Origin of the sequence: Agrobacterium sp. CCNWLW155 (assembly GCF_036888815.1) — a bacterium.
In the GTDB taxonomy this organism is placed as follows: Bacteria; Pseudomonadota; Alphaproteobacteria; order Rhizobiales; family Rhizobiaceae; genus Agrobacterium; species Agrobacterium radiobacter.
On sequence record NZ_JBAKFW010000002.1, the window covers coordinates 395,905 to 451,431 of the forward strand.

Annotated in this window: 53 protein-coding genes, 3 tRNA genes and 1 riboswitch (1 of these 57 only partly in view); of the genes, 34 read left to right on the plus strand and 22 right to left on the minus strand. The window is 59.8% G+C overall.

All coding sequences use genetic code 11. The features are described from left to right. Positions 1 to 230 precede the first annotated feature (230 nt). Positions 231 to 422: a hypothetical protein gene (locus V6S97_RS10480; RefSeq protein WP_003503577.1), complete on the plus strand. Its 192-nt coding sequence runs from the start codon at positions 231 to 233 to the stop codon at positions 420 to 422. Positions 423 to 531: 109 nt separating this feature from the next. On the opposite strand, the gene V6S97_RS10485 is transcribed toward V6S97_RS10480, so the two are convergent. After that, positions 532 to 607, minus strand: a tRNA-Thr gene (locus V6S97_RS10485). A 136-nt stretch (positions 608 to 743) separates the two neighbouring features. Beyond that, positions 744 to 1,706 carry an NAD(P)H-dependent flavin oxidoreductase gene (locus tag V6S97_RS10490; RefSeq protein WP_003503575.1) on the minus strand — a complete coding sequence of 321 codons (963 nt, stop codon included), beginning with the start codon at positions 1,704 to 1,706 and terminating at the stop codon, positions 744 to 746. 255 nt (positions 1,707 to 1,961) lie between these two features. Between V6S97_RS10490 and V6S97_RS10495 the strand changes: the two genes are divergently transcribed. Continuing rightward, on the plus strand, positions 1,962 to 3,107 hold the full coding sequence (locus V6S97_RS10495; RefSeq protein ID WP_003503573.1) for a hypothetical protein: 1,146 nt from the start codon (positions 1,962 to 1,964) through the stop codon (positions 3,105 to 3,107). 52 nt (positions 3,108 to 3,159) lie between these two features. Here the strand turns inward: V6S97_RS10495 and ppk2 are convergent, their stop codons facing one another. Continuing rightward, positions 3,160 to 4,041: a polyphosphate kinase 2 gene (ppk2, locus tag V6S97_RS10500; protein ID WP_003503570.1), complete on the minus strand. Its 882-nt coding sequence runs from the start codon at positions 4,039 to 4,041 to the stop codon at positions 3,160 to 3,162. A 242-nt stretch (positions 4,042 to 4,283) separates the two neighbouring features. Between ppk2 and phoR the strand changes: the two genes are divergently transcribed. The 7 genes from phoR to phoB all read left to right on the plus strand — a co-directional run bounded on the left by phoR (position 4,284) and on the right by phoB (position 12,208). Beyond that, positions 4,284 to 5,546, plus strand: coding sequence for a phosphate regulon sensor histidine kinase PhoR (phoR, locus tag V6S97_RS10505; protein ID WP_050816415.1), 1,263 nt, complete (start codon positions 4,284 to 4,286; stop codon positions 5,544 to 5,546). A 195-nt stretch (positions 5,547 to 5,741) separates the two neighbouring features. After that, positions 5,742 to 6,776 (plus strand): substrate-binding domain-containing protein, encoded by a 1,035-nt coding sequence (locus tag V6S97_RS10510; protein ID WP_003503566.1) that lies wholly within the window; start codon positions 5,742 to 5,744, stop codon positions 6,774 to 6,776. Positions 6,777 to 7,037: 261 nt separating this feature from the next. Next, a complete protein-coding gene (gene pstC, locus V6S97_RS10515) occupies positions 7,038 to 8,522 on the plus strand; it encodes a phosphate ABC transporter permease subunit PstC (protein ID WP_003503565.1) in 1,485 nt (494 codons plus the stop codon). Further along, on the plus strand, positions 8,519 to 9,841 hold the full coding sequence (pstA, locus tag V6S97_RS10520) for a phosphate ABC transporter permease PstA (RefSeq protein WP_003503558.1): 1,323 nt from the start codon (positions 8,519 to 8,521) through the stop codon (positions 9,839 to 9,841). The genes pstC and pstA overlap by 4 nt, the downstream gene beginning before the upstream one ends. Before the next feature lie 14 nt (positions 9,842 to 9,855). After that, a complete protein-coding gene (pstB, locus tag V6S97_RS10525) occupies positions 9,856 to 10,671 on the plus strand; it encodes a phosphate ABC transporter ATP-binding protein PstB (RefSeq protein ID WP_003503557.1) in 816 nt (271 codons plus the stop codon). 97 nt (positions 10,672 to 10,768) lie between these two features. Then, the gene (gene phoU / locus V6S97_RS10530) at positions 10,769 to 11,494 is read left to right on the plus strand and encodes a phosphate signaling complex protein PhoU (RefSeq protein WP_003503555.1); all 726 of its coding nucleotides are present in this window, start codon (positions 10,769 to 10,771) and stop codon (positions 11,492 to 11,494) included. A 30-nt stretch (positions 11,495 to 11,524) separates the two neighbouring features. Next, a complete protein-coding gene (phoB, locus tag V6S97_RS10535) occupies positions 11,525 to 12,208 on the plus strand; it encodes a phosphate regulon transcriptional regulator PhoB (RefSeq protein ID WP_003493692.1) in 684 nt (227 codons plus the stop codon). Positions 12,209 to 12,524: 316 nt separating this feature from the next. Here phoB and V6S97_RS10540 read toward each other — a convergent pair whose 3' ends face one another. Then, complete coding sequence (locus V6S97_RS10540; RefSeq protein ID WP_003503553.1) at positions 12,525 to 13,058, minus strand: GcrA family cell cycle regulator; 534 nt, start codon at positions 13,056 to 13,058, stop codon at positions 12,525 to 12,527. A gap of 431 nt (positions 13,059 to 13,489) precedes the next feature. Between V6S97_RS10540 and V6S97_RS10545 the strand changes: the two genes are divergently transcribed. The 3 genes from V6S97_RS10545 to V6S97_RS10555 all read left to right on the plus strand — a co-directional run bounded on the left by V6S97_RS10545 (position 13,490) and on the right by V6S97_RS10555 (position 16,893). Further along, positions 13,490 to 14,689, plus strand: a complete 1,200-nt coding sequence (locus V6S97_RS10545) for an aspartate aminotransferase family protein (protein ID WP_112292908.1) — start codon at positions 13,490 to 13,492, stop codon at positions 14,687 to 14,689. Positions 14,690 to 14,745: 56 nt separating this feature from the next. Next, positions 14,746 to 15,663 carry an ornithine carbamoyltransferase gene (gene argF, locus V6S97_RS10550; protein WP_003503550.1) on the plus strand — a complete coding sequence of 306 codons (918 nt, stop codon included), beginning with the start codon at positions 14,746 to 14,748 and terminating at the stop codon, positions 15,661 to 15,663. 240 nt (positions 15,664 to 15,903) lie between these two features. Further along, complete coding sequence (locus tag V6S97_RS10555) at positions 15,904 to 16,893, plus strand: Hsp33 family molecular chaperone (RefSeq protein WP_334426768.1); 990 nt, start codon at positions 15,904 to 15,906, stop codon at positions 16,891 to 16,893. A gap of 53 nt (positions 16,894 to 16,946) precedes the next feature. Here the strand turns inward: V6S97_RS10555 and apaG are convergent, their stop codons facing one another. Next, a complete protein-coding gene (gene apaG, locus V6S97_RS10560; protein ID WP_003503545.1) occupies positions 16,947 to 17,339 on the minus strand; it encodes a Co2+/Mg2+ efflux protein ApaG in 393 nt (130 codons plus the stop codon). Positions 17,340 to 17,572: 233 nt separating this feature from the next. Beyond that, on the minus strand, positions 17,573 to 18,757 hold the full coding sequence (locus V6S97_RS10565) for an O-succinylhomoserine sulfhydrylase (RefSeq protein ID WP_003503544.1): 1,185 nt from the start codon (positions 18,755 to 18,757) through the stop codon (positions 17,573 to 17,575). A 43-nt stretch (positions 18,758 to 18,800) separates the two neighbouring features. Next, positions 18,801 to 18,879: riboswitch (SAM riboswitch) on the minus strand. A gap of 73 nt (positions 18,880 to 18,952) precedes the next feature. On the opposite strand from V6S97_RS10565, the gene V6S97_RS10570 reads away from it, so the two are divergent. The 5 genes from V6S97_RS10570 (at position 18,953) to V6S97_RS10590 (ending at position 22,012) form a co-directional block, all read left to right on the plus strand. Next, a complete protein-coding gene (locus V6S97_RS10570; RefSeq protein WP_107675136.1) occupies positions 18,953 to 20,050 on the plus strand; it encodes a 2'-deoxycytidine 5'-triphosphate deaminase in 1,098 nt (365 codons plus the stop codon). Positions 20,051 to 20,105: 55 nt separating this feature from the next. Further along, a tRNA-Gly gene (locus V6S97_RS10575) sits at positions 20,106 to 20,179 on the plus strand. Between the two features lie 58 nt (positions 20,180 to 20,237). Then, positions 20,238 to 20,786 (plus strand): RNA 2'-phosphotransferase, encoded by a 549-nt coding sequence (locus tag V6S97_RS10580; protein WP_060722862.1) that lies wholly within the window; start codon positions 20,238 to 20,240, stop codon positions 20,784 to 20,786. 154 nt (positions 20,787 to 20,940) lie between these two features. Further along, on the plus strand, positions 20,941 to 21,666 hold the full coding sequence (gene aqpZ, locus V6S97_RS10585; protein WP_080865799.1) for an aquaporin Z: 726 nt from the start codon (positions 20,941 to 20,943) through the stop codon (positions 21,664 to 21,666). 52 nt (positions 21,667 to 21,718) lie between these two features. Then, the gene (locus tag V6S97_RS10590; RefSeq protein WP_334426769.1) at positions 21,719 to 22,012 is read left to right on the plus strand and encodes a hypothetical protein; all 294 of its coding nucleotides are present in this window, start codon (positions 21,719 to 21,721) and stop codon (positions 22,010 to 22,012) included. Between the two features lie 212 nt (positions 22,013 to 22,224). On the opposite strand, the gene V6S97_RS10595 is transcribed toward V6S97_RS10590, so the two are convergent. Then, positions 22,225 to 24,156 (minus strand): glycosyltransferase family 2 protein, encoded by a 1,932-nt coding sequence (locus V6S97_RS10595; RefSeq protein ID WP_334426770.1) that lies wholly within the window; start codon positions 24,154 to 24,156, stop codon positions 22,225 to 22,227. A gap of 170 nt (positions 24,157 to 24,326) precedes the next feature. Here V6S97_RS10595 and V6S97_RS10600 point away from each other — a divergent pair, with 170 nt between their 5' ends. Then, on the plus strand, positions 24,327 to 25,088 hold the full coding sequence (locus V6S97_RS10600) for a transporter substrate-binding domain-containing protein (RefSeq protein ID WP_003503535.1): 762 nt from the start codon (positions 24,327 to 24,329) through the stop codon (positions 25,086 to 25,088). Positions 25,089 to 25,125: 37 nt separating this feature from the next. Here the strand turns inward: V6S97_RS10600 and uppX are convergent, their stop codons facing one another. Continuing rightward, the gene (gene uppX / locus V6S97_RS10605; protein WP_161973993.1) at positions 25,126 to 26,418 is read right to left on the minus strand and encodes a Wzx-type polysaccharide biosynthesis protein UppX; all 1,293 of its coding nucleotides are present in this window, start codon (positions 26,416 to 26,418) and stop codon (positions 25,126 to 25,128) included. Between the two features lie 286 nt (positions 26,419 to 26,704). Here uppX and uppY point away from each other — a divergent pair, with 286 nt between their 5' ends. Then, positions 26,705 to 28,000, plus strand: coding sequence for a Wzy-type polysaccharide biosynthesis protein UppY (gene uppY, locus V6S97_RS10610; protein ID WP_003503531.1), 1,296 nt, complete (start codon positions 26,705 to 26,707; stop codon positions 27,998 to 28,000). A gap of 26 nt (positions 28,001 to 28,026) precedes the next feature. Next, a complete protein-coding gene (locus tag V6S97_RS10615) occupies positions 28,027 to 28,779 on the plus strand; it encodes a polysaccharide deacetylase family protein (RefSeq protein ID WP_129564618.1) in 753 nt (250 codons plus the stop codon). Positions 28,780 to 28,847: 68 nt separating this feature from the next. Here the strand turns inward: V6S97_RS10615 and V6S97_RS10620 are convergent, their stop codons facing one another. After that, positions 28,848 to 29,498, minus strand: a complete 651-nt coding sequence (locus tag V6S97_RS10620; protein ID WP_003503527.1) for a S24 family peptidase — start codon at positions 29,496 to 29,498, stop codon at positions 28,848 to 28,850. A 112-nt stretch (positions 29,499 to 29,610) separates the two neighbouring features. Next, complete coding sequence (locus V6S97_RS10625) at positions 29,611 to 30,261, minus strand: response regulator (protein WP_003503525.1); 651 nt, start codon at positions 30,259 to 30,261, stop codon at positions 29,611 to 29,613. A gap of 251 nt (positions 30,262 to 30,512) precedes the next feature. Between V6S97_RS10625 and V6S97_RS10630 the strand changes: the two genes are divergently transcribed. Beyond that, a complete protein-coding gene (locus V6S97_RS10630) occupies positions 30,513 to 30,866 on the plus strand; it encodes a DUF952 domain-containing protein (protein ID WP_099085674.1) in 354 nt (117 codons plus the stop codon). Further along, the gene (locus V6S97_RS10635) at positions 30,866 to 31,957 is read left to right on the plus strand and encodes a quinone-dependent dihydroorotate dehydrogenase (RefSeq protein WP_111784632.1); all 1,092 of its coding nucleotides are present in this window, start codon (positions 30,866 to 30,868) and stop codon (positions 31,955 to 31,957) included. The genes V6S97_RS10630 and V6S97_RS10635 overlap by 1 nt, the downstream gene beginning before the upstream one ends. A gap of 173 nt (positions 31,958 to 32,130) precedes the next feature. Here V6S97_RS10635 and V6S97_RS10640 read toward each other — a convergent pair whose 3' ends face one another. Both V6S97_RS10640 and V6S97_RS10645 read right to left on the minus strand, forming a co-directional pair. Beyond that, complete coding sequence (locus V6S97_RS10640) at positions 32,131 to 32,628, minus strand: CAP domain-containing protein (RefSeq protein WP_003503518.1); 498 nt, start codon at positions 32,626 to 32,628, stop codon at positions 32,131 to 32,133. A 1-nt stretch (position 32,629) separates the two neighbouring features. Continuing rightward, positions 32,630 to 32,896, minus strand: coding sequence for a DUF6460 domain-containing protein (locus V6S97_RS10645; protein WP_003493739.1), 267 nt, complete (start codon positions 32,894 to 32,896; stop codon positions 32,630 to 32,632). Between the two features lie 169 nt (positions 32,897 to 33,065). Between V6S97_RS10645 and V6S97_RS10650 the strand changes: the two genes are divergently transcribed. The 3 genes from V6S97_RS10650 to V6S97_RS10660 all read left to right on the plus strand — a co-directional run bounded on the left by V6S97_RS10650 (position 33,066) and on the right by V6S97_RS10660 (position 35,468). Beyond that, positions 33,066 to 34,007, plus strand: coding sequence for a class I SAM-dependent DNA methyltransferase (locus V6S97_RS10650; protein WP_334426773.1), 942 nt, complete (start codon positions 33,066 to 33,068; stop codon positions 34,005 to 34,007). A gap of 134 nt (positions 34,008 to 34,141) precedes the next feature. After that, entirely contained in the window at positions 34,142 to 34,753 is a 612-nt protein-coding gene (locus tag V6S97_RS10655) for a YitT family protein (RefSeq protein ID WP_026363783.1), read from the plus strand. A 73-nt stretch (positions 34,754 to 34,826) separates the two neighbouring features. Then, positions 34,827 to 35,468, plus strand: coding sequence for a YitT family protein (locus V6S97_RS10660; protein WP_020010974.1), 642 nt, complete (start codon positions 34,827 to 34,829; stop codon positions 35,466 to 35,468). Between the two features lie 26 nt (positions 35,469 to 35,494). Here the strand turns inward: V6S97_RS10660 and V6S97_RS10665 are convergent, their stop codons facing one another. Together V6S97_RS10665 and V6S97_RS10670 are read right to left on the minus strand one after the other, a co-directional pair. Next, positions 35,495 to 35,956, minus strand: a complete 462-nt coding sequence (locus tag V6S97_RS10665) for a carboxymuconolactone decarboxylase family protein (protein ID WP_060722872.1) — start codon at positions 35,954 to 35,956, stop codon at positions 35,495 to 35,497. Positions 35,957 to 36,055: 99 nt separating this feature from the next. After that, positions 36,056 to 36,559, minus strand: a complete 504-nt coding sequence (locus tag V6S97_RS10670; protein WP_334426774.1) for an RrF2 family transcriptional regulator — start codon at positions 36,557 to 36,559, stop codon at positions 36,056 to 36,058. Between the two features lie 50 nt (positions 36,560 to 36,609). Here V6S97_RS10670 and V6S97_RS10675 point away from each other — a divergent pair, with 50 nt between their 5' ends. Together V6S97_RS10675 and pdeM are read left to right on the plus strand one after the other, a co-directional pair. Next, entirely contained in the window at positions 36,610 to 39,201 is a 2,592-nt protein-coding gene (locus tag V6S97_RS10675; RefSeq protein ID WP_334426776.1) for a ligase-associated DNA damage response DEXH box helicase, read from the plus strand. 28 nt (positions 39,202 to 39,229) lie between these two features. Beyond that, entirely contained in the window at positions 39,230 to 39,958 is a 729-nt protein-coding gene (gene pdeM, locus V6S97_RS10680) for a ligase-associated DNA damage response endonuclease PdeM (protein ID WP_003503509.1), read from the plus strand. 78 nt (positions 39,959 to 40,036) lie between these two features. Here the strand turns inward: pdeM and V6S97_RS10685 are convergent, their stop codons facing one another. From V6S97_RS10685 to podJ, 4 genes are all read right to left on the minus strand, one after another. Next, on the minus strand, positions 40,037 to 40,474 hold the full coding sequence (locus V6S97_RS10685; RefSeq protein WP_003503507.1) for a universal stress protein: 438 nt from the start codon (positions 40,472 to 40,474) through the stop codon (positions 40,037 to 40,039). A gap of 159 nt (positions 40,475 to 40,633) precedes the next feature. After that, positions 40,634 to 41,461 (minus strand): TIGR02186 family protein, encoded by an 828-nt coding sequence (locus tag V6S97_RS10690; RefSeq protein WP_003503505.1) that lies wholly within the window; start codon positions 41,459 to 41,461, stop codon positions 40,634 to 40,636. Then, positions 41,458 to 42,384, minus strand: coding sequence for a sulfite exporter TauE/SafE family protein (locus tag V6S97_RS10695; RefSeq protein ID WP_035212569.1), 927 nt, complete (start codon positions 42,382 to 42,384; stop codon positions 41,458 to 41,460). The genes V6S97_RS10690 and V6S97_RS10695 overlap by 4 nt, the downstream gene beginning before the upstream one ends. 265 nt (positions 42,385 to 42,649) lie before the next feature. Beyond that, positions 42,650 to 46,399, minus strand: a complete 3,750-nt coding sequence (podJ, locus tag V6S97_RS10700) for a cell division protein PodJ (protein WP_334426778.1) — start codon at positions 46,397 to 46,399, stop codon at positions 42,650 to 42,652. A gap of 377 nt (positions 46,400 to 46,776) precedes the next feature. On the opposite strand from podJ, the gene V6S97_RS10705 reads away from it, so the two are divergent. The 7 genes from V6S97_RS10705 (at position 46,777) to V6S97_RS10735 (ending at position 54,139) form a co-directional block, all read left to right on the plus strand. Further along, complete coding sequence (locus tag V6S97_RS10705; RefSeq protein ID WP_003503500.1) at positions 46,777 to 48,573, plus strand: acyl-CoA dehydrogenase C-terminal domain-containing protein; 1,797 nt, start codon at positions 46,777 to 46,779, stop codon at positions 48,571 to 48,573. 15 nt (positions 48,574 to 48,588) lie between these two features. Next, positions 48,589 to 48,828: a hypothetical protein gene (locus V6S97_RS10710; protein WP_035212568.1), complete on the plus strand. Its 240-nt coding sequence runs from the start codon at positions 48,589 to 48,591 to the stop codon at positions 48,826 to 48,828. A gap of 40 nt (positions 48,829 to 48,868) precedes the next feature. After that, entirely contained in the window at positions 48,869 to 50,077 is a 1,209-nt protein-coding gene (locus tag V6S97_RS10715; RefSeq protein ID WP_003503497.1) for an acetyl-CoA C-acetyltransferase, read from the plus strand. 147 nt (positions 50,078 to 50,224) lie between these two features. Next, the gene (locus tag V6S97_RS10720; protein WP_003503496.1) at positions 50,225 to 52,441 is read left to right on the plus strand and encodes a 3-hydroxyacyl-CoA dehydrogenase NAD-binding domain-containing protein; all 2,217 of its coding nucleotides are present in this window, start codon (positions 50,225 to 50,227) and stop codon (positions 52,439 to 52,441) included. Between the two features lie 157 nt (positions 52,442 to 52,598). Further along, complete coding sequence (locus V6S97_RS10725; RefSeq protein ID WP_003503494.1) at positions 52,599 to 53,030, plus strand: hypothetical protein; 432 nt, start codon at positions 52,599 to 52,601, stop codon at positions 53,028 to 53,030. A gap of 282 nt (positions 53,031 to 53,312) precedes the next feature. Next, positions 53,313 to 53,388: transfer RNA gene (locus tag V6S97_RS10730), tRNA-Phe, on the plus strand. A gap of 163 nt (positions 53,389 to 53,551) precedes the next feature. Next, complete coding sequence (locus V6S97_RS10735) at positions 53,552 to 54,139, plus strand: alpha-ketoglutarate-dependent dioxygenase AlkB (protein ID WP_209787723.1); 588 nt, start codon at positions 53,552 to 53,554, stop codon at positions 54,137 to 54,139. A 10-nt stretch (positions 54,140 to 54,149) separates the two neighbouring features. Here V6S97_RS10735 and mnhG read toward each other — a convergent pair whose 3' ends face one another. The 4 genes in view from mnhG to V6S97_RS10755 are tightly spaced (each overlapping or abutting the next) and all read right to left on the minus strand, a layout consistent with a single transcriptional unit that may run on beyond the window. Further along, positions 54,150 to 54,494, minus strand: a complete 345-nt coding sequence (mnhG, locus tag V6S97_RS10740) for a monovalent cation/H(+) antiporter subunit G (protein WP_003503491.1) — start codon at positions 54,492 to 54,494, stop codon at positions 54,150 to 54,152. After that, positions 54,491 to 54,772 carry a K+/H+ antiporter subunit F gene (locus V6S97_RS10745; protein WP_003503490.1) on the minus strand — a complete coding sequence of 94 codons (282 nt, stop codon included), beginning with the start codon at positions 54,770 to 54,772 and terminating at the stop codon, positions 54,491 to 54,493. The genes mnhG and V6S97_RS10745 overlap by 4 nt, the downstream gene beginning before the upstream one ends. Continuing rightward, complete coding sequence (locus V6S97_RS10750) at positions 54,769 to 55,257, minus strand: Na+/H+ antiporter subunit E (RefSeq protein WP_003503489.1); 489 nt, start codon at positions 55,255 to 55,257, stop codon at positions 54,769 to 54,771. The genes V6S97_RS10745 and V6S97_RS10750 overlap by 4 nt, the downstream gene beginning before the upstream one ends. Next, positions 55,254 to 55,527: the 3' end of a monovalent cation/H+ antiporter subunit D gene (locus V6S97_RS10755; RefSeq protein ID WP_003503488.1), read on the minus strand. It continues 1,373 nt past the right edge of the window; only the last 274 of its 1,647 coding nucleotides appear in the window; its start codon lies beyond the right edge, outside the window; its stop codon occupies positions 55,254 to 55,256. The genes V6S97_RS10750 and V6S97_RS10755 overlap by 4 nt, the downstream gene beginning before the upstream one ends.

Below are 55,527 nucleotides of genomic sequence, written 5' to 3' on the forward strand. Positions count from 1 at the left end.
ATCTGGCAACCGGAAGCCGCCAATTCTGAGGGATCCACTCCCGTGTGATGCATTAGGCGAGCGGGCTCAGCACCATTCAGCCCTCGTTCAGGCCTGCCGCATCACTCTTGCTCACGGAACCGAGGACACAGACAGACGTTGAGGTCCGTCATTGGGAGATGAGATCATGAAGATTCTAACCGCAGCAATCTGCCTCCTATCGGTCGGCATCCTGAGCGGATGCGTTGACGATGGTGGTTACCGCACAGGCGGATATTACTCGTCCGGCGTCTATTATCGATCTTATGATCGAGACAGATATTACCGTGATTACGACCGCCGGAACTGGCGACAACACAGAGAGTGGCGGGATCGCAGGGATTGGCGCGGTGATTATCGCTACCGCCCGCGTCCACCGTCTGACGGTCAGTTGTATGGCGTGATTGTTCGTTAACGACGGCGTTCTTATCGGGCCGGTCTGCATGGCCGGCCATGTGATTCGGGTGATTCCCGACAGCGCGCGTCTATTTAGATAATAGTCTGGGAGAAAAATGGTGCCGCTTACGTGACTCGAACACGTGACCCCGTCATTACGAATGACGTGCTCTACCAACTGAGCTAAAGCGGCCCGATTGTGACCCGTTTGTTGCGGATCAGCTTCATGGCGGGCTGATACAGGCAATGCTGACGGATTTCAAGCCTTGAATGTGCCGGTTTTGAAATTTCCGCAAAAAGCTTTGCCTGTCCGTTGTTTGGCGGTGGCGTCAGCCTTTCCCGCAGATGCGGTTTTTGGCCGTTTCATATTCATTTGCCAGACGATCGACGAGTGCTGCCACGGGTTCCACCGTTTTCACCGCGCCGATGCCTTGCCCTGCGCCCCAGATGTCCTTCCAGGCCTTTGCGCCACCGGTGGCGGTTTCAAAGTCCATCTTCGAGGGGTCGGCTTCGGGCAGATTGTCGGGGTCCATGCCGGAGGCGACGATCGAGCTTTTCAGGTAGTTTCCGTGCACGCCCGTGAAATAGTTCGAATAAACGATATCCTTGGCCTGGGCTTCCACAATCGCCTGCTTGTAACCTTCGGAAGCGCGCGCTTCCTGAGTGGCGATGAAGGGGGTGCCGATATAGGCCATGTCAGCACCCATGGCCTGCGCGGCGAGAATGGAGCCGCCATTGGCGATGGCGCCGGCCAACAGCAGCGGGCCGTCGAACCACTCGCGGATTTCCTGAACGAGGGCGAAGGGCGAAAGTGTGCCCGCATGTCCGCCGGCACCCGCCGCGACCGCAATCAGCCCATCCGCACCCTTGCGGATGGCAGAGCGGGCATGGCGGTCGTTGATGACGTCATGTAGCACGATGCCGCCATAGGAATGCACGGCTGCATTGACCTCTGGCACCGCGCCAAGCGAAGAAATCACCACCGGCACTTTGTATTTCACGCAAAGGCCGAGATCGTGTTCCAGCCGCCGGTTGGACATGTGCACGATCTGGTTGACCGCGAAGGGTGCGGCCGGGCGCTCGGGATTGGCACGGTTGTGCGCGTCGAGTTCCTCGGTGATCATCGCCAGCCACTCGTCGAGCTGGCTTTCGGGTCGCGCGTTGAGCGCCGGGAAAGCGCCGATGACGCCGGCCTTGCATTGCGCCAGCGTCAGTTGCGGATGTGAAATAATGAATAGCGGTGATGCTATGACCGGAAGACGCAGATTGTCTTTCAGCACGGACGGTAGCATGTCTCCTCCCACGAATTACGTTTACGCGCACGTAAGTCAATATCGCGTTCGGGAGCAGATTGAAAGCGAAAACAGCGTGGCACTTGCATCTCGAATCTGCGTTCGTAGCGCCACAATGGATCGATTTTCCTGAAAGCAATCCGGTCTTTATCATAAACGAAGCTTGCGGAGGGGCGGTATAGCCGTTACCGAATCGTGAACCCATGGCGCAGCGCCGCATATTTTTTGCAAAGCGTAATAGAACAAGGATCGGTCGTGAGCGGACTGGAAACGGCAATTAGAAATGCTCTGGAAAAATCGGACAGATCGAACGCCGAAGTTCGTGCACGGATTTACCAATCGTCCCGTCAGGCGCTGGAAGCAGGCCTGCGCAAGCAGGGGATAGACGATCCGCAGGTCGTCGCCCAGCAGCGGCAGCGGCTTGAAGGCCTGATCCACCAGATCGAGAATGAAGAGCGCAACAGTCTTCTGGACAGGGTGGAGCAGCAATTGCGCCCACCAGCACCGGAAAGTCCGGCGCAGGATGATCACGCGGTCGATCCCGTTTCGCAGGCGCCTCACCACGGCGATTTGGGTGTTGAGCCGGAACTGCGCGGTGAAACGCGCGATGTGCAGCCGGGTGCTGCCGTTGCTCCGGCGCCGCTGAATGCGGGGCAGCGCAATGGAAAGCCGCCGAAGAGAGGCTCCCGCGCCAGCGACTCCTCGCTTGCTTTCCGTCCGGAGGGCGCGGTTGGCCGTCGCAAGCGCCGGGGGCTTTTTGCCCGGCTTTTTATCTATGTGACGCTTCTGGCTTTTATCGGTTTCGGCGCCTGGTGGGTTTATTCTTCCGGCCTCCTGCTGTCTCCGGAGCAACGTGATACCAGCGTACCCAATCCGCCGGCGCAGGTGCAGGCGGAGGATTTCAACGGGACGGAGCCTGCGCCGAGCCTTTCCGCCGGCCGCGGTTTTTCCGATGACTGGGTTGAGGTCTTCAATGCGGAGCGTGGTAGTTCGGGCGTTTCGGCCGGCCAGCGCGCCAATGTCGAAAACATCGCCACACCCGCCGGCAAGGCTATAAAGATAACCTCGAGAAGTGTGGCGCAGGATGGCGCCGTCAGCGTCGAGGTTCCGGTGGAGGTGATGCGGGATATGGCGGGCAAGTCCTCGACCATTTCTATCACTTTGCAATCCTCCAGCGACCGGCAGACCCAGGTTTCAGTCGCCTGCGATTTCGCCACATTGGGCGATTGCTCCCGCCACCGCTTCACCGCCACGGCCGAGCGCGCGGACATGCTGCTGAACACGACATTCGAACGATCTCTCGCCCCCAATGCGCCGGGGAAAATCTTCATCAACAGCGATATCGACGGCAGCGGCCGCCCGATCAATCTTTATTCCGTGCGCATTCTGCCGGGCCAGTAACGGAAAAACGACAGGCGCCTCGAGTGGCGGCGCCTGTCATCGTCTTCCGGTCTCATTTGAGAAAATCCGGTCCTGATCCCAATATCTTGTCGTCGATTTCGCCGATCGCCTTCTCGTCTTTACCCTCATAGTCGAGCGTAAGAAGAATGTGACGGATGAGGTTCACCCGCGTGCGGCGCTTGTCGTTGGCGCGCACCACGGTCCAGGGGGCGGCATCGGTGTGGGTCTTTTCCAGCATCTCGTCGCGCTTTTGCGTATAGTCGTCCCATTTCGTCAGCGCGGCTATGTCCATATCCGAAAGCTTCCAGCATTTCAGCGGGCTGTGGCGGCGATCATGGAAGCGCTCGATCTGCGTTTCGCGACCGATGTCGAGCCAGAATTTGAAAAGATTGATGTCTTCATGGGCCAGCATCTTTTCCAGACGCGGCGTTTCCTTGAGGAAGAGCTTGTGTTCTTCCGGCGTGCAGAAACCCATGACCGGCTCGACCCCGGCGCGGTTATACCATGAGCGGTCGAAGAGAACGAATTCGCCGGCGGTCGGAAAATGCGAGATATAGCGCTGGAAATACCATTGGCCGCGCTCGGTTTCCGTGGGTTTGGTGAGCGCCACCACGCGGGCATAGCGGGGGTTGAGATAGGCCCGGGCCGCGAAGATCGCGCCACCCTTGCCCGCCGCATCGCGGCCTTCGAAAACCGCCATGACCCTTTTGCCGGTCGCCTGCAGCCAGAACTGAACCTTGACCAGTTCCACCTGCAGCGCCTCGAGAGCGGTGTCGTAGTCCTCCCGCTTCATCTTCTTGTCGTAGGGAAAATTGCCGGCGGAAAGTTTCTTTTCCTCAACCCATTCAGGAAGAACCGGATTGTCGATGTCGAAGCTGCGCAGTTTGCCGCCAATGGTGATCTCGACCGTCCGCTTCTTCGTTTCTTCGCCCATGGGTTCCTCCAGATGTTGTTGTGTAAAGGCAACTCGCCGCCAATGAGTTCACATCCATTGCCAGAATTCAAGTGAAACAGGACCGGTTGACCGGGATGCGGCGGCGGGAGCGATTGCCGCGTCGATTTTGCGCATATACGTTGTGGAAAATGCGCGATGATGAATCTCTGTCATGAAGCTGGCCTATGAGATTTCGATGCGCTGTCAGATGAGAATGGAAAGAGCAGGCTGAAATGGCAGTCATGAAAGGCGATGGTGGATTAAGGCTTTTGGGAAGGAAGCTCGGCCGGAACTGGTTGCCCGTTCTCATCGTCAGCATGCTCGCCATCGTGGCCGTTGCGGAACTCCATACACCCTATATGCCCGCCGCCCTTTGGCTTTGCGCCGTCATTGCCATTCTGGCCGTTGCGGAGGGCCCGGCGGCCGCCTCCGCAAAGGACGGAGTTGCGGCGGCGGAGACGGATGAGCCGGAAGTGCCCGGCGAAAACGTCATTTCGGGCGTAAGGGCGGGCCTCGCGGTTCTGGATACCCCCGTTTTCATTCTCGACAAGAACGCCAGCGTGCTGTTTCAGAACGGTGCTGCCGAACGCGCCTTCGGCCAGCTGCTTGCCGGTGCACATATTTCCGCCCGGCTGCGCTCTCCCGGCCTGCTGGATGTCATTCGCGAAACCATCACCACCGGCCAACCCAACCAGGTCGAACATTCGGAGCGCTTTCCTTCCGAACGGGTCTTTATCGTCCGCATCGCCCGTGCGGATGTAGGAGAGGGGGCCAGTCCGCCGTTCTACATCCTGTCGTTCCGCGACGTTTCGGAGCTTCGTCGCATCGACCGCATGCGTAGCGACTTCGTCGCCAATGCGAGCCATGAATTGCGCACCCCGCTCGCCTCGCTCCGCGGTTTCATCGAAACCATGCAGGGGCCGGCGCGCAACGACCCGAAGGCACAAGAGCGTTTCCTTGCCATCATGCTGGATCAGGCAACCCGCATGAGCAGGCTGGTGGACGATCTCATGTCCCTTTCGCGGCTGGAACTGCGCGCAAACATCGCGCCCGACCAGAAAGTCAATCTCGTTCCCGTCATCGGCCATGTGCGCGATACGCTGCTGCCCCTTGCCGACGAGCTTGATGTAACCATCACGCTGCACCTGCCGGACCGGCCGGCGGAAGTGCAGGGGGATCGCGACGAACTGGTGCAGGTATTCCAGAACCTAGTTGAAAATGCTTGCAAATATGGTCAGGAAGGCAAGGTCGTGGATGTCTGGCTGCGCGCCGAACCCGGCAAGCCGGTGGAGGTGAGTGTCATCGACAAGGGGCCGGGCATTCCCGCCGAACATGTGCCGCGCCTGACGGAGCGTTTTTATCGTGTCAGCGTCGCCGACAGCCGCTCGAAAAAGGGCACGGGCCTCGGGCTTGCCATCGTCAAGCACATCCTCACTCGCCACCGCGCCCGCCTCATCATTAAATCGGAATTGGGCAGCGGCACGGACTTCACCGTAAGATTCTGACATAAAATATGCATCTGCTTTTAACGTCGTGAATATTTATAAATTAAATCAGTAATTTAGACTGTCACAAATCTTTCGTCAAAGTGACATAAAAGGATGTGGCTACGGTGGTTAAGAAAAGGTCGCCGAGCGCAAGCTAAGAGCGAGTGTCGCTATCGGCTGCGTCCACAACAAAGCCCACGACGGGAGAGACAAATGAACATCGTTAAATTTTCCGCAGCAGCTCTGGTGGCTTCTGTCGCCTTCGCTGGCGCCGCCGCTGCTCGCGACCAGATCCAGGTTGCCGGTTCCTCCACGGTTCTGCCCTACGCCAAGATCGTTGCCGAGACTTTTGCCGAAACCTTCCCGAACTTCAAGGCTCCGGTTGTTGAGTCCGGCGGCACGGGCGGTGGTCTGAAGGCATTCTGCTCGGGCGTGGGCGAAGGCACCATCGACATTGCAAACGCTTCGCGCAAGATCAAGAGTGACGAACTGGCTGCCTGTAAGGCTGCTGGCGTCACCGACGTTCAGGAAGTGAAGATCGGTTACGACGGTATCGTCTTTGCGATGGACTCTTCCAACAAGGACATCAAGCTCGAGCCGAAGGATCTTTACCTCGCTCTCGCTGCTGAAGTCGTCAAGGACGGCAAGCTCGTTGCCAACCCCTACAAGAAGTGGTCGGAAATCAACAAGGAACTGCCTGACGTAGCGATCGCCGCTTACATCCCGGGCTCCAAGCACGGCACGCGCGAAGTCTTCGAAGAGAAGATCATGGCTGACGGCTGCAAGGAAGCCGGTGCCACCGATGTCATCAAGACGCTCATCACCGACGCCAAGCAGGCTGCTGCAAAGTGCGTTGCAGTCCGTAAGGACGGCGCAGCTGTCGACATCGACGGCGACTACACCGAAACGCTCGCTCGTATCGATGCCAACAAGACCGGCCTTGGCGTTTTCGGCCTGGCTTTCTATGAAAACAACGCTGACCGTCTGAAGGTCGCAACCGTTTCGGGCGTCGTTCCGTCCACCGAAACCGTTGCCAGCGGCAAGTACCCGGTTTCCCGCCCGCTGTTCTTCTACGTGAAGAAGGCTCACCTGGGCGTTATCCCGGGCCTTAAGGAATATGTCGAGTTCTTCGTTTCCGACGAGATGATCGGCCCGGATTCCCCGCTCGCCAACTACGGCCTGGTTGCCGCCCCGGACGCAGAGCGCGAAGAAATCCGCTCGAAGTTCTCGGCCGGTTCCACGATGTAATAGAAAGAGGGGTGCGGCTCTGCCGTGCCCCTCATTCCGCTTCGCTGAGGCCGTTATCCGCGGTTGACAGTTCCTACTCATCGCCATCCACATGATTGTCGATGGATTACAGATGGATAGGATGTATCAACCTTGACGCTTGCCAGACGATGATACAGTCAGGCGGCAGGCATCATGGGATGGTCCAGCGGTCTCGTTTTGATGACTTTTTGATTTGCCCGATATCGCACCGTGCTCTTGAGGCACGCCGAGGGAACTCTAATGAACACATCGATCCTTTTGCTGATACTGGCGCTCATCGGCATCGGCAGCTATCTGCTCGGCAGCCGCCGCGCCGTTGCCCTGTCTGGTGGTCGCCCCTCCAGCATGCATTCCCGTGCCGGTTATCACGGCTCTTACGCGGTCGTCTGGGCTGTTTTGCCCGCGGCGTTCATTCTCTGTGCCTGGCTCGTTATCAGCCCCCTGTTCGTCACATCGGCGGTGCGCGGTAATTTCCCCGAGGACGTGCGGGCGCAATCCGAAGCGCAGCAGAGCCTGACCTATGGTATGGTGACCTCCATCGCCCGCGGTCTTCAGCGGCTGACGCCGGAAGAAACTGCTCAGGTTGAGGCCGATACGGCTGCGGTCCGGCCTCTTCTGGCATCGAAGGGTGTGGCGATCGCCGGTGATCCCGAGCGCTTCATGGTTGATGCCGCCCAGACGCTCAACGGCATGACCTCCACCAGCCGCATCGCGATGATTGCCGTCGTGCTGCTGGCCGCGCTCGGCGGCGGCGCCTATGCGCTGCGTGCGATCGCGCCGCGCTTCCGGGCGCGCAACCAGGTCGAGAAGGTCATTCTCGCTGCCCTGCTCGTCGCCTCGTCCATCGCTATCCTCACGACCATCGGTATCGTCCTGTCGATGCTGACGGAGGCGATCCAGTTCTTCACCATGGTCCCGGCGCACCAGTTCTTCTTCGGAACGGTATGGGATCCGCGTTTTGCGGCAGCCGGTGCGACCGACTCCTCCGGCCAGTTCGGCCTGATCCCGCTGCTCGCAGGTACGCTTTACATCGGCTTCGTCGCCATGCTGGTCGCGGTTCCCGTGGGTCTGTTTTCGGCGATCTATATGTCCGAATATGCCTCGCCGCGTCTGCGCTCCGTGGCAAAGCCGCTGCTCGAAGTGCTCGCCGGCATCCCCACCATCGTCTACGGCTTCTTCGCGCTGACGACGGTTGGTCCTTTCCTCAGAGACATTTCCACGCAGATCAATGGTCTGGCGACGGGTAATTACGCCAACTTCATCCAGGCGCAGAGCGTCATCACCGCCGGCTTCGTCATGGGCATCATGCTGATCCCCTATGTCTCGTCGCTGTCGGACGATATCATCACCGCCGTGCCACGCTCGCTGCGTGACGGTTCCCTCGGTCTCGGCGCTACACGGTCCGAAACCATCAAGAGGGTCATCGTTCCCGCCGCTCTTCCCGGCATCGTCGGCGCTGTGCTGATGACGGCATCGCGCGCCATCGGCGAAACCATGATCGTGGTTCTCGCGGCCGGCGTTGCGGCCCGTCTGCAGCTCAATCCATTCGAGCCCATGACCACCGTGACGGTCAAGATCGTCAGCCAGCTGACCGGCGACCTTGAATTCACCTCGCCGCAGACGCTGGTCGCCTTTGCGCTCGGCATCACGCTTTTCGCCATCACGCTTTGCCTGAATATCTACGCGCTTTACATCGTGCGCAAATACCGGGAGCAATATGAATGACCGACATCGTCTCTCCCGCAGCCGGCGCGAACGCCGCGAACAGGGCCACGCGCCGTGATATCGGCATCAAGCGCCGTTATGCCGCCGAACGCCGCTTCCGTGCTTACGGCATGGCAGCGATTTCCTTCGGCCTCATCTTTCTCTTCCTGCTGCTTTTCTCGGTGGTTTCCAAGGGTTACACTGCCTTCCAGCAGACGATGATCACCGTTCCGGTCGAGTTTTCCGAACAGATCATCGATCCGAAAAATGAGCGCGCCACCAATCCGGCGAAGCTGATGACGGCCAATTATCCCGTTGTTGCCCGTGACGCGGTCGCCAAGGTCCTTGGTGTTGCGCCGACGGACCGCGCCGGTCTTCGTGCCGTCAACCTCTTGATCTCCGACAGCGTGCGCACGCAGCTTCGCGACATCGTCGTCGCCGATCCCGCCGTCATCGGCACCACGCGCACGGTCACGCTCCTGGCCTCGGGCGACGTCGACAGCGCCTTCAAGGGCCAGGTCGATATGACCGCCGATGAAGCCAATCGCCGTATCTCGAACCAGCAGCTCGGCTGGATGAACCAGCTCGCCGAAAGCGGCCAGCTCGGCAAACATTTCAACACCGGCATTTTCGTCAACGGCGCTTCGAGCCGTCCGGAAGCGGCGGGTGTCGGCGTGGCGCTGATCGGTTCCTTCTACATGATGCTGATCGTGCTGGTGCTGTCATTGCCGATCGGCGTCGCGGCCTCGATCTATCTCGAGGAATTCGCCCCGAAGAACCGTCTGACGGATCTTATCGAGGTGAACATCAACAATCTCGCGGCTGTTCCTTCGATCGTTTACGGTCTGCTCGGCCTCTCCGTCTTCATCAACTTCATGGGCTTTCCGCGCTCGGCTTCGCTGGTCGGCGGTCTTGTCCTGACGCTGATGACCCTGCCGACGATCATCATCGCGACCCGCGCTGCCCTGAAAGCCGTGCCGCCGTCTATCCGCGCCGCAGCCCTCGGCCTCGGCGCTTCCAAGATGCAGACGATCTTCCACCATGTGCTGCCGCTCGCCATGCCCGGCATTCTGACCGGCACCATCATCGGTCTCGCCCACGCGCTGGGCGAAACGGCGCCGCTGCTCCTGATCGGCATGGTGGCATTCGTTGCGAATTACCCGACAACGCCGATGGATCCGTCCACGGCCCTGCCGGTGCAGATTTACATGTGGGCGAACGAAGCCGAGCGCGCCTTTGTCGAAAGGACATCCGGCGCTATCATCATCCTGCTTTTGTTCCTCATCGTCATGAATGTTGGCGCAATCCTGTTGCGTCGCCGCTTCGAGCGGCGCTGGTAGAGGGAGATTGAGCAATGAACATGTTGTCGGAAGCAGCAGTTGAAAAGGCGCTGGACAAGAAAATGAATGAAGTCTCATACAAGATGATCGGCAAGGACGTTTCGGTTTATTACGGCGAAAAGCGCGCGCTTTACGACGTGAACCTCAACGTTCGGGAAAATACGGTGACCGCGCTTATCGGCCCGTCCGGCTGCGGAAAATCCACCTTCCTGCGCACCCTGAACCGTATGAACGACACGATCGACGGTTGCCGGGTCACCGGCAAGATCACGCTCGATACCGACGATATCTACGATCAGGCGATCGACGTTGTGGAATTGCGCGCCCGCGTCGGCATGGTGTTCCAGAAGCCGAACCCCTTCCCGAAGTCGATCTACGAGAACATCGCTTATGGCCCGCGTATCCACGGTCTTGCCCGCAACAAGGCGGATATGGACCAGATCGTCGAGCACAGCCTGCAGAAGGCGGGTCTCTGGAACGAAGTGAAGGATCGCCTGCTGGAGTCCGGCACCGGCCTTTCCGGTGGTCAGCAGCAGCGCCTGTGCATCGCGCGCGCGGTTGCCGTCAGCCCGGAAGTGATCCTGATGGACGAGCCCTGCTCGGCGCTGGACCCGATCGCGACCGCCAAGGTCGAGGAATTGATCCACGAGCTGCGTACCAATTACACCATCGTCATCGTTACGCACTCCATGCAGCAGGCGGCGCGTGTTTCCCAGCGCACGGCCATGTTCCACCTTGGTCATCTTGTCGAAGAAAACGAAACCGACAAGATGTTCACCAATCCGGACGACCAGCGCACGCAGGACTACATCATGGGCCGCTTCGGCTGATCCCGGCCGGCGCTTTATCGAAACCGAACAAGACTGGTGCCCTCTGCCGTGCCCGCTTCCGGGTACGCGCATGCAGGCCAAGCCGGAGGACTAGACCATGACACAGACAACGACCCATTCGCATATCCTGTCGGCCTATGACGACGAACTGAAATTCCTGACGCGCCGCATCGCCGAAATGGGCGGTCTCGCGGAACAGATGTGTGCCGATGCCGTGCGTGCGCTCGTCAATTCCGACGCCGCGCTCGCTCAGAAGGTCATTTCCGATGACGCGATCCTCGATCATTCCGAGCGCGAGATCGGCGACAAGGCCATCGTCACCATCGCCAGACGCCAGCCGATGGCGGCCGACCTTCGCGAGATCATCGGCACGCTGCGTATCGCCGGCGACCTTGAACGCGTTGGCGACCTTGGCAAGAACACTGCCAAGCGTGTGATCGCGGTTGCCGGAACCGGTGTGCCGCGCAAGCTCGCCCGCGGCATAGAGCACCTGTCGGAGCTTGCGCTGGTGCAGCTCAAGGAAGTCCTCGACGTCTATTCCACGCGTTCCGCCGAGAAGGCCAATGCCATCCGCGAGCGCGACGAGGAAATCGACGCCATGTATACGTCGCTCTTCCGTGAGCTTCTGACCTACATGATGGAAGATCCGCGCAACATCACCACCTGCACGCATCTTCTGTTCTGCGCCAAGAACATCGAGCGTATTGGCGACCACGCCACCAATATCGCCGAGACGATCTATTACATGACCACCGGCAGCCAGCCGGAAGGTGAGCGTCCGAAGGACGACAGTTCCAACACGCTCGGTTCGGTGACCGAGTAACAGACGAGCAGCGGCTTGCGGAGTTAGCATATGGTGCCCAAGATTGCAGTTGTGGAAGACGAGGAAGCGCTGAGCGTCCTCCTTCGTTACAATCTCGAGGCTGAGGGATATGACGTCGACACGATACCCCGTGGAGACGAAGCAGAAATCAGGCTGCAGGAACGTATTCCGGACCTTCTTATCCTGGATTGGATGCTTCCCGGCGTTTCCGGTATCGAACTGTGCCGTCGGCTCAGAATGCGGCCGGAAACAGAACGCCTGCCCATCATCATGCTGACGGCGCGCGGCGAAGAAAGCGAACGGGTTCGCGGCCTTGCCACCGGCGCCGACGACTATGTCGTCAAGCCGTTTTCGACGCCGGAACTCATGGCCCGGGTCAAGGCCATGCTGCGCCGGGCCCGTCCCGAGGTTCTCTCCTCGGTGCTGAAATGCGGTGATATCGAGCTGGATCGCGAGACCCATCGTGTTCACCGCAAGAGCCGCGAAGTGCGCCTCGGCCCGACGGAATTCCGCCTGCTGGAATTCCTGATGACCTCTCCAGGCCGGGTTTTCTCCCGCTCGCAATTGCTGGATGGCGTGTGGGGTCACGATATCTATGTGGATGAGCGCACCGTCGACGTGCATGTCGGACGCCTGCGCAAAGCGCTCAATTTTTCGCATATGCAGGATGTCATCCGTACCGTGCGTGGCGCCGGATATTCGATGGAAGCCTGAGCAAGACTCGACCGACGAGTTACACTCGGGGCAACATCCCGCCAAAAACCGAAAGGCCCGAAACCGGAATGGTGTCGGGCCTTTCGGTTTTTTGGGCGCTCCCAAACGCGACAGCTTCATCCTTTTTGATGGGATGACGGACAATTGGCTGAAATCCCGCCCGCTCAATCGGGATTGTGGGTCGGGTTTGACAGCGATGGAAGATAGGGTTCGGCGCTTCGCCCGTGAGTTGACCCCCGGAACCGCCTGAATTTTGTCATAAAAAAACGGGCCCGAAGGCCCGTAGTTTTTGAGTGTCGAATGCGTGCCGCAACACTCAAGCCTTGCGGCGCTCGCTTACCGGCTGATAGGCGAGTTTCGCATGGAACTTGCAATAGGGCGAAGATTCCAGCGCTTCACAACCGCAGAAATGGAAATCATCCTTCAGCGGATCGCCGACCGGCCACTTGCAGGTGCGCTCCGTCAGTTCCGTCAGCGTCAGGCGACGGGAAATCGGCGAGACCACGTTTTTGGAAGGAACGTAATCAAGAACCTGTGCGGTCTCGATGTCGATCTCCTCATTCAGCGCGGTTGCCGCGTTGGAACGGGTGAGGATTCGCGCCGGCGCCGCATTGACGCGGCCTGCAAAGGTCGTCGCGCGTGGGGCAGGTGCAGCGGTGCGCTTGGGCGCAGAGCGCGCCGAAGTGACCGGGCCGCCAGCCTTGACGCGTCCCGGCAGATTGAGACGATGGACCTTGCCGATCACGGCATTACGGCTGACGCCGCCGAGCTGCGCTGCAATCTGGCTGGCGCTAAGGCCCTCGGACCATAATTTCTTGAGTTTCTCGACTCGTTCGTCTGTCCAGTTCATGCCGCTTCTCCGCTCGTCGCGTATAATGTCGGCAGAATCCTTCTCCGTCTCGCGGGCGTGCCGCGAGCGTGGTTTCTGCCGGATTTTTGGTGACTAGTTCCGCCGCAATGCAGTCTAGTAATTAGCGATTAACCTAGTGCCACGCAGACTCCGTGGCAAGAGTCACGGGAATCATCTCGAATCGATTTTCCGGTTTTCCCCAACTTGCTGGCGAGTTGAGTCTGAAAGGCAACACCTTGGGCCTCGCGGGCCGCCACCTACTAGGGCTTGAGAAGCCCGGGAAATACGGACTTTTGTTGACATCGGCAGGCGAAGTGACAATAGTGCCCCTGCCGCCGCGAGGCGGCATTTTTGATTTTCAGGCGAGGGATAACCCTCAGAGCCTATTGACAACCGTCTGACAGCGCATCCGCGCAAGGAGTGATACAGCCATGGCCGAAGCCGCCGCGCCATTGTTCGATACGTTTGCAAGAGCCCCCCTGCGCTTCGAGCGAGGCGAGGGCGTCTGGCTGTTCACGGAGAGCGGCGAACGATATCTGGATTTTGCGGCCGGCGTAGCGGTCAATTCGCTGGGCCACGCCCATCCGCACCTCGTGGAAGCGATCAAGACCCAGGCCGAGAAGGTCTGGCACGTCTCGAACCTTTATGAAGTGCCGGGCCAGGAAAAGCTCGCCAAGCGCCTGACGGAAGCGACCTTCGCAGACAAGGTCTTCTTCACCAATTCCGGTGCGGAAGCGCTGGAATGCGCGATCAAGACCGCGCGCCGTTATCATTATTCCAAGGGGCATCCGGAAAAGTTCCGGATCATCACCTTCGAAGGCGCCTTTCATGGGCGTACGCTGGCGACGATCGCCGCCGGCGGCCAGCAGAAATATCTCGAAGGTTTCGGTCCCAAGGTCGAAGGTTTCGACCAGGTGCCCTTCGGTGACGTTGAGGCGCTGAAAGCCGCCATCACGGCCGAGACGGCTGCACTTCTGATCGAGCCCATTCAGGGCGAGGGCGGCATCCGTGCGCCCAGCAAGGAATTCCTGCAGCTGCTGCGGTCGCTCTGCGATGAGCATGGCATGCTGCTGATTTTCGATGAGGTCCAGACCGGCGTCGGCCGCACGGGCAAGCTGTTTGCCTATGAGCAGACGGGTGTCGCGCCCGATATCATGGCGGTGGCCAAGGGTATCGGCGGCGGTTTCCCGCTCGGCGCATGCCTTGCGACGGCGGATGCCGCTTCCGGCATGACGGCGGGCGTGCACGGCACCACCTATGGCGGCAACCCGCTGGCCATGGCTGTGGGCAATGCCGTGCTCGATGTCGTCCTCTCCGAGGGCTTTCTGGAGAAGGTCCGTGATGTCGCGCTGGTCTTCCGCCAGGGCCTTGCTTCGCTGAAGGATCGTTATCCTGATGTCATCGAGGAAATTCGCGGCGAAGGCCTGCTTCTCGGCATCAAGGCGAAGGTCCCGTCGGGCGAACTGCTGCAGGCCATGCGCGGCGAGCATCTGCTCGGCGTGCCCGCGGGCGACAACGTCATCCGTCTCCTGCCGCCGCTCGTTACCACGGCGGAAGAAGCCCGTGAGGGGCTGGCACGCGTGGAAGCGGCCGCCGCTTCCCTGACAGCGAAACAGGCAAAAATCGCCTGAGGAAACAATAAAGGGCGGGCCTCTTCCCGGAGGCTCGCGAGCATGGGACGTTTGAAATGGCTTCACCTAAACATTTTCTTGACCTGTCGGCCGTCAGCTCGCAGGACCTGCGGGCAATTCTCGACGATGCCCGCGCGCGCAAGGCCGCAACCAAGGCCGGAACGGCGGAAAAGCCGCTTGCCGGCAAGATGCTGGCAATGATCTTCGAAAAGCCCTCCACCCGCACCCGCGTCTCCTTTGATGTCGGCATGCGCCAGCTTGGTGGCGAGACGCTTTTCCTCTCCGGTACTGAAATGCAGCTCGGTCGTGCCGAAACGATCGGCGATACGGCCAAGGTGCTGTCGCGTTATGTCGACGCCATCATGATCCGCACGACGGATCATTCGCGCCTGCTGGAGCTTGCCGAGCACGCAACCGTGCCAGTTATAAACGCCCTGACTGACGACACGCATCCCTGCCAGATCATGGCTGACATCATGACCTTCGAGGAACATCGCGGCCCGGTCAAAGGCAAGACCATTGCCTGGACGGGTGACGGCAATAACGTCCTGCATTCCTTCGTGGAAGGCTCGGCCCGCTTCGGTTACCGCATGACAATGGCGGTGCCGATGGGTTCCGAACCGCATGACAAGTTCCTGAACTGGGCCCGCAACAATGGCGGCGAGATCATGTTGTGCCACGATGCCGACAAGGCCGTGGCCGGGGCCGATTGCGTCGTCACCGATACCTGGGTTTCCATGAACCAGGAACACAAGGCGCGCGGCCACAACATCTTCCAGCCCTATCAAGTCAACGAAGCCCTGATGGCCAAGGCGGAAAAAGACGCGCTGTTCATGCATTGCCTGCCGGCCCATCGCGGTGAAGAAGTGACGGATGCCGTGATCGACGGTCCGCAATCGGTGGTCTTCGACGAGGCGGAAAACCGCCTCCACGCGCAGAAGTCCATCATTGCCTGGTGCATGGGCGCCATCTGAGCAATTTCCCCCGGCCTGACACGCGTCACGCCGGGTGCTTGAACTTGCCCGCATAGATTACCATCTGTGGGACTTCGAAGAGGCTCGTCGGTTTTGCTGGCGGGCCATCATCACGATTTGCACGTTTTTCCCGGAAGCGGTTTCTCTTCCCGGGTCTCTGTGCGACAAGCGGAAAAAGCACATTTTAAAAGCCGGACTTTTGGACGGTAGCGGCGCCACGGCTGCGCCAAGGAGTATGACATGGCAAATGTAACGGTTGAACTGGACGATCTCGATTTTGCTGGCGACGACAAGGTTGTGCCCTTTCAGGTCGAAGGTCTGGATGTGCGCGGCCGCGCCGTACAGGTTGGGCCGCTGCTGAATGCCATTCTCGAGCGGCACGATTATCCTGCCGCGGTCGCCCGCCTGCTGGCGGAAGCGACTGTTCTGACGGCGCTGATCGGCACGTCGCTCAAGTTTTCCGGCAAGCTGACCCTCCAGACCAAGGGCGACGGCCCGGTTGACCTGCTGGTCGCGGATTTTACCGCGCCTGAAAGCATGCGCGCTTACGCCCGTTTCGACGAGGAGCGGCTGGCGGCGGCGATCGCGGAAGGCGCAACCTCGCCGGAGCAATTGCTCGGCACCGGCATTCTGGCCTTCACGATCGATCAGGGCGTGGGCATGCAGCCTTATCAGGGCATCGTGCCGCTCGATGGCTCATCGCTGGAAGACATTGCCGGGGTTTATTTCCGTCAGTCGGAACAGCTGCCCACCCGCGTGCGGCTGGGCGTTGCCGAGTTCTTCGACCGTGATGGCGAAGGCAAGCCGCGTCATGGCTGGCGTGCGGGCGGCGTTATCGCGCAGTTCCTGCCGCAGGCGCCCGAGCGGCTGCGTATGCGCGACCTGCATGGCGGCGACGGCGATGAAAGCGGTCACGAGGTGCAGGAGGATGATGCCTGGATGGAAGCCGTCACGCTGTTGAACACGGTGGATACCGACGAGCTGACCGATCCGCAGGTGCCGGTGGAACGCCTGCTCTTCAGGCTTTTCCATGAGAGCGGCGTGCGCATCTATGATGCGCAGGCGGTTTTCGACCGTTGCAGCTGCTCGCGGGACAAGATCAAGGGTGTGCTGTCAGGCTTCACCGCCGAAGAGATCAAGGCGAGCGAGGAAGACGGCGCCATTGCCGTGACCTGCGAGTTCTGCTCCACCACCTATCGCTACGATGTCAGCGAATTTGAAAATGCCTGAATAGAGAGCCGTGCCCCACAAAGGGTGCGGCTTTTTCATTGCCGGGCGAGTGGTTAGTTCAGAACCCGCATCAGGCCCGGTGAATCCAGCGAAAAGGCGGGTATGGTGACGTTGAACACCTCGCCATTTTCCGTTTCCATTTCATAGTGGCCGAACATCAGGCCCGAAGGTGTGTCCAGCGGGCAACCGGAGGAATATTCGTAGCTGTCGCCGGGTTTAAGATGTGGCTTCTCACCCACGACGCCAGGCCCATAGACCTCATCGACCTGTCCGTTCTGATCGGTGATGTGCCAATAGCGATTGACGAGGGTAACCGGAATATCGGAGTTGTTCGCGATCACGACTTTGTAGCCCCAGACGTAACGATCGTCATCCGGGTCGGATTGTTCCTCGAGATAATACGGGTCGACCGTTACCTCGATATCCCTTGTCAGAGCACGATACATACGCGCCACACCTCGATATTATGCCTGCCGCCACATCCTACACTATAGGTTCTAGCTATCGTCAAGAAAATGAATGACTTGACGGGCAGGGGGCATCTCCTGTTGCGCTGCTTTCCACCGTTAGGGATAACGGGAAAGGTAAATATTGGTTGCCTGATAGGGTCTTTTCGGACCGCACCGGCGAACCATGGCCCGACACGCGGTCAGGCCATGGCGATTTGCCGATTGAATTTTCAGGCCGAAACGGCCGCCAGACCCTTCGCCAGGTCTTCCAGCAGATCGTCGGTATCCTCGATGCCGCAGGAAAGGCGCAGGGTGCCGCCGGAAATACCGAGTTCAGCACGCGCCTCGTCGGAGAGGTTCTTGTGCGTCGTCGTGCCGGGATGGGTGATAAGGCTCTTGGCGTCGCCGAGGTTGTTGGAAATCTTCACGATTTCCAACGCGTTCTGCAGCTTGAAGGCCGCTTCCTTGCCACCCTTCAGTTCGAAGGCCACCAGCGTCGAACCGCCGGACATCTGCCGTGCGATGATGTCGGCCTGCGGATGGTCGGCGCGGCCGGGATAGATGACCTTGGCGACCTTGCCGTTATCGGCGAGAAAATCGGCGATTTTGCCGGCATTGGCCGTCTGCTGTTTCACACGCAGCGGCAGGGTCTCGATGCCTTTCAGCAGCGTCCAGGCATTGAACGGCGACATGGCCGGGCCGGTATGGCGGAAATAATCCTGCAGCTCTTCTTCGATCCACTTCTTGTCAGAAAGGATCACGCCGCCGAGGCAGCGGCCCTGGCCGTCAATATGTTTGGTGGCCGAATAAACAACGATATGGGCGCCGAGTTCGAGCGGCTTCTGGAAAAGCGGCGTCGCAAAGACGTTGTCGACCACCACCTTGGCGCCGATCTGGTTGGCGAGCTTCGCCACGCCGGCAATATCCACCACTTCGAGCGTCGGATTGGTCGGGCTTTCGAGGAAGAATAGCTTGGTGTTGGGCTGGATCGCTTTTTCCCAATTGCCGAGATCCCGACCGTCGATCAGCGTGCATTCGATGCCGTATTTCGGCGCGAGCGTTTCGACCACCCAGCGGCAGGAGCCGAAAAGGGCGCGGGCAGCAACGATATGGTCGCCGGCGCGCAGCTGGCACATGATGGCGGCGGTGACGGCGGCCATGCCAGAGGCAAGTGCGCGGGCGTCTTCAGCACCTTCCAGCAGGCACATGCGCTTTTCGAACATGTCGTTGGTAGGGCTCGCATAACGGGCATAGATAAAGCCATCCGTTTCACCCTTGAAGCGCGCTTCGGCGGCTTCGGAGTTTTCGTAGACGAAACCCTGGGTCAGATAGATCGCTTCCGACGTTTCACCGTAAGGGGAGCGTAGCGTACCGCCGTGAACGAGCTGGGTTGCTGGGCGCCATTTATTGCTCATGTGATCACCTTCAAAACAAAAAAACCGGCCGCAAAAGCAGACCGGTTCCTAGCACCCGGTCTTTTTAGCCACTTGTTTAACGTGGCTGCAAGCCGACCGGCCAAATCACCACGGGATAAGCTTGCCATACTGCCGTTACCGGCTTGCGTCAATGCTTTCCTTTTGGTTTTGTCGCTGTAAAAAGGAATGATGACCATGACGAGAACCACGGGCATTTTGGCGGATGGCGCGATCAAGGCGCTGTTTGCAGGCGGCAAGCTGAAGAGCGAGGCCGATCTCGATGCTGATCAGGTGCAGCCCGCCAGCCTTGATCTCAGGCTCGGCTCGAAGGCCTATCGCGTGCGCGCCAGTTTCATGCCCGGCCCCGGAACCCACGTCCTCGACAAGCTCAATCGTCTCAGCCTGCACGAGATCGACCTCACCCAGGGCGCGGTGCTGGAAACCGGTTGCGTTTATATCGTTCCCTTGATGGAAAGCCTTGCGTTGCCGGCGGACATGTCTGCCTCGGCCAATCCGAAAAGCTCGACCGGCCGTCTCGATATCTTCACCCGCGTCATGACCGATAACGCGCAGGAATTCGACAAGATACCGGCTGGTTATGCCGGCCCGCTTTATCTGGAAATCAGCCCGCGCACATTCCCCATCGTGGTGCGCCGGGGCTCACGCCTGTCGCAGATCCGCTTCCGCATTGGCCATTCGCTGCTCAACGAAAGTGAACTGCTGAAGCTGCACGAGACGGAAATGCTGGTCGCAAGCGACACGCCCAACGTGACCGGCGGCGGCATCGCGCTTTCGATCGACCTCAAGGGTTTCGGCGAAGACGGGCTGATCGGTTATCGTGGCAAACATCACACGGCGGTGGTGGATGTCGACAAGAAGGCCCAGCATGACGTTCTCGATTTCTGGGAGCCGCTCTACGCGCGCGGCCGCGCCGAACTGATCCTCGACCCGGATGAATTCTATATTCTCGTTTCGCGCGAAGCTGTCCACGTTCCGCCGCTTTACGCGGCTGAAATGACGCCATTCGACCCATTGGTGGGCGAATTCCGTGTGCACTACGCCGGCTTCTTCGATCCGGGCTTCGGCCATGCGCAGGCCGGCGGCACCGGCAGCCGCGCCGTGCTCGAAGTGCGCAGCCACGAGGTGCCCTTCATTCTGGAACACGGGCAGATCGTTGGCCGGCTTGTTTACGAGCACATGCTGCAGAAACCGGAAGGCCTCTATGGCAGCGGCCTCGGCTCCAACTATCAGGCGCAGGGACTGAAGCTCTCCAAGCATTTTCGCGCGGAATAACGAACCCGGCGGGTGCTTGACACCCGCTGCGAACTATCCGATGTCTTATGCGCGCGCGGGTGTAGCTCAATGGTAGAGCAGCAGCTTCCCAAGCTGAATACGAGGGTTCGATTCCCTTCACCCGCTCCAGCGATGCCGCGATCCATGTGCCGGAATATTAAAGGTCATAAGAGAAAGCCGCATCCCGATGGCGCAGTCCCTCAGCGAGATCAGTAAATTTCTAAGCTATGTCCTTCGTCACAAACCGGATGCGATCAGTATCGAACTCGACGCGGAAGGGTGGGCCAATATCGACGAGTTGATAGCAAGAGCCGATATTCCCCTTACGCATGAGTTGCTGCTTGAGATTGTCGATACCAGCGACAAGAAGCGGTTCGCCATTTCTGCCGATGGGCAATTCATCCGGGCCAATCAGGGCCATTCGGTGGTGGTGGATCTCGGTCTCGAGCCTGTCGAGCCACCCGTTTTGCTCTATCACGGCACAGCCACCCGTTTTCTCGGCAGCATCAGGGAAAAGGGATTGCTCCCGCAGAACCGGCAATATGTCCATCTCTCCGCTGATAAAGAAACAGCGAGAAGAGTTGGAGAAAGGCACGGAAAACCCGTCATTCTGACGATCTCCGCCCTGGCGCTGCATCAGGGAGGCCATCGTTTCTTTCAGGCCAAAAATGGTGTCTGGCTTACGAATGAGATAGAGCCGGGCTCTCTTCCGGGGCTGCCGGAAGAGGTGGGCTGAAGCCACTATTTTCCGCGGAACATCCTGAAATGGTGGGGATACGGTCTTGGCCGGATCGTCGTGGAGCCGGCTTTTGGGAGTAGTACACAATTTAGCTTGACTACGATTAAATTGCACGTAATAGTTGATGCAGTCGTAACATAGGGAAAGTGTTATGAGTCGCAAACTTCTTTCGGAATTTCTGGGAACCTTTTGGCTCGTATTCGGAGGATGCGGCAGCGCGGTTTTTGCCGCCGCCTTTCCCGAACTCGGCATCGGCTTCCTTGGTGTCGCTTTCGCTTTTGGTCTGACCGTTCTGACCATGGCCTACGCGGTTGGCGGCATTTCAGGCGGTCACTTCAATCCGGCTGTTTCAGTTGGCCTCACGGTTGCCGGTAAATTCCCGGCGGCAAGCCTCGTGCCTTATATCGTGGCGCAGGTTCTGGGGGCGATCGTCGCGGCTGCGGCGCTTTATGTCATCCTCACCGGCAAGGCAGGGGCTGACATTGGCGGTTTTGCCGCCAATGGTTATGGCGAACATTCGCCGGGCGGATATTCTGTCGTATCGGCGCTGCTGATCGAAGTCATTCTGACGGCATTTTTCCTTATCGTCATTCTGGGGTCGACGCATGGCAGGGTTCCGGCCGGCTTCGCGCCGATCGCCATCGGTCTTGCCCTTACCCTTATTCATCTGATTTCCATTCCGGTCACCAACACATCCGTCAATCCGGCCCGCTCGACAGGACAGGCGCTGTTCGTCGGCGGATGGGCGCTGCAGCAGCTCTGGCTGTTCTGGCTCGCTCCGATCCTTGGCGGCGCCATCGGGGCCGTGATCTGGAAAATTTTCGGCGAGGAAGAGAAGGCCGGCCACACCGGTTCGGTTCAACCTGCGCAGACATGAATAAGAGGCTTTGTTTCCTCGAATGGTCGAGGAAACGACTGAGGAGGATGACATGGATCTTGCTTCGATATTGGCCCAAATCGTTGGCGGTGCGGTAGGCGGCACGGCCGGTGGAAAGATAGTGAAGGACTCCGATCTTGGTTCGCTCGGCAACCTGATTGCCGGCGTCATTGGCGGCCTCGGCGGCGGAACCGTGCTCGGATCGCTGCTTGGCGCGGCCGGAGGTGCAGCAGCTGGCGGCGTGGATATCGGCGCTCTTGCCGGTCAGCTCGTTGGCGGCGGTGTCGGTGGTCTGATCGTGCAGATCATCGTCGGCCTGATCAAGAACAAGCTCGTTGCCAAGTAGAGCGGTTCGGTCGCCTTCAGGATGAAATGACGGACCTTGCCGAAGGAGGAGCTTCGTTCGGCAAGGCATTGGCTTCTATTATTGATGACACCGGTAATGCAAGGCCTGAAGCGGCTTTGCGGATAACAGCATGTCGCTGAAACCATGAAGCGTCGCCGCGGTTGACCGAAAGAAGCACCAAATCTATTTTGACTGTTTTCGAAAATGCCGGGTCAGTCGGTTTTTTTGACGACCGGCGCGTGTGGTGTCTTGTTCCATGTGAAGGGTTTGGTTTTGAGCTCCACCACGGCCCGCCAGGCCGCGACTGATAACATCAGCCAATATGCGGGCATCGCCAGCCATCGCCTTCCGACATGTCGTCTTTCATAGGCGATCATTCTGCTTCGGCCCATCAGCACGAAGATCGTGTAGCTCCCGGCGATATTCAGCACATCGATAAAAAACAGCAGACCTTGCCAGGTCAGTAGCAGATCAGCACCGTTTTCCCGGATGGCGATAGTCATGAATGCCAGGGAAACGAAGAGCAGGGGATGGGCAAGCGACGACAGAAGCATGCCACCGATCAGCAGCTGAAAAACCATATAGGCAAACCATCCCATGTCGCGCGCGGTCGCAAAAGGCGCACGGGTCATCACCAGCCAGCTTTGCAGCCAACCCTTGTACCAGCGTGTTCGCTGGTTCAGCCACACGGGCAGCGAGGTCGGCGCGTCCTCCAGCGTCTGTCGCCGGATGACGCCGCAACGATAACCGAGCCGATGCAGCCTGAGTCCGAGATCGGCGTCCTCGGTTACATTATAGGGATCCCAGGCGCCGGCCCGCCGCAGCACGGCGGTCCGGAAATGATTGGAGGTGCCGCCAAGCGGCAGCGGCAAGCCGTGTGTGGATAGCACAGGTAACATGCAGCGGAAGAGACCGGAATATTCCAAGGCGAAACAGGCGCTGAGCCAGGAGGAAGAGGCATTGCTGATGATAAGCGGCGCCTGCAGGCAGGCCACCTCGTCTGGCTCATTGCGGAAGGTGGTATAGGCTTCACGCAATTGCTGCGGATGGGGCCGGTCCTCGGCATCATAGACCACAATGAATGCGCCGCGCGCGCCGGAAAGCGCATAGGTGAGGGCTTTGGGTTTGGTGCGCGGCAGGGAAGGCGGCACCCTGACAACCTCTATATGCGGGCCGGGGTTTATCCGCCGGATCGCCTCGATCGTTGCGTCGTCGTCAGCCTCGCAGACAAGCTTGATGTCCAGTCGGGATCTGGGCCAGTCCAGACGTTCCAATGCGCCGATGAGCTGCCCGACGACGGCCTCTTCCCGGTAAAGCGCCACCAGAACGGTATAGACAGGCAGTTCGTTTTCCTGCCGAGAAAGCGAGACGGCACCGTTTTCCGTGGGTGCATGGACGAGGGCGAACAGCCTGAAAAGTAGGGTAAAGAGGTAAAGAAGCGTCAGGGTGATATGCAGATAGGCAAATGCCGCTTCCGTATAAAACAGCAGCGACAGAATGAGCAGGGTAACGAGAATGCCGCTGCAGAAACCCTGCTGGCCGTGCAGCGTGATCCTCGCGGAATGGTGTGGCGCCATGTTGAAAAGCCGCTGCTGGGTTTCCGCCAGGCGGCGGGCCTCGCCCGCTTTCCAGATTGCGTTGCGCATGGCTTGCGGTGTGGTTACGGCAAATTCGTCGAGAAGACGCGGGCGCTGATCCAGCATGTTTTTCAGAGACGCCATACGCGCCAGTTCCGGCACGATCAGCAGCGTCGGCGTGCCGTGCAGCGGTGTCAGCCGCAGCAACCTTGGTTCGGCAAGTTGAGTGTCCAGTCGGTTCAGGTCCACCACCCGGCCCGGGCTTATTTCCGGAAGAAACGGCAACCGCAGCAATCTGGCGAAAGCGCTGAAATAGGCATCCGCCGTTACGAGACTGCTTGCCAGCAATTCGTCTTCTACAGTCGAGCCATTTTCCAGCGCCCGCTGTTCGAATGCCTCGATATAGGGCTTGCCAAATCCCAGCGAAGAGAGAAAGCGGGCTTGTTCGGCCTGGTCCTGTTCGGAAGCGGCCCAAAGCGGATCATCGCTGGTACGGGAAAATGCAATTTTTCGTGTCGCCGGCGTCGTACAAAACGAATCTCGTGTATATTGCCTAAAATAATCCATGCATCGCCGCCGCCGTCATGGTGCCGCCCCACTTTCTGTCACGGATAGTATAGATGAGAATGACGAATGTAACGCGGAATATAGGTATCGGTTTTACTTTAGCTCTCGCTTTAAAATTGACTGGTTTTATTGGTGAAGTTCGTGCGGAGGGATTGTCGGACGGAAACCGGATGCCGGTGTTGTTCGATGCGCAGGAGCGATTTCCGGGCGGCGACCTTTCTTCAGTTCCCCGCATCAGATTTCTGATGTCGGTCGATTTTCCGCCGTTCAATTTTACCGATCAGGAAGGCCGGCTTGCAGGTTTCCATGTCGATCTGGTGCGTGAAATCTGCGCCCAGTTGAAGGTCGAAAGCAAATGCCAGGTGCAGGCGCTGCCGTTTGACGAGCTGGAGGCGGCGCTTGAAATGGGCGAGGGCGAAGCGGTCATTTCCGGCCTCGCCACCACTGCCGATCTGCGCAAGAGTTTCACCTTCTCGCGGCCCTATCTGTTGATGCCTGCCCGTCTTGCGGTGAACAAGGCGGCGAAATTCACCGGCTCCGGCGCTGATGCGCTTTCTGGAAAGAAGGTGGGTGTGGTTGCCGGTTCTCGGCACGAACAGATGCTGAAAGCTTTCTTTCCAAAGGCCGCGGCCGAGGGTTTCGAGGGCTATGAACCCATGTATGACGCGTTGAAGAAAGGCAAGGTGGACGCCATCTTCGCCGACGGTCTGCGCCTGCCTTTCTGGGTTTCGGGAAGCGCGTCCGAAGGTTGCTGCGCGCTCTTCGGTGGTCCCTATATGTCCGACAGGTTTCTCGGCGAAGGCCTGTCCATCATGACAGTCGATCCCGACAACGTGCTTGTTCCGGCTTTCGATCAGGCGCTGGCGGCCCTTTCCCGCAACGGCCGGCTGGAAGAAATATACCGGCGTTATTTCCCTTACGGGCTCTATTAGAGAGAGCCGGCCACCAGGTTGGTTCTGAAGCCAGCTCTTATTTGGCCGGCGCGAAAACCTCTTCGTTTCGGCGCAGGCGCAGCAGCGCGATCCACACGGCGGCGGCGATCGCGGTTTCCACCATGAAATAGCTGCCGATCGTTCCCGAAATGCTGAAGGACCAGGTGAAGAAGGCGACGACGACGGAGCCGATGAGATTGCCGCTGTTCCAGATCTTCGCGCGAATATCCTGCCGTCCGGATGCGCCCAGCGCCTCAAGCGCGGTGGCGGCAACGGCCATGGGCAGAACCGCCCAGCAAAGCACGCGGGTGATGACGGGCAGCGAGACATATTCATCGCCGAACAAAAGCGGCAGGAAGGGTGCGATGATGAAAATGACGAGCGCACTGCCGGTTGCGATGAAAAGTGCAGCCTTCAGCACATTATAGGCGCGTTCTATGGTCTTGCTGATGCCCTGCAGGGCGGCGGAGGCCGAACCCGGATAGATCAGCCGGTTGAGGGCCTCGACGGAGAGATAGGAACTGTCGAGAATGCGCCGGGCGATGGAATAACTGCCCAGCACCTCGGCGCTGGCAATGGCGCCGAGAACGAGAATATCGGCATTGCCGCGCACGGCCTTGAACAGGAACTGGGTGGAGAACAGGATGCCGATGCGGATTTCCTCACGCACGATGCGGAACACCGGGCGGCCGAGTCTTGCGATCGCCTTCACCGAAATCATGGCTGCAATCGTGTGGGCTGCGAGGTTCCACAGTGCCCAGGCCTCCACGGTTTCCACCTTGAAGATGAGGCAGGCGACCACTGCGGCAATGGTGCGGGCGACGGCAAACATCACTTCCAGCTTGTTGGCGGAGGCGAAGTCGGAATGGGCGATGAAGCTCTGCGTGGAAAGCGAGATGACTTTCAGGAGGACGAGGTTGGTGAACAGGATCAGGAAGGTGGTGATCAGCGTGTGCAGCAGGGTTTCCGAGGTCGGGAAAAATACCGGGATCGTCACCATGCCGATGATTGTCAGCACCACGCCTGTCGCGGCGCTCAGGAGATAGCTGTGGCCGAGCATGACGGGAAACATGCTGCGATCCTGCGCGACGCGGCGGATCAGTGATTCCTGCGAACCGATACCGCAAATCTGGACACCGAGATTGGTGACGGCCGTGATGGATGCGTAAAGCGCGAATTGTTCGACACCGAGATGGCGGGCAAGCAGCGCGAAGGTCAAAAGCTGGGCGGCGCTGGACATGAGGAGCGCTCCGCCTGACGCCATGTAGGTCAATCCCAGTCTGACTAGATGGCCGAGCCGCGGCGTATTGAACGACACCTCATTCTCCATGTTTTCCGGCATTGCCGGGGGAATTCAAAAATGACTGCGCTGTTTTTAAAATCTGGCGAACTGAAAAAGCCGCAACCGGCCAATAATGTGAAGGTCCGCGACCCGAATGAATGGCAGTTTATCCTGTCTTATCCCTCTTGAGGTAAGAGAGGGTTAAAGCAATTGCATAATAATGATGATAATGACTGTTTATGGTTATTTGGACATGGCCCTGTTTCAGAAGGGTTTCGTTGTTCGTCACGAGGCAGGCCAATGATCCGATCATCCATATCAGGTGCAGGCGACCATGCCGCGTTTGGCTGATACGCAGCCCATTTCTGCACAGGGCAGCGCCATATCACTTGCCGGCGGCCGGCGCGACGCGATTTTTTTCGTCGCCACCATGCTCTATATCTGGATTTCCGTCGCCCCTTTCGAAAATCTGGCAGCGCCGCCGGTGCCGCACGCCGCCGCAAACCAGCTGACCGGCCTCGTGATCGCATTGATCCTCGGCGTTTTTGCGCTGCGCCACCGCCTGACGGGGCTTCTGCTGCGGCCGCGACTGCCCATTCTGCTGCTGTTCTTCTGGCTGGCGATATGCTCCGTGGTTGGAACCCAGCCCGGCACGTCGCTGCAACGTCTGGTCTTCACGGCGCTCCTGTGCTTCATCACCAGCGTTCTCGTCGTCATGCCGCGCGACCGGCGGCAGTTCGACCGGATGATGGCCATCTTCGCCATCATTCTCCTGGCGTTGTGTTATCTGGGGGTGATCTTCCTCAGTTCGCGCTCGATCCATCAGCCCTATGATCTCGATGAGAAAGCGCTCGCGGGAGACTGGCGCGGCATTTTCAACCACAAGAACGCCGCCGCTCCGGCCATGATCATTCTTTTCATGATCGGGCTTTACCTGCGCAACGCCTGGTCGACGCTGGGCGGCATCGCCATCACGCTGCTGGCCGGTTTCTTCCTGTGGAAGACCAATGGAAAAACCGCGGCCATGCTTTTGCCGGTCACCTTGGCGCTGATCTGGGTCATGGAAAGGCATGCCCACCGCACGCTGTTGATGATCGGCGGTCTTCTCGCCTTCATCAACATATCCGCGGTTGGCTCCACTTATTTCCCGAGCATACAGAATTTTGTCGAAAGCCTGGGCATCGATTCCACCTTCACCGGCCGCACGGACATATGGCGGCTGTCCTTCGACACTTTTGCGCAATCGCCGATCTTCGGGCAGGGGTTCCAGGCATTCTGGGCGAGCGACCGGCTCCTGTCGCAGGCCGATATAGCTGGCACCTGGGCCGTTACAGCCTTCCATGCCCATAATGGCTATATCGAAAGCCTGCTGAATGGCGGCTTGCCGGCCTTCATTCTCACCGTCATCTGGCTGGTCATCATCCCCGCGAACGATTTCCGCACTGCGGTGGACAAGGGTACGGATCCGGGCCTGACCCGACTTTTTGCGCGAATTTGGGTGTATGCGTTACTTTCTTCGTGTCTTGAGAGTAATTTCTTTACCGGAACCGGGCCTATCTGGTCTTCTCTGCTGATCGCAATCTATTGTTTGAGGCATCAGGCTTACGACATACTTGAACAGGGGCAGTAATTTGCAGACAGGCCGGGGGGCTTTGTATGACGCAAAAAATCGGGACTTTTGCAGACCGGATCAATAACCGGCTGGTGCGCTATTTTCCGGGACCGGCGGCACGGATCGAAACATCCGAACCGATCGTGTCCTTCACATTCGACGATGTGCCGGCAAGCGCCTGGACGGCGGGTGCGCGCATTCTGGAAAACGAGGGCGTCTGCGGGACGTTTTATATCGCCGGCGTGTTCATCGACAAATACGATGAACAGCAGCAGATGATTTCCACAAAAGGCTGTTCGGAACTGGCAGCGGCCGGCCATGAACTTGCCTGCCACACTTTTTCCCATCGCAAACTTTCGAGCTTTTCACGACGGGGGCTCGAGGCGGACCTCGATCGTAATGACACCGTGCTCGGATCATTCGATGGAGGCCGCCACGGGCGTAATTTCTCCGTTCCCTTCGGCATGGCCTCACCGGTCATGCAGTCGCTGCTGCGGCGCCGGTTCAGGACTGCACGCGGCATCATGCCTGGCATCAACCGGGGCAGCATCGACCCGTATAATCTTGCCGCAGTCGAGTTGCGTGCGGATCAGAACTACCTCGACGCCGCCGACCACTGGCTGGAAGATGTTCTGCAGAAAGGCGGCTGGCTCATCATCTTCACCCATGATGTTTCGCGCACACCAAGCTTTTACGGTTGCCCTGAAGACAGATTTCAGGGCCTCGTCCGCAGGGCGGTGTCCGGTGGTGCGAAGATCATGACGGTCGATGCCGCGGCAACGGCGCTCGGCCTGTAGAGGAAATTCTCTGCGCGTTTCCCGGGCCGCAACGGCTGAAACGGGAAGCCAGTGTCCGCAATCGCGGGCTACTGGCTGGCCCAGATGATGCGGGCAATCCACTCCACATCGGCCATGTCGAAGCTGCGATTGGGATGTTCCGGGTTGAGCGAAAGAAGCTCGATGTTTTTGGGGCTTTGCCGCGCCAGCACCTTCGCCATCACTTCGCCGTCGCGGCTTTTCAGCACGACGCGGTCACCGCGCCGCACCTGTGCGCCCGGCTCCACGATGAGGATGTCGCCGTCACGGTAAAGCGGCATCATGCTCTCACCCTGCACTTCCAGCGCATAGACGCCCTGTTTGCGCTCGGGAGAGGAGGGGAATTCTACCACATCCCAGCCCTGACCGGCCGGAAAACCGCCATCATCGAAAAAGCCGCCGGAGCCTGCCTGGGCGAAACCGAGCAGGGGAATGGCGTTGTCCGCGCCCGAAGGCTGCATCGTCTGCGCCCTGCCGAAAGCATAACCGAAAAACTGGTCGACGCTTGCCCCCGTCGCTTCCAGCACCTTGGAGACGGATTCCGTCGAAGGCCAGCGTTTGCGGCCATCTGGCCCGAAACGTTTCGATTTGTTGAACGAGGTGGGATCGAGACCGGCGCGCTTCGCCAATGCCGAAGGCGTCAGCTGATGGCGTTTAGCAAGCGTATCGATGGCGCTCCAGATCGTCTCGTGTGAAAGCATGATAGAAAGCCCGCAAGTGGAGCCGATAGCGGAAAGCTCCTGTCGTATATTGACCGGAATCTAGACCATATCCGGTCAGGAGTAAAGCAAGGAAAGGAATAAAATCCTTGCTCTACGCCACCATGGCCGACGTATTTATCTTGGCCAACTGGATCACCGCCTGCGTGCGGCTGTCGACCTTGAGCTTCAGCAGGATCGCGGAGACATGCGCCTTGATGGTGGCTTCGGAAACATTGAGCTCATAGGCGATCTGCTTGTTCAGCAACCCTTCGGCCAGCATGCCCAGAACCCGGCTTTGCTGCGGCGTCAGTGTTCTGAGCCGGCCGATGAGATCGGCCACGTCAGGATCCTGTTCCTTATCGCCCTGATGACCTGACGGTATCCAGAGATCACCTTCCAGAACCGCGCGGATGCCGTCTCTGATATCATCGATACCAGAGGACTTGGAAATGAAACCGGAAGCGCCGAGTTCGATGGATCGGCGAACGGTGGTCGCATCGTCCGTTGCTGAAACGATGACGATCGGCAGGCTGGAAAATTCCGCTCTCAGCGCCATCAGGCCTGAAAATCCGCTGACCCCCGGCATGGCGAGGTCGAGCAGCATGAGATCGGCGTCGTTGCGCGCTGCGGCTGCACTTCGGGCAGCCTCGAAATCTCCGGCTTCAACAATGGTCTGCTGCCCGTCGAGGCCGGATACGGCCTGTTTCAGGGCGCCGCGAAAAAGCGGGTGGTCATCTGCTATGATAATGACAAGTTCCGACATTCTGGCCCCCTCCCAAGGGCGTTATGCGGTTCTTTTTTGGGTACTGGCGCACTCCATTTGCCGGCGGTCGAACGCTTCCGGCTCCTTTGCCAAAGGTTGCGCCAATCGCTCCCGCATTACAAGGAAAAGCTTGTGGACAGGCGGTCTTTCAGGGCTTCCGCAATAAAAATGCCGTGGAAACTGTGGACAATTGCCATGCTTTGCGGCAAACCGCCCGGACAGGAAAGTGCTGGAAAGCCTTGGAGAGCCCCATGCAGGAAACGCCCGCGATCATCTATAAAATCGTGCCGGAGACGTTGTGGAGTGCGGCCAGGGCGAAGGGCGTCTTCGAAGGCGCAGCCATCGATCTGACCGATGGTTTCATTCATTTTTCAACGGCAAAACAGGTGGCCGAGACCGCCGCACGGCATTTTTCCGGCCAGTTCGATCTGCTTCTGATTGCAGTCGATGGCGCGGCCCTTGGCGACAAGCTGGTCTATGAACCCTCCAGAGGCGGCGATCTTTTCCCGCATCTCTACGCGTCTCTTCCCTTGACCGCGGTGCTTTGGGAAACGCCGCTTTCACTCGGCCACGACGGCCAGCACCAGTTTCCGGAGATTTTGTGATGAGCGGATTATTTTCCTCTGTCGGCCGCAAGGGCCTGTTTCTGGTCGATCCGGAAAAGGCGCATAGCCTGTCCATCGCGGCGCTGAAAAGCGGCTTTCTGCCCACCTGCATGGTGCCGCACGATCCGCGTCTGCAGCAGACCGTGGCGGGTCTCGTGTTCCCCAATCCGCTCGGCATGGCGGCGGGTTACGACAAGAATGCGGAAGTGCCGGGGCCGCTTCTCCGGCTCGGTTTCGGCTTCACCGAAATCGGCACCGTCACGCCGAAGGCGCAATCCGGCAATCCCAAGCCGCGCATCTTCCGCCTGGTCGAAGATGAAGGTGTCATCAACCGCCTCGGCTTCAATAATGAAGGTCATGCCGCTGCGCTGGAGCGTCTGAAGCAGGCGCGTCTGCGCGGCATTGTCGGCGTCAATATCGGCGCCAACAAGGATAGCGAAGATCGCATCGCCGATTATGTGCAGGGCATCGAGGCCTTTTATTCGGTTGCGTCCTATTTCACCGTCAATATTTCCTCGCCCAATACGCCCGGTCTGCGCGACCTGCAGGCGCGCGAAAGCCTTGCCGCCCTTCTCACGGCGGTGCTGGAACGCCGCAAGGCGGAAGCCGAACGTTTCGGCAAACGCATCCCGGTCTTCCTCAAGATCGCGCCCGATCTGACCGAAGAGGGGCTGGATGATGTTGCCGAAGAGGCGCTGGCCCATGATCTCGACGGACTGATTGTCTCCAACACCACGCTTTCCCGCGAAGGCCTGCGGCCCGGTCTGCATAAGGGCGAGGCCGGCGGCCTGTCCGGCAAGCCGCTATTTGAGCTTTCCACCACGGTTCTCGCCAAGATGCGCCGTCGCGTCGGCGCCAATCTGCCGATTATCGGCGTTGGCGGTATTTCCTCCGCGGAAACGGCCTTGGAAAAGGTGAGGGCAGGGGCCGATCTCGTGCAGCTTTATTCCTGCATGGTCTATGAAGGTCCCGGCCTGCCATCGGCCATCGTCAAGGGACTGTCGAAGCTGGTCGCCCGCGAGGGCGTGGAGTCGATCCGTGAACTGCGCGACAGCGCGGTGGATCGCTGGGCCGACCGTAAGCTCGGTTGAGTACGACCTGGGTGGGGTTTCTCTACCCTCATCCCTGTGCTTGTCACAGGAATCCAGCCAGCCCAAGTCCTTGGGCTGAAAGAAGTCTCTCCGCCGCGCAGACGCGCTTCGACTGGATTCCTGTGACGAGCGCAGGCATGAGGGCGCGGGGGTATCCTAGTCTCCGCCCATTCTCAGGCGCAGAGCACCATGGCCCAATAGGGTCGGTTGCGGCTGGCGGCGTCATAGGCCACCGCGACGCCGAGACCATTATAGGGCCCGAGCATGTTTTCCAGATGGTGTTTGGAGCCGATCCAGGCCTTCACCACCCGCTCGACGCTGTCTTGCCCTGCAGCCACGTTTTCCGCCGCCGGAAGCGGGACATTGCCGTCCTTCATGCGGATAAGGAAACTGTCGGTCAGGCCGATCAGATGCGCCATCTTCTGCGCCTTGACCATGCGGCCGGCCTGATAGGCGGCAGCACCGCTTGCTGGACCATTGATGGAAAGCGGGGAAAGCCCCTTCGTGCGGCGCAGATCGTTGACCATGGGAAGCGCCGCCGCCGTTTCGTCGCGGGTGCCCGATGGCATGCCCTTGTTGGTGGGCATGGAAACGCAGGCGGAAAGAACGGAACCAGCGGAAAGCAGCACGAAGCCGCGCCGTGAAAGCGTTTGAAACGTGGAATCGGTCATGTCAGCGGCGATAGCTCAGGAGGCGCAGGATGATGAAAACGGGAATGACGATCGTTGCGCCAAGGATCAGATAGTCGCCGATTGCACCGAGCGCATGGAAACCGCTGCGCCACAGGTCGACCACGAAATCGCGCGCGCCATAGATGATGTTCCACGGCGTCAATCCGAAGATCGCCATCAGAAAGCCGACGAGCAATGAAACGACGAGCAGTTTCACCACGGTGCGGGCCACCGTATCACCCAGCATTTTGTTGACCTCACCGGCCATCAGCAAGTCTCCTGTTTTATCCTGACATATGGGGCGCACCGCTTCGATGCAAGTTTTCGCGCATTATATCGCGCCATATCCGTCAATTCCACGCAGGGGCCATGAAATAGGACTTGAGTTTTTTTATGGCTTGATAAATGACAGCCAGCATCTTCTCAGGAAATAATTGATGGCCCCAAACCAGTTTTCTTCCGGTGACGTCATTGCCGACCGCCGGGCGGACTATGCCCGCATGTTGGCGGAGGGCGGTGACTATCCCGCCGCCGCCGAACTCATGGAACAGGCGCTTGAACTTGCGCCACGGTGGACGGCGGGTTGGTTTCGCTTCGGGGAATATCATGAAAAGGCGGGGGAGACGGCAAAAGCCGTGGCGGCTTACGAGAAAGTCGCTGAACTGGATACGGAAGGGCTGTTTGCAGCCGAACTGAAGCTCGCGGTTCTCGGTGCCGCGGAAACACCCGAGCAGCCGCCGAGCCGTTATGTGGAAGGGCTGTTCGACGATTATGCCGACCGTTTCGAAACCTCGCTTGTGGAGAAGCTTGACTACAGCGTGCCGCAAAAGCTGGCGGAACTGATAGGCAAGGTGGCGGATGGCGGCGTCTTCGATGCCATTGTCGATATCGGCTGCGGTACCGGTCTCCTCGGTGTCGAAATCCGCACCCTCGCAAAACGGCTTGAGGGTTTCGATATTTCCCAGAACATGCTGGCCAAGGCGGAGGAAAAGGGGCTTTACGATTATCTGGGTCAGGCTGATCTTTCGCTGGAAGCGGAGGCCTCGGGACTTTTCACATCCACCCTGGCGCAATACCGCGCCGATCTCGTCGCCGCCGCCGATGTGATGATGTATCTCGGCAGCCTCGAAACCGTCATGCCGCTCGTTTCCGCCCTGCTCAGGCCTTCAGGCTTTTTTGCCTTCTCGGTGGAGGATGCGGGGGATGAGGACGGTTTTATCCTGCGGGAATCCCTTCGTTACGCCGATTCCAAAAGCTATGTGATCGACCTTCTTGAGCGGACGGGCTTTTCCCTCCTCGAAATCCGTAAAACCACCATTCGCAAGGATGCCGGAAAACCCCTTTCCGGCATTCTTTTTCTTGCCCGCGCGAAAGCCTGAACATTCCGTTTCTTGCCTTTTTCACGATAGGTCAGTCTTGCTTACTTATCCATCTTGATCGGCTGTTTTTTGCAGTGCAAAATATACCTGAACAAAAGGAAAAAAGCGTGAGCATAACGAGAAGCGTTTACGGCATGTGGAGTTCCGATCCGGCCAGACATGCGCCGGTGGAAGACGTGCAGGGCATCGTCACCGGCGCCATCGTCTCGGCGCTCGGCTTTTATCTCCTGAACAAGGTCGGCCTTCTGACCGGCGGCACCGCCGGTGTCGCCTTCCTCCTTCATTATGCCTTCGGGATCAGCTTCGGCCTTCTGTTCTTCCTCGTCAATCTGCCGTTTTATTACCTGTCCTTCCGCCGCCTTGGTCTCGCTTTCTCTTTCAAGACCTTCATCGCCATCGGCCTCGTTTCAGTGCTGACAGAGGTGGAAGCGCGCTGGATGGTGATTGACAGCATCAATCCGCTCTGGGCCGCGCTGCTCGGCGGACTGCTTCTGGGGTACGGATTGCTGGCGCTTTATCGTCACCGCGCCAGCCTCGGCGGTATCGGCATTCTCGCCATCTATATTCAGGACCGTTTCGGCATCCGCGCCGGTCTGATCCAGCTGGCCTTCGACGCCTTCGTCATGCTCTGCGCCTTCCTCGTCATCGATCCTGCGACGGTTGTCTATTCGATTGTCGGCGCTTTTGTCCTCAACATGTTTCTGGCCATCAATCACCGCTCTGACAGATATATCGTCGTGCGCTGAATGAAGCATGCTTGAAATCCGTCCTGCTTGGGTGCAATAGCTCGGCGATGGCCTGAAAATCAGGGGAAAAGGCATGGACGATACGACTGCGCGCAGGCGCCTGAACCTTTGGGCCTCCGCGCCGGATCGTCATTCGCTGCTGGAAGACGCGCAGGGCGTTCTGGCGGGCAGCATGCTGGTCTCGCTGGGCGTCACGCTGTTTTCGTCCGCGGGCCTTTTGACGGGCGGCGTGGTGGGGCTTGCCTTCCTGGCGCATTATTCCACCGGCTTCAGCTTCGGCGTGGTGTTTTTCCTTGCCAATCTGCCGTTTTATTATCTCGCTTTCCGCCGCCTAGGCCTCGCCTTCACGGTCAAGACCTTCTGCGCCATCGCGATGACGGCGCTGCTTTCCGAATATATGCCCGGCTTCTTCGCCTTTCAGAGTATCAATCCGGTTGCCGCCGCCCTTTTCGGCGGGCTGACGGTTGCGGCCGGCATGCTGGCGCTGTTTCGCCATCGCACCAGCCTCGGCGGTTTCGGCATCTTGGCGCTTTATCTGCAGGATCGTTTCGGCTGGCGCGCGGGCCTCGTGCAGCTCGCCTTTGACGGCATGGTGCTCGCCTGCTCGTTCTTCGTGGCCACACCTTTCGTCATCCTCTGCTCCATCCTTGGCGCGCTGGTCATGAACCTCACGCTTGCCATCAATCACAGGAACGACCGCTACATCGCCATGTAGCGGCCGCCCGCTTTGGGTTTAAGAGGTCAGGCCGCCTTTGCAGCCGCATCGACCGGATGCTGCGAGCGGAAACCGACGGCGATGCGGTTCCAGGTGTTGATCGCGCCGATGGCGACCGTGATCTTCACGATGTCCTCATCGGAGAAATGCGCCTTCAGCGTCTCGAAGGCGTCATCCGGAGCGCCGGTTTCAGCAATCTTCGTCACCGCGTCCACCCAGCCGAGCAGCGCGCGTTCCTGCTGAGTATAAACGGGGGATTCCCGCCACACGCTCATCAGGTTGATCCATTGTTCGGAAAGCCCGTCATGACGGCTTTCCTTCACATGCATGTCTACACAGAAGGCGCAGCCGTTGATAATCGAGGCGCGCAGCTTGATGAGGTGAACGAAGCGGCGCTCGAGGCCGCTGCTCTGGACGTAATTTTCCAGCGCCATTACGGCCTTGAAGGCTTCGGGGGATGCTTTGGCATAGTTCAAACGGGTTTTCATGGGTCTCTCTCCATTGGTTGGGTCTGTTTAAGGGTATGCGTCATCGTTCCGGAAAGCGGTGACGCTTCCGGTATTTCGGGTGGTTGGTTCGTTTGGGTCTTAGCGCGCCGCCGTCTTGCGCTCGTTCAGCTCCAGAAAGGCACAGCCGCGTGCGGCAATGCCACCGTCGTCATTGGCGGCAAGGTCGCCCAGAATATCGGCCATGCTGGTTTTGGCGAGTTCCGCCCGATAGGCCTTCTCCGCTTTCAGCATCGCGGTATTGATGCCGCAGGGCTTGGTGAAATAACGTCCCGGCAAGGGGTTGGGGCCCCGCTGGCGAATTTCCGCACAGCGAAAGGCAGGCTGCGGCCCCTCCACGGCAAGAACGATATCGAGCAGCGTAATCCTGTCGGTCGTCCGGGCAAGACGATAGCCGCCCTTCGGCCCCGGCACGGTGGCGACTATTCCGACGCTCGACAGCGATTGCAGGTGTTTCAAGAGATAGCTCGTGGAAACGCCGTGAAATTCCGCAAGCGCCGCCGCTGAAAGCACGCCGCCTTCGGAAAGTCCCGCCAGCATGCCTACACTGTGAATGGCCTGTTCAACGCCGTCGCCGAGTTTCATCCGTTTTGCTCTTTTGTGGTTCGCTTAAGTATCGTGGATATAATTTATCCATGATTATGCATTCCTGTCAAGCGGTCCTGTTCCGCTCTTCTTTTTTCAAGGTTTCTCACTACCTTGAAAGCGTGAAACACGCTGAGTCTCCCATCTCCGGCACGCATGTCGGTTCCTTGCCCCTTCCATTCCAGAAATGGTTTGCGCAAAAGGGGTGGTCTCCGCGCGCGCATCAATTGGAGCTGATGGCGCGGGCGCTGGGCGGCGAGAACATGCTGCTGATTGCGCCCACGGGCGCCGGCAAGACGCTGGGCGGCTTCATGGCCTCGCTCACCGATCTCGCGGAACGCGGCAAGGTGCCGCCGGGCTCGGGCTTTGTCGGCGTGCACACGCTCTATATCTCGCCGCTCAAGGCGCTTGCGGTCGATATCGAGCGCAACCTCACCAGGCCCGTTTCCGAAATGGGCCTGCCGATTTCCATCGAAACCCGTACAGGCGATACGCCGCAGGGCAAACGCCAGCGCCAGAAGGTCAAACCGCCGGATATTCTGCTGACGACGCCGGAACAGGTCTCGCTGCTGCTCGCCAACAAGGAGGCCGAGCGCTTTTTCCGTGACCTGAAATATGTGGTGCTCGATGAATTACATTCACTCGTCACCTCCAAACGTGGCCACCTGCTGTCGCTGGCGCTTGCCCGTGTGCGCCGGCACGCACCCGATGTGCGCTTTATCGGCCTTTCCGCCACGGTGGCGGAGCCGATGGATTTGCGTGGTTATCTTGCACCGCAGGGGCAGGGCGAGCCACCCGCTGGCCTCATCACCGTCGAGGGCGGCGCAAAACCGGATATTTCCATCCTGAACACGGAAGAGCGCATCCCATGGTCCGGCCATTCGGCGCGTTACGCCATGAAGGATTTGTACTCTGCGCTGAAGGACCACCAGACGACGCTGATCTTCGTCAATACCCGCTCGCAGGCGGAGCTGATCTTCCAGGAACTCTGGACCATCAATGACGACAATCTGCCGATTGCCCTGCATCACGGTTCGCTGGATGCTGCTCAGCGTCGCAGGGTGGAGGCCGCCATGGCCGAAAACCGGCTGCGCGCCGTCGTCGCCACCTCCACGCTCGATCTCGGCATAGACTGGGGCGACGTCGACCTTGTCGTGCATGTCGGTGCGCCGAAGGGCGCAAGCCGCCTGGCCCAACGCATCGGCCGCGCCAATCACCGCATGGATGAGCCGTCAAAGGCGATCCTCGTTCCGGCCAACCGTTTCGAGGTGATGGAGTGTCGCGCTGCACTGGATGCCAATTACATCGGCGCGCAGGATACGCCGCCGATTGCCGAAGGCGCGCTCGATGTTCTCGCCCAGCATGTGCTCGGCATGGCCTGCGCCGAACCCTTCGATGCGGATGAACTTTATCGCGAAGTCACCAGCGCCTCGCCCTATGCCGATCTGCCGCGCACCACCTTCGACCGGGTGGTGGATTTCACCGCCACCGGCGGCTACGCGCTGCGCACCTATGAGCGTTACGCCCGCATCCGCCAGATGAAGGACGGCCGCTGGCGTGTCTCCAACCCCGCCGTCGCACAGCAATATAGGCTGAACCTCGGCACTATCGTCGAGGCGGCGGAACTCAATGTCCGCATGGTCAAGCGCAATGCCAAGGGCACGGTCGGGCGCGGCGGCATGTCGCTCGGCAAGGTCGAGGAATATTTTCTCGAGCAGCTGGTGCAGGGCGATACGTTCCTTTTTGCCGGCAAGGTGCTGCGTTTCGAAGGTATCCGCGAGAATGAATGTCTGGTCTCGCAGGCCTTTTCTATGGACCCGAAGATACCCTCCTATGCCGGCGGCAAGTTCCCGCTTTCCACCTACCTCGCGGATCAGGTGCGCTCCATGCTCTCCGATCCCGCCCGCTGGCAGGCGCTGCCGGATCAGGTGCGCGACTGGCTGGCGATCCAGAAGGAGAAGTCGATCATTCCCAGGCGCGACGAGCTGCTGGTGGAAACCTTCCCCTTCCGAAAGCGCTTCTTCATGGTCATGTATCCCTTCGAGGGACGCTTGGCGCACCAGACGCTCGGCATGCTTCTGACGCGCCGGCTGGAGCGTGCGGGCGCAAAACCCATGGGCTTCGTCGCCACCGATTATTCGCTGGCCATCTGGGCGATGGAGGATATCGGCATGCGGCTGAAATCCCGCCGCCTGTCACTGGCCGACCTGCTGGACGAGGACATGCTCGGCGACGATCTGGAAGCATGGCTGGACGAATCCTTCATGCTGAAGCGCACCTTCCGCAACTGCGCCGTCATTTCCGGGCTGATCGAACGCCGTCATCCCGGCAAGGAAAAGACCGGCCGTCAGGTCACGGTGTCTGCCGATCTTATTTATGACGTTCTTCGCAGCCATGAGCCGGATCATATCCTGCTGGAAGCGACGCGGCGCGATGCCGCGGCTGGACTTTTGGACATTGGCCGTCTTGGCGATATGCTGAAGCGAATCAAGGGTCACACCACCCACCGCGCGCTGGAACATGTCTCGCCGCTCGCCGTTCCGGTCATGTTGGAAATCGGCCGTGAGACGGTGGCGGGCGAGGCGATGGACGATGTGCTGGCCGAGGCCGCCGACGAGCTTATCGCCGAGGCCATGTCCTGACATACGCAATGAAGGAACAACGATAAAAGTGCTGAGCCGGCTGACATTGAGCGACAGGTTTTCCAATGGCTTCGAATGCCTTGGCAGCGAAACCGCCATCAACGGCGTCGCCGCCTGGTGCGACCCGTTGGGCGGGCTCTACCTGCCGGACCTGTCATTGCTCGTCGTCTCTGATCTGCATCTGGAAAAGGGCGCGGCCTTCGCCCGGCGTGGCCGCATGCTGCCACCCTATGACACCATCGCCACGCTTAAAATCCTGTCCTCCCTCGTCAGCCGCTATGATCCGAAGATCGTCGTCAGTCTCGGCGATAATTTCCACGATCGCGTCGGTTCCGAGCATCTGCCGCTGCCGCTGCGCGAACTCATCCGCGAGATGGCCCGTGGCCGCGAGTGGATATGGATCAACGGCAACCACGACCCCGACGGTACGGTCGATCTGCCGGGCTCTTCGGTGGACGAGATGTTTTATGGCAATCTCGTCTTCCGCCACGAGCCGAAGCTGGGAGATGCCGCCGGCGAAATTGCAGGGCACCTGCATCCTTCTGCAACCGTGCGCCGTCGCGAGAAAACGGTGCGACGCCCCTGTTTCGCCACCGATGGTTCACGGCTTTTGATGCCGGCATTCGGGGTGATGAGCGGCGGGCTGGATTTGCGGCATAAAGCCATGCGCGGCCTGTTCGATCATGCCGCTCTTGTCGCGCATCTGATGGGGAGGGATCGCATCTATTCGGTGCGATTTTCAAATCTCATCGGCTGAGCGCATCGTCGCCGTTATCTCTTTGTTTTTACGCATTGTCCGGACGTAAAACCGCTACGCACTTTTACTGGAAATGCTCTATTGCCGGTAGACCAGTACCGGTATCTTCGAATTCTTCAGCACCTTGGCCGTGACGCTGCCGAGCAGCATTTCCAAGAAGCTCCTGCGCCGGTGCGAGGCCATGGCGATGAGATCGCAGCCGCTCCTGTTGGCGGCTTCGATGATCGCCTCGTCGGGCCTTCCCGCCCGCGCCAGCAGCGCTTCACAATCCAATCCCATGGACGTGGCCTGCGCCTGCGTATCGCGCAGCAGATGCTCCGCCTCCTCACAACGGTGAAATTCCTCTTCGGCAATGGCGGCAATGTCCTCGACATCGCTGGCAATCACATGAAAGGGTTCCGATACCGTCACCACGGTCACCTTTGCGCCTGCCTCCTTGGCGAGAGCGAACCCTTGGTCGATTGCGATCTGCGCCAGCGGCGAGCCATCGGTGGGAATGAGAATGTGCTTGAACATGACATTTCTCCTTTTCATCCCGGTCACAGCCACACTGGCCGCCAAGAGCTGTGTGCGTGGTTGTAACGCCTTGAATTTTACCGCAAACCGATGACGGAAGCGAATGCTATCTTTGACGCAGAGGGTCGCCTGCGCCCGATTTGCAGGAGGAAGAGCGGGTCAGTCCTTGCGGAAGATGATGCTGGCGCCCCAGCCGGTCACGACGGCGAGCAGAACGCAGAGCGCGCCATAGGCAAGCGGCGTCTGATGCGCCGCATCGGTGATCGCCTGCTCCATGCCGGTCTTGACGACGCGCAGTTTCAATTCACGCTGGGCGATGAATTTGCCGCTCTTGAAGAGATAGGCGCGGGCGGTGTGCACGCCGTTCGGCACGTTGGCGGGCAGGCGAAGTGTCGCCCAGAACAGGCCGGTGCGTTCCAGCCTCACACCGGTCGTGTCATTGCGATAGATGCCGCTTGAAAGCTTGAGCCGACGGTAGGCCTCCTGAAAATCGAAGACATTGTCGGGCACGCCGGAAAACACCGCGCTTTTCAGCGACAGATGGTCGACACCGAGCCCCATGGCCCTGAGCGTGCCGGGCGAAGCGATGTCGCTGATATTGCGCGTGCTGGCCATGGAATAGGATTCCGGCAGCGGCGTGAAGGTGATGGCGCTGGTATTGATCCAGATGCCCGCCACACGCTCCTTCTTGCGCACGGTCATATAGTCGCTCGGCCCTTCCAGCGTCACGACGATATCATATTGCCCGATGGCGAGCAGCAGCTGATCGGTATTGTTGAGCGCGCCGAAAAGCGTGAAATCCGCCCCGCGAAAATCCGACGCGATGGGAATTTCCGTCGTCGATGCGCCGATTTCGATATTTTCCAGCAGAGACCGCTGCTGCGGACCGGGCGGCAGGGCAAGTGGCGGCGTCTGCGCCGAAGCAGTTTGCCCGAGGGCAAGACATGAGAGCAGGGCAAGGGGGGCAAGCAGCAAATGGCGGGTCAATAACCTAACCCTCCGACGGCCACCGAAAACAGGTCTTCCGGCCGCACCACCAGCGCTACGGCAAGGCGGAGGGCGACCGCAAGCACCAGCAGCGCCAGAAGCGCGCGCAACTGTTCGCCACGCAGTTTCTGGCCGACGCGCACACCATATTGCGCGCCGATGACGCCCGCCACCATCAGGATGAAGGCCAGCACCACGTCGACGGAATAGTTGGTCGCGGCCTGAACGACGGTCGTATAGGCGGTCACGAAAATGATCTGGAACAGGGAAGTGCCGACAACCACGCTGGTGGGGATGCGCAGCAGATAGATCATCGCCGGCACCATGATGAAGCCACCGCCGACACCCATGATCGAGGTGAGGATGCCGATGCCGAAACCCAGTGTGACGACGGGAATGATGCTGAGATAGATCTTCGATTTCTTGAACCGCATTTTCAACGGCAGGCGATGCACCCAGTTGTGGTGGCCCGGCCGGCGCAGCGTCACGGCTTCATTGCGGGCGGCGCGGCGAAGCGCCGAAATGCTTTCCTTCAGCATCAGCACGCCAACGGTGCCGAGCAGGATGACGTAGAGCAGCGAAACGATGAGATCGAGCTGGCCGATACTGCGCAGGAAGGAGAATATCCACACGCCGACCGTCGCACCCACAAGACCGCCCACAAGCAGCACGCTGCCGAGCTTCACGTCCAGCGTTCCGCGCCGGAAATGCGTGATCGAGCCTGACACGGAGGAAGCGACCACCTGGTTTGCGCCGGTCGCCACAGCCACCACGGGGGGAATATTGTAGAAAATCAGAAGCGGCGTGATCAGAAAGCCGCCGCCCACGCCGAACATGCCGGAAAGAAAACCGACGGCCGCGCCCATGCCGAGAATGATGAAAATATTCACCGACAGTTCTGCGATCGGCAGATAGACAGTCACGGCTCGGACCTCGGGCAAATGGTTCCGGGCGGCAGGGCTTGTCCGGGTGAGGGGGCCGCGCCGCGATTTACACTTTCTGTCTGAAAAGACCGGGCATGCCCGACCTTCATCCGTCATGCCCGCGAGGGCCTGACCTGTCAACATTCAACGGTAAATACGTTGATAATTTGGAAAGATAGCGGTTGTGCGTGGGCAGGCCGCCACATTCCTGCGCGGGGTTGCCCGGAAGCGGCCAAGGGGGGCCGCTTCGCCAGTTCCAGAACGCTTACTTGTTGCGGGCGAGAAGCGCGGTCACCAGTTCGTTGGTGATGCGCCCGTCGGGTGTCTGACCCACGGACTTCTGGAAGTCCCTGATGGCGGTTACGGTGTTCTTGCCAAGCTTGCCATCGGGCTGGCCGGCGTCAAAACCGTTCTTGTTCAGGATCGCCTGAATGTTGCGGATCGCCTTTTCCATGTCCACGGAGGCGGTCTTCACACCCTCCTTGCCGGCCCATTCCTCGGGCGGGTTGACGCTGTTGGCGTCTTCCGAAAGCGGCTTGACCTTCCAGGCGTCCACCTTGGCCTTTGCACTCTGAAGCTGCTGCGGGTTCAGGGCCCCTGCCACTTCGTCGCGCTTCTGGGCGGCGTCCGCGTCACCGTCTCTGGCGGCGATGGCGAACCACTTGTAGGATTCTTCGATATCCTGCTTCACGCCGCTGCCGCGGGCGTAGAGAATGGCGAGGTTGAACTGGCTGTCGCGCACACCGAGGTCGGAGGCCTTGATGAACCATTGTGCGGCGGCGGCGAAATCCGGCTGACCGGCCGCGTCAGAGGCCTGCAGGACCGCGAGATTGTGCATCGCGCCGGCATTGCCCTGTTCGGCTGCCAGAGTGTAATAGCGCTTGGCTTCGGCAAGGTTACGTTCTACGCCGTTCGCCTTCTCGTAAAGATTGGCAAGACGATATTGCGCGGGCGCAAGACCGCGATCAGCAGCCAGCTTGTACCACTTTGCCGCTTCCGCACGGTCGGCGGCAACGCCGCGGCCGTCGGTGTAGCGCGCTGCGATCTCGAACAGCGCCTGCGTATCGCCCTTGGCGGCGGCTTGGGCAAGCGATGCGGGCTCGATGCCAGCGGGAACCGCGATGGCGTCCTGGGCAGGAGCAACCGGGGCAGCGGTTTCGGCCGGTTTCGGAGCTTCGTTCTGCGCGACGGCGCCGGAATTTGCGGGATCCACAGCGGGAACATAGGCAACCGGCGGCTCGTCCGGCAGCGGCGCACCGCCTATGGTGCGGTTATCAATGGTATTTTGCGCCGGTGCGGTATTTTCGATGCTGTCGGCCGATGCCGACTGTTCCGGATCGATGGCGAGATCGGACGGAATGGTGACGGCCTTTTCGCCGGTGTCGGGAAGTGCTGAAACCGGGCCATTGTCCATCTTCTGCTCGATGACCGGTGCGGGGGCTTCCGCGCCGCCGATCAGCGTCTTGACGAGCGGCATGGCCATCATGGCAAGAAGAATGGCGCCGATGCCAAGCAGCAGCGGGCGGCGATAGCGGGAAAGTGCCGAGGTGTCGGCCTTGCGGCTCTTCTTGCCGGTTTCAAGCTTTTCCGGCGATGTTTCCATGGCGGCGGCCTGCGCTGCGCGGCGGGCGGCGGCGATGAAATCCGTCCGTCCTTCCGCATCCGCAGCCTTGCCGCTGGCGGCCACCTGGCTAGCGCGCACGCGTTCCAGGATTTTCTTGATATCGGGCGCACCCGAACCCGGCTCCAGAAGTTCGTTCTCCTGACCTGCGGGCAGCACATCGATCGGATCGAGCGAGGGAGCGGGCTTGACCTGGGTGCGGGTGGAGGAGGCGGATATGGGCTCTTCAGCTGTTTTGGCGGTCTTCGCCGTGCCAGTCTTGAAACGCTTCGTCAGGCCTGCAAGCAGGCTTTTCTTTTCCGCTTTTGCGGGCTTTGCGGCAGCAGGTGGTACGATCGTTGCCGCGTCGTTTTCGCTGCTATCGTCGAGAATGGCCTGTTCTTCGGCAATATAGCCTTCCTCCGGGAAGATGGCGGCCGGCATGGGCGCTTCTTCGCGGGCGGGGGCGACCATCTGCTGCGCGACGTTGCGGGGAGCTTCGTTACGATAAGCGGGGGCGTTGTCGAGGCTGTCGAGTCGGCCGGCAATCTGCACCAGCGTTTCGTGCAGCGCTTCGAAGGTACGGTGCGTGCGCTCTTCGGTATTGCGGCTCAGCGCTTCGAGACTGCGCAGGTCGGTCGCAAGATCGGTCAGCATCGTCATGTCGGCGATGTTTGCGCCGGCCGAGAGATTGTTGCGGGTATAGGCATCCAGAACGGCTTCGGCAGCCTGCCGCGCCGCTTCGATGATATATTCATCGTTCGACGCCATGTAGTCTTCGATCGCCGCCATACGGGCGTCGAGTTCCGGCGACATGCCTGTCGCCTGCATCTGCACCGGCTGGCTGATCAGCGTGGAGAGATGGGCGATCTGGTTTTCGAGGCTGGCCAGCGCATGGCTGTCGGCGGGCGCGGCGTGGGCGGTCTCGTCCAGGCGGGCGGCAATATTGCCGAGCCGCTCTTCCAGACGCGAAAAGGCGCTTTCGCTGAGCCCGGATGCGGCCTGCGGCTGGCTGTAACGATAATCGAGGTCCTCGATCCGGCGCGACAGCGTGTCGAGCCGTTCGGCCAGACCGTCATTGACGACGCCGTGATCCAGCGCATCGATCTTACGGGAAATGTCGCTGAGGAAAGATGTCAGCTCCGCCTGCTGCGAGGGACGTTGCGAACGCTCCAGAAGCAGGGAGAGCTGGTCCAGCCGCTCGTGCAGCTGGGCGGCGTCGCGGGCGGTGCTGAGCTCATCGATCTTGCCGGCCAGCGCTTCAAGACGCGCGGTGAGATCGAGTGTCGGTTCCGGCTTGGCGGCGGCAAGGCGGTTGATGTCGCCGAGCTGTTCGGAAAGGCCATTCAGCCGGTTTTCCAGCCGCTGCGCCAGCGCATTGTCCGTTGCCTGCGCATTGGCGCGCGCGCCGGTGGCGGCTATGGCGCGGCTGATTTCGTCCAGCCGCTGGTCGAGGCCGGAAAATTGCTCGGTAAAGGCGGCCTCGTTCGGCTTCATATGTTTGCCGAGCTGCTCCACGGCGCTGGCAATCGCGATCAGCTTGTCTTCGAGCACGCGCACGGCCGGATTGTTGCTCATGCCGCCAAGCTGCGTCTTGATGTCATCAAGACGATAGGCGAGCGAAACGATCTCATCCTGCAGCGCGCCGGCGTCGAAACCACGCAGCGTGTCTTCCACATTGTTCCAGCGGCTTTCGATCCGGTGCACGCTGTCTTCGCGTGCAAGCTGGTCGATCGTCAGGCGCAGGTCCTCGAACTCATTGCGCAGCCCGTAGGCGTCAGGCGATGCCAGATTGCCGAGCTGGTCGATGCTGCCGGCCAGCCGTGCGATGTCTTCGCGCAGGTCGCCAATGAACTGCTGGTCTTCCGCTACTGCGCGAATATTGCGGATTTCGGCGCGCAGGCCCTGCGCTTCGCGCGCAACGCCCTCGGCAATATCGTGCTTCAGCTCATGCCGCAGATTGACGAGCGCCTGCGCAATCTCCTGCAGTGCCGCGTCGTTGCGCTGCGGTTCCTGATAGGACGGGATGGAACGCGCACGCGGGGCGGGAGCGGCGGCGGTCTGCTGCGCGTCCCTCGGACGGTATTCCGGCGCAAGCGGTCTGGTAATCGTCCGTTCCGGACGGGCGGCGGGTTCCTGCGGGCGCTGGAAGCTTGCTTCGAGGAGGCGCTGGCGCTGGCGGATTTCGTTCACGGGGTCGAGCTGCGGCGGGGTAACGCTGGCGCGTGGCTCGCGGGGCGCGGCATAAGCTTCGGTTTTGGGCTCGACCTGAGCGTTCGCACCCCGAGGGTCGCGCGGGAACTTCTGGCTCATCAACCCTTCGATACGGGCTTCAAGGCCTTCAATGGTGCGATTGAGAGCATCAAGAGACGATCTGTCGCTTGGCTGTTGGTTTTTCGATCGCAATCCGTTCATCTTTTCGCTCGCTTCGCTTCCGCCCGCCGTGCCCGGTTATCTGTCGCGACGTTGCCTGCCTGAACACGCCGTCGCCGCAACATGCAGCAATTCCAGAGCCGGTATTTGCCCCCGTTGAGGAAAATGCGCCGGAGTACGAAGCAGTTACCTCTTTCGGGAGAATTCACGAAACGTGGTAAAGAAGTGGTTAACTATGGTTGGAATTTTTTAACTTTTGTGGCGCGTGAGAGCCATGAGCAGCGCCGGCCATCCATTCCGCGGAAAAGGGGAGGCGATATTCCGCCGAAATTTGTTTGACGTTTACGCGCACGTCAAATATTGTCATCCCATATCGGCCGGATTATCGCCGGCGCCCACGATGCGGAGGAACATCGGTAATGCCTGTTTACAAGGCCCCAGTTAAAGACACGCTTTTTATCCTGAACGACGTTCTCGGCCTGGAGCGGTATAACAACCTGCCCGGCTTTGAGGATGCAACCCCCGACATGATCGAGGCGATCACCGGCGAGGCCGCAAAGCTTGCCGAGGAGCGGCTTTTCCCGCTCAACCTTTCCGGCGACAGCCAAGGCTGCAAGCGCGCCGATGACGGTTCGGTCTCCGTGCCCGATGGTTTCAAGGACGCTTATGACGCCTATTGTGAAGGCGGCTGGATCGGCCTTGCCGTTCCGCCGGAGTTCGGCGGGCAGGGCCTGCCCTATACGCTGCATGCAGCTATCGGCGAATATATGTCGTCGGCCAACCTGTCGCTGATGATGTATCCGGGCCTCACGCAGGGTGCGATTGCCGCCGTTCTCGTGCATGGCACGCAGGAGCAGAAGGAAACCTATCTGCCGAAGATGGTCGAAGGCTCCTGGTCCGGCACCATGAACCTCACAGAACCCCATTGCGGCACCGATCTCGGCCTGCTGCGCACCAAGGCGGTTCCGCAGGGCGACGGCAGCTATAAGATTTCCGGCCAGAAGATCTTCATCTCCGCCGGCGAACATTCCATGACTGACAATATCGTCCATCTGGTGATTGCCCGCATCGAAGGTGCGCCGGAAGGCACCAAGGGCATTTCGCTCTTCATCGTGCCGAAATTCCTCGTGAAGGAAGACGGCACGCTTGGCGAGCGTAACGGCGTCACTTGCGGCGCAATCGAACACAAGATGGGCATCCACGGCAACGCCACCTGCGTCATGAACTATGATGACGCGACGGGTTATCTGCTGGGCGCGGAGAACAAGGGCCTTTCGGCCATGTTCGTGATGATGAACGAGGCCCGCCTCGGCGTCGGCTTGCAGGGTCTCTCCGTTGGTGAAATCGCCTATCAGAACGCGGTCGAATATGCCCGTGAACGTATTCAGGGCCGCTCGCTTTCCGGCGCCAAGTTCCCGGACAAGAAGGCCGATCCGATCATCGTGCATCCCGATATCCGCCGCACGCTGATGACCATCAAGGCTTACAACGAGGCCGGCCGCGCCTTCCTTCTCTGGACGGCGCTGCAATCCGATATCGCCCACCGCGCCGCTGACGAAAAGCAGCGGCAGGCAGCAGACGACTTGCTCGGCCTCGTCACCCCGATCCTCAAGGGCGTGCTGACCGACAAGGGCTTCGACCATGCTGTCATGGCGCAGCAGGTCTTCGGTGGTCACGGCTACATCGAGGAGCATGGCATGAGCCAATATGTCCGCGATGCCCGTATCACCATGATCTATGAGGGCGCGAACGGCATTCAGGCGCTCGATCTGGTCGGCCGCAAGCTCGGCATGAATGGCGGCCGTGCCGTGATGGCGCTGTTCAAGGAAATCGGCGATTTCTGCGAGGAAAACCGCGCCGACGAAAAGCTTGCCCTTTACACCAAGGGTCTGAAGAAGGGTTTGAACGACCTGCAGGCCGCAACCATGTGGTTCATGCAGAACGCCATGGCCAAGCCCGACAATGCCGGTGCCGGTTCGACCGACTACATGCACCTCTTCGGCATCGTGGTGCTGGGTTACATGCAGGCGCGCATGGCGAAAGCCGCGAGCGAAGCGCTTGCGGCCGGCAGCGCTTCGGACGAGGATTACCTCAAGACCAAGCTTGTCACGGCGAAGTTTTATATGGAGCGCATCATGCCGGAAACGGCGCTGCGCAAGGCCCGCATCGAAACCGGCGCGGACACCATGATGGAACTGGCTGCGGAAGCATTCTGAGAATGAAGGTTGTTCATGGTTACGAAAGCAGACTTAACAGATTGGGTAGTTGAGGCGCTTGAGGCGAATAAAGGCGAAGGGTCAATTCTGTACGTAGCCAAGTACATTTGGGACCATCATGAAAAAGACCTGCGTGGGCATGATCTTTTTTACTCGTGGCAATATGACATGCGATGGGCGGCGACGGAGTTGAGGAAAAAAGGGCGTCTTGTTGCCGCTGATGATGATCGCCGCGGAAAATGGACGCTTAAATGAGTTTGATGCACTGAAAAATGCGGTGCAAGGGAGAGAGTTTATGACCGACGTTTATATCTACGACCATGTCCGCACCCCGCGCGGACGCGGCAAGAAGGATGGCAGCCTGCATGAGGTGCCCTCCGTTCGCCTTGCTGCCAAGACACTGGAAGCCATCCGCGACCGCAACGGGCTCGACACATCCGCTGTCGATGACATCATCATGGGCTGCGTCGATCCGGTCATGGATGCAGGTGCGGTGATCCCGAAAGCCGCCGCCTTCGAAGCCGGTTATTCCAACAGGGCGCCGGGCATGCAGATCTCGCGCTTCTGCGCTTCGGGTCTGGACGCCATCAACTTCGCGGCCGGCAAGGTCAAGGCCGGTTCGGACGATATCGTCATTGCCGGCGGCGTGGAAAGCATGTCGCGCGTCGGCATGGGCATGTCGGGCGGCGCCTGGTACATGGATCCCTCGGTCAACTTCCCGGCCTTCTTCATGCCGCAGGGCGTATCGGCCGATCTCATCGCCACCAAATACGGTTTTTCCCGTGACGATGTCGACGCCTATGCCGTCGAGAGTCAGAGGCGTGCGGCGCATGCCTGGGAAAAGGGCTATTTTAACAAATCAGTCATTCCGGTGAAGGACTCAAACGGCCTGACGATCCTCGACCGTGACGAGCATATGCGCCCCGGCACGGATATGCAGGCGCTGGCTTCCCTCAACCCCTCCTTCCAGATGCCGGGTGAAATGGGTGGCTTCGAAGCCGTCGGTATCATGGCCCACCCGGAAGTGGAGCGTATCAACTACGTGCACCATGCTGGCAATTCGTCCGGCATCGTCGATGGCGCTGCCGCCGTGCTGGTTGGCTCGAAGGCGGGCGGCGAGGCGATGGGCGCGAAACCGCGCGCCCGCATCAAGGCTTTCGCCAATATCGGTTCCGACCCGGCGCTGATGCTGACCGGCCCGGTGGATGTGACCGAGAAGCTCCTGAAAAAGACCGGAATGTCGCTTGCCGATATCGATCTTTTCGAGCTCAACGAAGCCTTCGCCGCTGTGGTCCTGCGTTACATGCAGGCCTTCGATATCGACCACGAGCGGATGAACGTCAATGGCGGCGCAATCGCCATGGGCCATCCGCTGGGTGCAACAGGTGCGATGATCCTCGGCACTGTGCTGGATGAGCTGGAGCGGCGCGATCTGAACACCGCGCTCGTCACGCTCTGCATCGGCGCAGGCATGGGCACCGCGACGGTTATCGAGCGGGTTTGAGAGGCTTCGGCTGATACCGCAACGGTTCCTCCGTCATCCTCGGGCTTGACCCGAGGATCTATCCCCAGTGCTTAGATCCTCGGGTCAAGCCCGAGGATGACGGAGAAAGCGAAGCGGCCATTAAGATTCAGGGAAGAGGAATCCCAAATGAGCACTTATACCAATTTCACCATCGAGACGGACGCAGACGGCATTGCCCTCGTTACCTGGGACATGCCGGAAAAATCCATGAACGTCTTCACCTCTGAAGTGATGGACGAGCTGAACGCCATTGTTGACGCGACCGTCGCCGACGCTGCCGTCAAGGGCGTCGTCTTCACCTCCGGCAAGAGCACGTTTTCCGGCGGCGCTGATCTTTCGATGATCAAGTCGATGTTCTCCTTCTATAATGACGAGAAGGCGAAGAACCCGGATGAGGCGGCGGCAAAGCTGTTCGAACTCGTCGGCCGCATGACGGGCCTGTTCCGCAAGATCGAGACCAATGGCAAGCCCTGGGTTTCCGCCATCAACGGCACCTGCATGGGCGGCGCTTTCGAGCTCTCGCTCGCCTGCCACGGCCGCGTGGCCTCCAGCGCCAAGAGCCTCAAGATCGCCCTGCCGGAAGTCAAGGTCGGCATCTTCCCCGGCGCCGGCGGCACCCAGCGCGTGCCGCGCCTGACGGATGCGCAATCGGCACTGCAGATGATGACGACGGGCCAGTCGCTGACCGGCGCGCGCGCCAAGGCCATGGGGCTGGTGCATCAGGTGGTCGAGCCGGATCAGCTGGTCGCCACCGCAAAGCAGATGATCAAGGACGGCCTGAAGCCGGTCGCACCCTGGGATGAAAAGGGCTTCAAGGCCCCTGGCGGCGGCATCTGGACGCCTGCCGCAGCCCAGCTGTGGCCTGCCGCTCCCGCCATCCTGCGTCGTGAAAGCGCCGGCAACTATCCGGCCGCGCTTGCCATCCTCAAATGTGTCTATGAAGGCCTGCAATTGCCCTTCGATACGGCGCTTAAGGTGGAGCAGCGTTATTTCACCGAAATCCTTCGCTCGAAGGAAGCCTTCGGCATGATCCGCTCGCTGTTCATTTCCATGCAGGAACTGGGCAAGGGCGCGCGCCGCCCGGCCGGCCAGCCGAAGACGGAGTTCAAGAAGGTGGGCGTCGTCGGCGCGGGCTTCATGGGCGCAGCTGTCGCTTATGTTACCGCCGCAGCCGGCATCCCCGTCACGCTGGTCGATCGCGATCAGGAAGCGGCGGACAAGGGCAAGGGCCATTGCGAGGAAAGCGTCAAGGCGGCCATCGGCAAGGGCAGGCTGACGCAGGATGAGGGCAAGGCCCTGCTCGACCTCGTTACTCCGACGGCGGATTACAAGGCGCTCGCCGATGCCGATCTCGTCATCGAGGCTGTCTTCGAAGACCGCGACGTGAAGAAGGCCGTCATCGAGGCCGTGGAAGCCGTGTTGCCCCAAGGCGCGATCTTCGCCTCCAACACCTCCACTTTGCCGATCACCGGGCTTGCGAAGAACTCGAAGCGCCCGACCGATTTCATCGGCATTCACTTCTTCTCGCCGGTCGAGAAGATGATGCTGACGGAAGTGATCCTCGGCAAGGAAACCGGTGACAAGGCGCTGGCCGTCGCGCTCGATTACGTGGCGAAGATCAGGAAGACGCCGATCGTCGTCAACGATACGCGCGGCTTCTTCGTCAATCGCTGCGTGCTGCGCTACATGGCCGAAAGCTACGACATGCTGATCGAAGGCGTACCCGCCGCCATGATTGAAAATGCCGCGAAATTCGCCGGTATGCCGGTCGGCCCGCTGGCGCTGAATGACGAGGTGGCGATCGATCTTTCCTACAAGATCCTCAAAGCCACCGTCGCCGATCTCGGCGAAAAGGCCGTCGATCCGCGCCATATGGAGCTGGTGAAGAAACTGGTGGAAGGCGAAGGCCGTTTCGGCCGCAAGAACGCCAAGGGCTTTTACGACTACCCGCCGAAGCCCGCCAAGAAGTCCCTCTGGCCCGGCCTGAAGAATCTCTATCCGCAGCAGAAGCCTGAGGACGTGGATATGGAGGTGCTGAAACAGCGCTTCCTCGTCACCGTGGCGCTGGAAGCGGCGCGCACGGTGGAAGAAGGCATCGTCACCGATCCGCGTGAGGCGGATGTCGGCTCCATCCTCGGTTTCGGCTTTGCGCCCTATACCGGCGGCGCGCTGTCCTATATCGACGGCATGGGCGTGAAGACTTTCGTCGCTCTGGCCGAAAAGCTGAGCGAGGCCTATGGCCCACGCTTCAAGCCGACGCCGCTCCTGAAGGAGATGGCCGCCAAGGGCGAAACTTTCTACGGTCGTTTCGATCCTTACGCCAGCGCTACCAAGGCGGCGTAAGGTTTCAGGAGAGATTACTGAACAGGCCCTTCGGGGCCTGTTTTTTATGCCGCTCTCCCTGCTTTCCGTGCATCCTTTGCCCGGCTGAGGCGTTGAAAGGGCGTGACCGGGCGAAAGACGCCCGCCGCCGCAATTCAGCACGCCTCAGGAGACAGCGATGAAAGCACCACTGCGATCCCACGGTTTCGACAAGCCATCCGACCTTGACGACGAACTGGCCGAACTGGACGAAGAGGCCGAGGCTGTGGCCGCCGAAGCAAAGGTGGCAAAACCCGCTGCGAGGAGAACGCGTGCCGCCAATATCATCGACCCGGCGCTACGCGCCGAACTGGACGAGCTTCGCAAACAGGTCGACAAGATCCGCCGCGATGTCAAACGGCTGGAGGCGGCCCAACATTCCCGTCACAGGCCCGCACAGCCCCACCATGAGCGCGACCGCGAGAATTCCCGACTGATGACGGTGGTGCGCTCCGTCGCCGTCACCTCGCTTGCCAGCCGCATCTTCGCGTCTTCGCCCGTCATGGCAGCGCTGGTGGCCGTGGTGCCTTTCGCGCTTGGCCTCGCCGCACGGCGCAGTGAAGGGGCATAGCCGCTCTACGCTGCGCCCTCTCGTAACCTTGCGACCCTTTCCGAACGCGTCCGCCCGTCGAATGCCGATCAGGCCCGGCTGATGGCGGAGAGTGGATTTCCAGCCAGGATCCGGCCTCGGCCGGACACGCATTCCAGCCATCCACAGGCGCCGTGAAAAAACTGTCAAAAAACTTCGCGATGGCGCTTGCCATGTCCGAACAAGATGTTATAACCCCGCTCACTTTCGGGGCACCAAACGGCCCCGCCCGCCAAAAGCGGAGGTTCTTCAAGGACCTGAAGTGCCCGGATAGCTCAGTTGGTAGAGCAGCGGATTGAAAATCCGCGTGTCGGTGGTTCAAATCCGCCTCCGGGCACCATTTCTCTCAAATTAATTATCTAGTGAATTGGTTATGTGGTGGCTTGCCCCTTCACAAGGCGGGGCCTTCCGGTCATCGGCTCTCCCTATCATATGCTTTTGACAGTTCCGATGTAGCCATCTGCCGAGCTTGTTTATTTCAAGTCGATGGAGGGCGCTCGCAAATGAATCATGTCGGTGCATCCCCTTTGCCGCCAGGCGTCATGTATTTCGACGCCTTCGTCTCCCCCGAAGAGGAAGCCACCCTCGCAGCCATATTGGATAACGGTGCTTGGAGCACTGAGTTGAAGCGCCGTGTGCAGCATTTCGGTTATCGCTACGACTATAAAGCGCGCACTGTTACCCCAGATGCCTATCTCGGGCCATTGCCACAGTGGCTCGGTATCTTCGCTGAGCGATTGGTTACGGAAGGATATTGCCGAAATTTGCCGGACCAGGTGATTGCGAACGAGTATCTTCCGGGCCAGGGCATCAGCGCACACATCGACTGTGTTCCCTGTTTTGACGATACAATCGTGTCGATAAGCCTTCTATCCGCATGTGAGATGGTTTTCCACGATGTGCGCGGACCAGCCGCGTGCGGTGTTTTGCTTCAACCTCGCTCCGGCGTCTTGCTGAGAGATTCCGGCCGCTACGGCTGGACTCATGAAATTCCGGCTCGCAAATCGGATATCGTGAATGGAGTTAGGACAGACCGAAGCAGAAGAATTTCCCTCACTTTTCGCAAGGTCATCGCTCCGAAATGGTCTTGATCTGGGCGAATTACAAATGCTCCCGGTTATCCGAATTCTGCTCCGCCCGATCCCGATAAAGTGCCGCCCGGCCGAGCAGCATCAGGGAAACCGGGGTCGTCACCGTCATGAAAATGCCGATGAAGATTTCGTGGAAGGCGAAGCGGTCGCCGGACACGGAGAAATAGATGATCGATGCCATGACGATGCCGCCGGTGCCCCAGCTGGTGCCGAGGGTTGGCGCGTGCAGGCGCTCATAGAAGCTGTTGAGCCTGGCAAAGCCGATGGTGCCGATCAGCGTCAGCGAGGCGCCGAGCAGCACGAAAAAGGCTACGGCAATGGCGGCCCAGAGCGGAAATTCTGCAGCATTGTTCATTCGATCACCTCGCCGCGCATCAGGAATTTGGAGAGGGCGACGGTGGAGACGAAGCCCAGAATGGCGATCAGCAGCGATGCCTCGAAATAGATGTCGTTGCCGGTGCGCAGGCCGAAGGTCAGGAGAAGCAGCATGGCGTTGACATAAAGCGTATCCACGCCCAGCACGCGGTCCTGCGCACGCGGGCCGATGGCGATGCGATAGACTGATATCGTCATTGCGATGGCGAGCATGAACTGTGCCAGCGAAAAGGACCAGAAAAGGATAATCGAACTCATTCGAATATCTCCATCAGCAGTTTTTCATAACGGTTCTTGATGAGGCTTATCCAGGCAGCCTCATCCACATCATCGAGAACGTGAATCAGAAGCGTGCCCTGGCTGGAATTATATTCGAGCCATGCGCTTCCCGGCGTCGAGGTCAGGATCGTCGCGAGAACGGCCAGCGCCATGGGGTCGCGAATATCGAGCGGCACCGCGAGGAAGCCGGATTTGCGGTTCTTTTCGCGCTCGAACAGGATGATCCTCACGACCGAGAGGTTGGACCTGACGATATCATAAAGCACGATGAAGATCAGCTGCACCAGCCTGTGCCAGTTGCGGATGCGCGGCTTGGCTGGCCTCAGCGACGCCATCGCCCAGGAGGCGATAAGCGCGACACAGGTGCCAAGCAGCAGGTGCCCCGGCGAAAAGCTGTTGATCGTCATCCAGAAGAAGATCAGCGAGATCGTCAGCAGCGGATAAGGCAGGATACGGCTCATCATGGTTCCGCCTCCGGGTTCGTTCCCGCTCTCGGGGCGGAAATGACGCCCTGAATATAGCTTGCCGGCAGATCGAGAATACGCGCCGTTTCCTGCATGTAACGCATCACTGGTCCTGCCTGCACGGTCATGGCAAGCGTCAGGCCGAGCAGCAGCATGATCGGCGCGATTTCGATGACGAGCACGCGCGGCACGGTTCCTTCGATGGAGGCCCAGAAGGTGCGGATGCCGGCGCGCGTCATCGAGATCAGCGAGGCGAAACCGGCAAAGACG

What these genes read in the sequence shown, in the direction of transcription:
- V6S97_RS10555 (WP_334426768.1), top strand. Translation starts at nt 15,904, where the DNA reads ATGGCAAATGTAACGGTTGAACTGGACGATCTCGATTTTGCTGGCGAC.
- V6S97_RS10590 (WP_334426769.1), top strand. Translation starts at nt 21,719, where the DNA reads ATGGATCTTGCTTCGATATTGGCCCAAATCGTTGGCGGTGCGGTAGGC.
- pstA (WP_003503558.1), top strand. Translation starts at nt 8,519, where the DNA reads ATGACCGACATCGTCTCTCCCGCAGCCGGCGCGAACGCCGCGAACAGG.
- uppX (WP_161973993.1), bottom strand. Translation starts at nt 26,418, where the DNA reads ATGGAGAATGAGGTGTCGTTCAATACGCCGCGGCTCGGCCATCTAGTC.
- mnhG (WP_003503491.1), bottom strand. Translation starts at nt 54,494, where the DNA reads ATGAACAATGCTGCAGAATTTCCGCTCTGGGCCGCCATTGCCGTAGCC.
- pstC (WP_003503565.1), top strand. Translation starts at nt 7,038, where the DNA reads ATGAACACATCGATCCTTTTGCTGATACTGGCGCTCATCGGCATCGGC.
- V6S97_RS10735 (WP_209787723.1), top strand. Translation starts at nt 53,552, where the DNA reads ATGAATCATGTCGGTGCATCCCCTTTGCCGCCAGGCGTCATGTATTTC.
- V6S97_RS10620 (WP_003503527.1), bottom strand. Translation starts at nt 29,498, where the DNA reads ATGCTTTCACACGAGACGATCTGGAGCGCCATCGATACGCTTGCTAAA.
- V6S97_RS10725 (WP_003503494.1), top strand. Translation starts at nt 52,599, where the DNA reads ATGAAAGCACCACTGCGATCCCACGGTTTCGACAAGCCATCCGACCTT.
- V6S97_RS10540 (WP_003503553.1), bottom strand. Translation starts at nt 13,058, where the DNA reads ATGAACTGGACAGACGAACGAGTCGAGAAACTCAAGAAATTATGGTCC.
- V6S97_RS10745 (WP_003503490.1), bottom strand. Translation starts at nt 54,772, where the DNA reads ATGAGTTCGATTATCCTTTTCTGGTCCTTTTCGCTGGCACAGTTCATG.
- V6S97_RS10675 (WP_334426776.1), top strand. Translation starts at nt 36,610, where the DNA reads ATGATTATGCATTCCTGTCAAGCGGTCCTGTTCCGCTCTTCTTTTTTC.
- V6S97_RS10595 (WP_334426770.1), bottom strand. Translation starts at nt 24,156, where the DNA reads ATGGATTATTTTAGGCAATATACACGAGATTCGTTTTGTACGACGCCG.
- V6S97_RS10580 (WP_060722862.1), top strand. Translation starts at nt 20,238, where the DNA reads ATGGCGCAGTCCCTCAGCGAGATCAGTAAATTTCTAAGCTATGTCCTT.
- V6S97_RS10720 (WP_003503496.1), top strand. Translation starts at nt 50,225, where the DNA reads ATGAGCACTTATACCAATTTCACCATCGAGACGGACGCAGACGGCATT.
- V6S97_RS10640 (WP_003503518.1), bottom strand. Translation starts at nt 32,628, where the DNA reads ATGACCGATTCCACGTTTCAAACGCTTTCACGGCGCGGCTTCGTGCTG.
- podJ (WP_334426778.1), bottom strand. Translation starts at nt 46,399, where the DNA reads ATGAACGGATTGCGATCGAAAAACCAACAGCCAAGCGACAGATCGTCT.
- V6S97_RS10600 (WP_003503535.1), top strand. Translation starts at nt 24,327, where the DNA reads ATGCCGGTGTTGTTCGATGCGCAGGAGCGATTTCCGGGCGGCGACCTT.
- V6S97_RS10480 (WP_003503577.1), top strand. Translation starts at nt 231, where the DNA reads ATGGTGGTTACCGCACAGGCGGATATTACTCGTCCGGCGTCTATTATC.
- V6S97_RS10625 (WP_003503525.1), bottom strand. Translation starts at nt 30,261, where the DNA reads ATGTCGGAACTTGTCATTATCATAGCAGATGACCACCCGCTTTTTCGC.
- aqpZ (WP_080865799.1), top strand. Translation starts at nt 20,941, where the DNA reads ATGAGTCGCAAACTTCTTTCGGAATTTCTGGGAACCTTTTGGCTCGTA.
- V6S97_RS10660 (WP_020010974.1), top strand. Translation starts at nt 34,827, where the DNA reads ATGGACGATACGACTGCGCGCAGGCGCCTGAACCTTTGGGCCTCCGCG.
- phoB (WP_003493692.1), top strand. Translation starts at nt 11,525, where the DNA reads ATGGTGCCCAAGATTGCAGTTGTGGAAGACGAGGAAGCGCTGAGCGTC.
- uppY (WP_003503531.1), top strand. Translation starts at nt 26,705, where the DNA reads ATGCCGCGTTTGGCTGATACGCAGCCCATTTCTGCACAGGGCAGCGCC.
- V6S97_RS10705 (WP_003503500.1), top strand. Translation starts at nt 46,777, where the DNA reads ATGCCTGTTTACAAGGCCCCAGTTAAAGACACGCTTTTTATCCTGAAC.
- argF (WP_003503550.1), top strand. Translation starts at nt 14,746, where the DNA reads ATGGCTTCACCTAAACATTTTCTTGACCTGTCGGCCGTCAGCTCGCAG.
- V6S97_RS10670 (WP_334426774.1), bottom strand. Translation starts at nt 36,559, where the DNA reads ATGAAACTCGGCGACGGCGTTGAACAGGCCATTCACAGTGTAGGCATG.
- V6S97_RS10715 (WP_003503497.1), top strand. Translation starts at nt 48,869, where the DNA reads ATGACCGACGTTTATATCTACGACCATGTCCGCACCCCGCGCGGACGC.
- pstB (WP_003503557.1), top strand. Translation starts at nt 9,856, where the DNA reads ATGAACATGTTGTCGGAAGCAGCAGTTGAAAAGGCGCTGGACAAGAAA.
- phoR (WP_050816415.1), top strand. Translation starts at nt 4,284, where the DNA reads ATGAAAGGCGATGGTGGATTAAGGCTTTTGGGAAGGAAGCTCGGCCGG.
- V6S97_RS10565 (WP_003503544.1), bottom strand. Translation starts at nt 18,757, where the DNA reads ATGAGCAATAAATGGCGCCCAGCAACCCAGCTCGTTCACGGCGGTACG.
- V6S97_RS10570 (WP_107675136.1), top strand. Translation starts at nt 18,953, where the DNA reads ATGACGAGAACCACGGGCATTTTGGCGGATGGCGCGATCAAGGCGCTG.
- V6S97_RS10490 (WP_003503575.1), bottom strand. Translation starts at nt 1,706, where the DNA reads ATGCTACCGTCCGTGCTGAAAGACAATCTGCGTCTTCCGGTCATAGCA.
- apaG (WP_003503545.1), bottom strand. Translation starts at nt 17,339, where the DNA reads ATGTATCGTGCTCTGACAAGGGATATCGAGGTAACGGTCGACCCGTAT.
- V6S97_RS10615 (WP_129564618.1), top strand. Translation starts at nt 28,027, where the DNA reads ATGACGCAAAAAATCGGGACTTTTGCAGACCGGATCAATAACCGGCTG.
- V6S97_RS10545 (WP_112292908.1), top strand. Translation starts at nt 13,490, where the DNA reads ATGGCCGAAGCCGCCGCGCCATTGTTCGATACGTTTGCAAGAGCCCCC.
- V6S97_RS10685 (WP_003503507.1), bottom strand. Translation starts at nt 40,474, where the DNA reads ATGTTCAAGCACATTCTCATTCCCACCGATGGCTCGCCGCTGGCGCAG.
- V6S97_RS10510 (WP_003503566.1), top strand. Translation starts at nt 5,742, where the DNA reads ATGAACATCGTTAAATTTTCCGCAGCAGCTCTGGTGGCTTCTGTCGCC.
- V6S97_RS10655 (WP_026363783.1), top strand. Translation starts at nt 34,142, where the DNA reads ATGTGGAGTTCCGATCCGGCCAGACATGCGCCGGTGGAAGACGTGCAG.
- phoU (WP_003503555.1), top strand. Translation starts at nt 10,769, where the DNA reads ATGACACAGACAACGACCCATTCGCATATCCTGTCGGCCTATGACGAC.
- V6S97_RS10665 (WP_060722872.1), bottom strand. Translation starts at nt 35,956, where the DNA reads ATGAAAACCCGTTTGAACTATGCCAAAGCATCCCCCGAAGCCTTCAAG.
- V6S97_RS10645 (WP_003493739.1), bottom strand. Translation starts at nt 32,896, where the DNA reads ATGGCCGGTGAGGTCAACAAAATGCTGGGTGATACGGTGGCCCGCACC.
- V6S97_RS10750 (WP_003503489.1), bottom strand. Translation starts at nt 55,257, where the DNA reads ATGATGAGCCGTATCCTGCCTTATCCGCTGCTGACGATCTCGCTGATC.
- V6S97_RS10630 (WP_099085674.1), top strand. Translation starts at nt 30,513, where the DNA reads ATGCAGGAAACGCCCGCGATCATCTATAAAATCGTGCCGGAGACGTTG.
- V6S97_RS10710 (WP_035212568.1), top strand. Translation starts at nt 48,589, where the DNA reads ATGGTTACGAAAGCAGACTTAACAGATTGGGTAGTTGAGGCGCTTGAG.
- V6S97_RS10635 (WP_111784632.1), top strand. Translation starts at nt 30,866, where the DNA reads ATGAGCGGATTATTTTCCTCTGTCGGCCGCAAGGGCCTGTTTCTGGTC.
- ppk2 (WP_003503570.1), bottom strand. Translation starts at nt 4,041, where the DNA reads ATGGGCGAAGAAACGAAGAAGCGGACGGTCGAGATCACCATTGGCGGC.
- V6S97_RS10650 (WP_334426773.1), top strand. Translation starts at nt 33,066, where the DNA reads ATGGCCCCAAACCAGTTTTCTTCCGGTGACGTCATTGCCGACCGCCGG.